Source organism: Clostridium beijerinckii (genome assembly GCF_008705175.1).
Taxonomy (GTDB): Bacteria; Bacillota; Clostridia; order Clostridiales; family Clostridiaceae; genus Clostridium; species Clostridium beijerinckii.
In genome coordinates this window covers 2,250,343-2,308,013 of sequence record NZ_CP043998.1, presented here as the reverse complement: position 1 = coordinate 2,308,013, position 57,671 = coordinate 2,250,343, and the positions used below count along the sequence as shown (strand labels likewise).

Below are 57,671 nucleotides of genomic sequence, written 5' to 3'. Positions count from 1 at the left end.
CTGTAAAGTGGATGCTCTAATGCCTTACTATTATTTGCTAAGGTTTTGCCAATAAATGCATAGCTCCACATACATGGAAGTAATGCTGCTACTAGTTCTGCTAAAGATCCTTCTGATGATACCTGAAGCATAAATTTTGTGTATGACAAATTACTTGCATTTGGCTTTGTAGCCTCTAATTCTTCCTTAGTTATTCCAAACTTCTTAGCATATTCAGTATGTGCATCCATTTCAATATTTACTATAGCATTTGCACATTTAGCAAAGGCTTGTATATCTTCTAATGAATCTGCCTTAACCATCCCTAATGCAAAAAGCTTTATATAATCTATTAGATAAACATAATCCTGCTTAACGTAAAAACAAAACTTATCTTCATTTAAAGTCCCCTTACTAAGTTCCTTAAGAAAAGGATGCTCCAGGCACGCTTCCCAAATAGGTTTACCTTTCAATAATAATCTTTGTGAAAATTGCATAAAAAAACTCCTTTCAAACAGTACTAAAATACCATTGAAAAGAGTTAATAATCTAATTAAATTGTAAATCTACTATCTTTAGATTTAGCTTTATATTATCTTATAACTTCCCTTCGCTGGCATTACCCAGTGCAGGTTCAAAGGGTCTGAAAACTCATCTCAGCCATTCTGGCTCCCCTAGTACTCGTCTAAATTTTATACTCAAAGCTTAAAAATGTCAATGAAAATTTACCATCTTGTTTAGCTATATATGTCCGAAAACTCAATATTAATATTTTCAACCTTAGATTGGTTTGCATAACCATTCTTGCTTTTCTTACCTTCATCTTCTGGAACTATCTTAACAGGAAGACATATAATAAACTCTGTACCTTCTCCATAAACACTTTTTACTTCTATTGTTCCTTCGTGCATCTCAACTAAAGCTTTAACTATAGATAGCCCAATTCCGCTGCCTTCATGGCTTCTATTTAATAATCGTTCTACCTGCTTAAATCGTTGGAAAAGCTGCGATACTTTTTCCTCTGGAATTCCCCTTCCTGTATCTTTTACAGATATAACTATATGATCATCCATATCATATAAATTAACACTTATTTTGTCTCCTGGTTCAGTGAATTTAGTAGCATTGGAAATTAGATTAAGCAAAATTCTTTCTAGCTTTTCTTCATCAAAAGCCATAATTTTTTCTTCATTATCTGTATCAAATATTATTGTCCTAGACATATATTCTACATATTCAGCAGTTGACTGTGTTATATCCTCTACAACTTGTACTATATTGCCGTTTTTCAATTCTAGTTTCATATAACCTGAATCAATCTTTGTTATATCTATAAGATTATTCACCAATCTTACCAACCTATAACAGTTTTGCTTTATACTATTTGTATAATTCTTCATTTTCTCAGTATTTAAATTTTCATCTCTATTTATAAGTACATTAAATAACTGAGCTGTTGAAAATATAATATTTAATGGTGTCCTTAACTCATGTGACATATTAGCTATAAATTCTGTTTTTAATTTTTCATACTGCACAGTTTCTTCTAATAGCCTTTTATTTTCTGCTATCATATCATTAAAACTATTTGCTAAAACTCCTATTTCATCCTTACTATCTATATTGCATCGTATTGTCAAATCGCCTTTACCTGCTATCTCCATACAGGATTTCAACTTGTTAATAGGCTTAACTAATGTATTAGCTAAAAATAATGCTATAATTCCGCCTAAAACAATAATTATCCCCCCAGTAGCTATTGTGGTCGTCAAAATTGATTTTGCTGAAGAGTTTAATTCCTCATAATCTGCTGTGGTAACTACATACCAATGCCAAGCTTCAAAATACTGATAATATCCAATCTTTTTAACTCCGTTATAAGTGTATTCAATCATTCCACTTTTTTCAGTATGCATTTTTTGAACAAAATCGTAATCACTTACATTCTTCCCACTATCAGATGGATGAAGAATTACATTTCCTTCAGAATCTAGTACGTACGCATATCCAGTCTTTCCTAATTTAATATTACTTAATGTCTTATCTAAATAATCATTACTAATTTTATTTCCTAACCCTATTGCCCCTATTACTTTTTTATCTTTATCTAATAATGGCTTCATTCTTGTTAAATATCCAATTCCTTCTATCCTAATATCGCCAATATATTCTTCATTATTTAGTGTCTTTTTATAAGCTTCAGTATCACTTGAAATATATGTACCTAATATCCTATTACCATTATTAAATACAGTAGTAGAAACCCTTATTAGTTTATCATCTTGTAATAAAAACATTGTTGCTATAGTACCTGTTGATTGTTTTAGTTTATCAACTATAGTATTATCTAAGGATATTCTTTGATTTCCTGAATATAAAACTGGTAAGTTAAAATCTCCAACTTTTACGATTTCATTGTAATCAACTCTCATATCAGCTAAATTGTTTAATACGTTATTTGCAAAATTTAAATCTCCATAAGATTTCTCAGTAAGCAAATCATTTCTCACACTCAAAGTTGTAATAATTGATTCCGTTAAACGCTGACTTTTTTCGTTTACCTCTTTAAAAACTGCTTTATTAGATTTATTCCCAATTAACAACCCCAATACACTTACAGCAAATACAATTAAGATCAAATAGCTAACGATAAGCTTATATTTTATTCTCATTTCAAAACACTTCTCCCTAGTTAATTATGTTTATTAACACTAAAATCAAATACAACCATAATATACATAGCTATTTGATTTATTGTATATCCGGATAATTATACCACAGGTACAATGTTTTTTGAAATATTATTATCTCTCTAAAATATATTTATAAAAAATAAGAAGTATCATTTTGATACTTCTTAACATAAACCTTAATTAACCTATGGCTCTAGCCTTTTCAATGCTTCTACATCAATGTCTTCACTATAATCGACTCCATCAATTTCAAAACCATTTAACTGCATAAATTCCTTTTTATATCCGTCATAATCCGATAATATTTTAAAGTTATCTGGAGTTATTTTTTCCCACAATTCATTAACTTCACTTTGTACATCTTCCCTAAGTTCCCAATCATCCATTCTTAATCTTCCACTATCATCAAATTCAATTGGGTTTTCTGTATATATTTTATCAGCAAACATTCTTTGCATCTGCATAATGCAATTTTCATGTAAACTCTTTTCTTTCATTACTTTATATAATACCGCTGCATATAATGAGAAAGAAGGTATATATGCACTCGCCTTAGTAACAATTGCTTTATTTACAGAAACAAAAGCCTTTCCATTAATCTTCTTTTTCCACTCTTTATCTATTTGAAGTGCAGAATTCTCAAGATGGCGTTTAGCCTCTCCTATTGTACCTTCCCTATAAATTTTATATGTTCTTGATGCTCCTATATATGAATACGAAATTGTTATAGCATTATCAGAGAGACAATCATTTTCAAGAAGTAGTTTACACCACTCACTCCAATCTTCACCTCCCATTACTTTTTTCGTTGCTTCTATCTCTTTATCAGTTGCTGAATTAACTTTAGTCGTAACAAGTTCATCTTTCTCCATATCAATTGTCGGCCCCTGAAATTCTCCAGATGTAGTTTTTAAAGTTGAATCATATATATTACCTGTCTTAGGATCCTTTCTTCTTGGTGATGCTAAACTATAAATGAGTAAATCAATCTTTCCAAACTCATCCTTTATATATTTCATAACATTTTCTTTAACTTCATCTGAAAATGCATCTCCAATAAAGTTTTTTGCAATTAGTCCTTCCTTTTCTGCGAACTCTTTAAAAAATATATTATTATACCAACCTGCTGTTCCAGTTCTCCTATCTGTAATTCCATTTTCAAATGAAACTCCAATTGTATCAGCTTTTGCTCCACCAAAGGCTAAAGAAATTCTTGTAGCAAGACCAAAACCTGATGATGCTCCAATAATCAGAACTTTTTTAGGACCATGAAATTGCTTTGAATTCTTACAATATTCGATTTGGTTTAGTACTTCTTTTCTACATCCATATGGATGGCTTGTTTTCGCTATTCCCTTAATTAATTCAGGTTTAAATATCATTCTATATCCTCCATTTATAAAATCTTCTTTGGCTAGTCTTTGTAAATCTTCGATAATATACTTTCCAGCGAATCGCTTAAATATTTTTGATATTTCTTATTAGTTATATGAATCTCTATTTCATTCTTCTTTAGTATATCCATTAAGATTTTGTTTTTAGCATTTAAATCTGCCACTGCGAGAACAAGGTTTGCGATAATATTTTGCATATCTGAATTTTTACCCCTGTATTTCTCAATTATTTCTTTAACACCCATATAATCACCCCCTAATACAATAAATTATAAAAATATCAGTGATTATATTCCAAATTTTATAAATATATATTTTCAATTCACATTTCACAATTTTCAATTTTCAATGTTCAATTCGCAATTCACGATTAGCAATTCATAATTTACAATGCGCAATTAATGCTAAAATTCTTGCAATACTTTTAGAATTATAATGAAAAGTTATTTTTCCAATATATATTATTTCCCCTAATGCACCTTGATAGCAATACGCTATTTGTAACCATTTTACATTTTATTTTCTATAATAAACATTAGTTAAGCATAAACTTCATTTATATAAAAATTTAGGCATTAAAAACTATCTTAATATATGAGATAATTTAACCATTAAAATCCATGTATATCCGTTTTCTTTATGTCAAGTTCCTGAAACATGCTCGATATGATTCCCTTATATTCCTGCAAACTATTAGTCTTTCTTATCTTCTTAGCATATTTATCACTATTAGAAAACATATGTATCATATAAAACCACAATTCCTTCATTTTAAATAAGACATTTCTATCACCTGAAAGAACTTCTTCATATCCTGTGCAGACTTTATCATGAAATGACTTCATTAACTCTTTATCCATAACACGATTGGTCTTAATTTCTTCAATCAAGCCCGGATTTGCAATAAGTCCTCTACCAAGCATTACTGTTTCAAGCTTCGGATAAGCTTCTGACAATTTCTTATAATCTTCTATATTAAAAATATCACCATTATAACAAACGGGATTTTTACTTAATGCTAATGCATCCTTAAACATTTCCATGTTCGGCTTATTTTTATAAAAGTCTGTCTGAATTCTCGGATGAATTATAAGCTCCTCTAAAGGATATTTATTAAAGATTTCAATTAACTCATAAAATTCATCTGGCGAATCCTTTCCTATTCTTGTCTTTATTGAAATTTTGGTTGATGCATTTGAAAAGATATCTTCTAAAAATTCATCAAGCTGCTTTCTTTGTGCAAGAAATCCTGATCCCTTATACTTTGCAACAACAGTGCCAGATGGACATCCTAAATTTAAATTAACTTCATCATATCCAAATTTACTCAACTGATTTACAGTATCAATGAAATACTCAGAATTATTAGTGAGTATCTGAGGAATAACATTGATTCCTTCATTATGCTCAGGCAACACATCGTTTAGCTCTCTAGAAGTAAAACCTTTATTCTTAGTTGGTGATATAAATGGCATAAAGTACTTATCAATTTGTCCAAAAAAAGTTTCATATGCATTCCTATATACATATCCAGTAACACCTTCTAATGGTGCAAAATAATATTTCATATCATGAATCTCCTCATTAAGTAAGTAATTTCACCTTTATTGTATCCAACAAATACATTTTTGTATATAGATAAACAATATATAACTTAGGCTTATGCAATAACCCACCGAAAGGAGAAACATTGTTGTTTCACAGGACTATGAAAATTTCGCTGAAAGCACTAAATTGCAGGTTGTACAACTAATGCTTGCTCCCAATTTCATTGTGACAAGCATTAGTTGAACAACCTACAATTAATAGCTTTTAACAGCTCATTTTCAATGCCTGCTGCACAAAAATGTTTCTGCTTTCTAGTATGGTATTTATTGCAAAGTATAAATCAAAATTTTAAGTTATTTATAGATATAGGGTTCCATATTGATAACAATACATATCTACTGTTTCAATTTCCTGAATACCAGCGATATTGAAATTTTATAAGTTTGAATATCATTGTGGAACCCTATCCCCCAACTATAAGCTAGATTTACACTATGAAATATATCAAAACTAGAAATGAGTGATATACTTTTGTGGAATGTTTCATTGGTAATTTTGATGGATGTGATTCTTGGCTATAAGTTGTTCCAAATGTGCTAGTTCAAAAAGTGAGAATCGAAATTTCATATTTCGTTCTTCGAACTTTCTCTGTGAGCGCTTGTTCTTTGAGGCTAGCACTTTGGGTGCAACTTTATAGCCTTAGAATCACTCATCGGAATTACCGAGAAACTGGAACAAAAGTATATTATTCATTTCGGTGAGGTATGCGCATAAGTATAGATTATAGTTGGTTTATCTATAGACACAAAAAAGCTATAAATATATTGCTTCAATAAATGAGTATCCTAATTTTAAGCCATAGAATATAAGTATTAGTCCACAAATTATGTTGATCCATTTAATTATTTTATTAAATTTACTGCTAAACTTCCCTACGAATCCTGCAAGTCCACTAAACCATATGACTGATGCCATGCAGACCCCCAATATAAAGTACTTTGACATTTCTGCTGGAAGTGAAGCATTGAATCCACCTAATAATAAGGATCCATCAATTATTGCCTGAGGATTAAGCCACGTAACGGCAAAACAAGAAATAATAATTTTAATTAATGAATTATTACCAAGCTTTTTATCTTCTAATATTTGTGAAGATGATCTTATTAATCCAACTCCTATGTAAATTATAACCATAAATCCAAATAGAAGTATTGCCAATTTTAATAGATAGTATTTTTGAATAAGCGCCCCTATTCCAAAAAAGCACGAAATCGCTAGTGAAATATCAAATAAGATAGTTATAAGTGCAACTTTATATGTTTCAGCCTTACTTTTTTGCATAGCAGTGTTTATTACATATAAGTTTTGTGTTCCTATTGGTGCTACATAAGCAAGTCCAAATAGAAATCCTTGTAATAAGTATTTAATCATAATTTACCCCCTTTATTAGTTCTTTTATTATTTTAACTAATAAAATATAAAAAGTCCCCAACCAAGATATTAGTTTATTACCCAACCAAAAGCAGCCATTGAAAAAATCAATAGCTGCTTTTACTTATATCATTGAAATAGCTCCTTTTTACTAATTCTGATAATATCCTTAACCCCTTTTCTAACTCTTCCAATGATGCATATGAATATGAAATTCTTAAGTTTTGGCTATTAGAAAAATCATAAATATTTCCCGGATTAATCAATATTCCTTTCTCATAAGATAATTCAAATAGTTTATTTAATGATAGTGATTTCTTTAATTTTAACCAAATATAAAATCCACCATGTGGTTTGCTCCATGTTGCTATGCCATCAAAATACCTCTTTAAAATATTTAGTGTAGCATCTCTTCGAATTTTCAGCTGATTTCTTAGTTGTAGTAAATATTCATCATATAAGCCACTATCAATCAATTCAGCTAAGACTTCCTGAGACAAAGAACTTGTTCCATAATCCATCTGCATCTTAAGATCACTTAAATGTTCAATTACATTTTCTGGTCCAACTAGCCAACCAACTCTAAGACCTGCTGCTATAGATTTAGAAGCAGTGCCTAAATACATGACATTTCCATTTTTATCTTTTGATTTTAACGGTGGCGGTGGCTCTTTATCTAACCATAGTTCTCTATACGCATCATCTTCAATAATAGGAATTCTTTCTTTTGAACATATTTCTAAAATTTCATTTCTTCTCTCTTCTGTCATTACAATTCCAGTAGGATTTTGGAAAGTGGGTATAGTATATAATAAAGTTGAATTATCGTTTTTCTTATTTTTTATAATTTCATTTGGCTTGATGCCAAAGTTATCTATTGAAACACTATTTAAATTCATTCCATATGATTGAAATAAATTAAGCGAACTCAAATATGAAGGCTTTTCAACAAGTATTGTAGATCCACTCTTTAAAATCCCCATAGAAATTAACTGCAGTGCTTGCAATGATCCAGATACAATTAATATTTTTGATGGGGAAACACTTATATTATGCTTTTTCAGATACTTGCTTATTGTTTCTCTTAAATGCAGTGACCCTTTTGGTTCTTCATAACCTAAATCTTTTACATTTTCTGAAATTTTGTTTAAAATCACTTTCATCATATCATGAGGATATAAATCACGAGAAAGTTCTCCTGTTCCTAACCGTATCATTCCATCTTTAAATTCTAATTGATTTATTTTTTGAATTGTAGGCAGGTTTGGCTTTTGTATACCACTTTGAATATAATTTTGCCATTTTAATGGTGAAATAGATGTAATTAGAGACCATGTATTATTAACTATGACAGTTCCTACACCGCTTTTACCTTCAATTAGACCTTCTGCTTTTAATTCATCTAAAGCCTCCACAACAGTACTTCTATTTACTTCAAATATTTTTGACAGCTCTCTTTGTGTTGGCAGTTTACTACCTACATCCCATTCCCCTGTTGATATCATCGTCTTAATATAATTAACTATTTGCTGATATAATGGAATAGATAACATTTTATTTGGTTTCCAATTAACATTTAACATATAACTCCTACAATATATAGATATCCAACTAAGACCTGAACTTATGCATACAACTCGCCGAAATGAATAACATACTTTTGTTCCAGTTTCTAGTTTGGATATATTTCATAGTATAAATCTAACTTATAATTGGCTTATCTATATAGATCTCCAATTTAAGAATTCGACTTATTAGATGAACATATTTAAAAAGTCACTAAAACTTTAAGCTCATATCTTCACCAGAAATCATAAATATATTTGTGAAGAAAACATTTGAAAATGAGCTGTTAAAGGTTCTTAGCTGTAGGTTGTTCCATTTTAGCTTGTCAAACTGAAAGTTGGAGCATGCTAAAGTGGATACTACCTGCTGCTTAGAACCTTCAGCGATATTTTCATAGCTTTTCGGAATCAAAATATTTATGATTTCGGTAAGTTACCACATAAATCTAGTTTTAAAGTTAGATATCTATAACAACTTCACTATTTATTTTAAATAAATTATGATATTCAAATCTTATTTTAATATTTTACAATATTATCTCTTGATACTCCATAACTTAAATAACAATTGTCAGGATTGATCTTTCTAAGTATATCCTCTATAAACTCATCAGTATGCTTTAACAAAAGATTATTATCTTTATAATATTCTGCCTTATTATTATCTATCTGGTCTAGGCATGTTATTGCAATAGATTTACTTACATTTATTTTTTTATTTTTGCTATTAAAGTGCATTTTATTATAATCATTTTCTATATTCTCTGATAATAAATCTATATCTAGTGGCGCAAATCTCAAAACACCTTGAAATTCATTTCGAATGTTAGTTAAGTCTGTAATATTTTTGTATGGCTTCTCTTTCATTTCATTTGGTATTGGTCCAGCACCATGTCTTGTTAAATAGCTCCTTGTTACATAGATTACTTCTATGTTCAGTTCACAAGGCTTTGCTTTCTCTAACAAATCTATCACATTACTTACACCTGTTTTAGAATGGGTCACATAAGGAAAATATTTATAGTCCTCTGATAGCATTAATCCTTGTGCTCCTTCAAATATAGGAGTTTTATAATTTTCTAAAATACTTTCCATATTAGACAGTTCTACTTTTGATTTAAAATTGTTATCAACATCATAAATAAAGTGTTCTATTATATTTGCATCAAACAGTATACTCATTAAATTATCATTGGATGACTTTAAATTTAACTGCTCAAGCCTTTTATCTATATATTCTTTTTTTATAAGCTCCAGCTTATCTTTATAAATTCCACTGAAAATATCTCCGCAGGTTATTTTATATCTATCCATACTATTTCTTACAATCGACTCATTATACCCTAGTCCGCAGCTTCCATGTTTATTATTTCCTCTATGTCTTTCTAATATCTGATTTAATATCATGTCTTGTGGTATAACTACAGGGCAATTTGTATCTATCATTGCATGGGGAATAATTCCTATTTTAACAAGTTCATCATATTCTTTTAGAAATAACAAAGGATTCACTGAAAAATAATAGCTTAAAAAAGTTGGAATACCTTGTAAGCTTCCTGCTCCAAAATGTCCAAATACATGTCTTTTACTATCTGGTGTAACTACAGTATGACCTGCTTGAGCAGATGAATTGAATCTAATCACAACTGGATTTTCATTTATAGAACACATGTAGTCTGTCATTAGTCCTTTTCCTTCATCACCAAAATTAGAACCTATTACCACTTTTACAGATTTCATGCCAAGTTCTCCTTTCGCGGTATTAAAGATGGAGCTGTTCCATTAAGAAAATTGACCACAATTATACTGTATTAGAATTTTTAAATTTAATACAGTATATTGTAGTTTTTATTCTTTCTGCGACAGCTCCAATAACATTAAAACTTTACAAGTCCATCATCATCTTTTGCATCTGGAACTAATTCTTTAATAGCATTTCTTATTATTAGGCTTGTACTTCCATCCCAACTATCAGAAACATTATTCTTGTCTTCTCCAGTTAATACTTGTAGTGTTGATACTATAAGTTCAGGCAATTTTGTATAATCTGACAATCTCAAAACTCTTTGGCCTAAAATATCATTCCATGACTTTATTACTTCATCTGGCTGATAACGCATATGACTTCCTTCTTCAATAATAATATGGAATACTTCGTATTGCTTAGATACAAGCCTTAATAAATCTTGTGCTGACATGCTATCAGTTTGTATTGTATCTCCAAAGACTTTTTTTATTTCATTTTTAAGAACAGTCTTAGGACACTCTTCATCTCCTATAGTAAATAGATATCCCTTTTTTCCTCTTTTTATAAAATTATCGCATTTTGTATGCATTCCAGCAAACCACCAAGGCAAAGTATAACTTTCAGAGTTATTTCCTCCACCTCCATGTTCCACATAAATTTTAGTTAACTCTTTTGCAATCCTTATATCGGCTTCAAATTGAGTTACCTGCAAAGGCGCTGAATCATATTTAACATCACCAATTCCCATAAACATGATATGTGGGTCAGAAACAGGCTTTCTGTTATATATTTCAGTAGCTAATTTTTCTAAGCCTTCTCTTGCAATACTATCTGCAATTATTCCCATTGAACCAGTTACATCTAATCCAATAATAATTGGTGTTGAGTTTGGATTGTCGCTGCTGTCACAGCTTTCCCTAAAACTTACTTTATACGGATTTAAACTTGGATCAAGTTTCCTCGCTGCAAAGACATCATCTACTGTTTTCTTTCCTTTTATAGTTGCACTTGCATAACTATCCCAAGCTTTTGAATCCCATCTTCCTGTTCCCATTTTAATACCTCCTAAATACTCATATATATTTCAGTTCACAATTCACAATGCACAGTTCACAATTTTCAATTCACAATGAAAATTGCACATTTCACGATTGATAATTACGACTAAAATTCTTGCAATATTTTTTTGAATTATGATGAATGATTATTTTTGTAACATATATATATTACTTATTAATTTTTCCAGCGTATAATTTATTTATATCAATATCCATTTCTACGAATTTTCTTTCCCAATAACTTTGTTTAATCACACTTTCCCAAAGCTTATACTCTTCCATTGGATTGTTTACTGAGACTCCTCTGACCCAATCAATAAGTGGCTTAGGTATATCAGAATCCTCAATAAAACTCATTCCATTCTTATCACCAAGCAAGATTCTTCCAATTAATCTTATGGATTCTAAATCTAATAGAAATGTACCTATTTTAGATGACTTCATTTCTGGAGACATGATGCTATAAATTTCGCTAGGTACTCCAAGCATCTTACCATCTATAGGAACTGTATACCACCAGCCACCTAACAAAAATCCACTATGATTCGAAGGTGAAATATAATAATTATCAATATTTATTCCATTATGTGATAGATTATTATAATATAGAAAACAAGTTATATTATATAAAGTGCTTAGAATCCACATTACATGTCTTGGTGGAACTTTGCTGCTATAATAATTTAATATATCTTTAAGAGAATAAGCATCTTCTGGCTTTTCTATAAGCAGTCCTATCTTCTTATCTATGGTTTCAAATTTCTTTAACACTTTGGGAAAATACTTTTCAAATTCAGATTTCATGTTGTTATTTTCGTATTTTAAGTTCTTGATTCTATCCAATGCATTTTCTACAAAATCCTCATGCTTTTTATCAATTAAATATAAAATTGATCTATTTCCAATAAAATATTTTCCTAATTCAAATGAATATTCTACATTATATCTCATTGAATATTTCTCGCCATCAAAGCTTGTTATTTTAATTAACCCCTCTTCCATCCAGTTTCCATTCTCTAATAATTTAACAGTTTCAGAATATAATTCATTTATTTTACTTGTGACTTCTTTGTATTTCTCTGAATCCCTATGCAAATCTGGATGAAATATTTTAAGAAGATCACTGTGTTCCTTTTTAGCTATTTCTTTATCACCTATAAATAATTCATAGGGGTATTTCATTTCAAGAATTTCTTCAATAGTGTACAAAATTCTCATTCCCTTCTTAAAAATACAGTAAATCTAAAACTCTCCATGTAACTTCTCTCTAATTTCTTTTAATGAATAATCTTTAATCAAGTTTCCATCCTTAAAAACAACTTCTAATAAATTGTCTTTATACTCCTCCTGCTCTTTTAAAGTAAGCTCGTCCTTATAAAGGATGTCCTCTCCCTCCCTGTATACATAGCACATTCCCTTTTGAGATTTTTTAAAGTTTCCTGTATCAGTTTTAGGATCTTTAAATATGAATTTTTCTTCACCATTTATTACTGCATGAGTTGCTTTCAGAGCAAATCCAAAAGTATCACGAGTATTATATTGATAGGTGTAAGAACCAATTCCAAAAGTACAATTGCTTACTGCAAATCCTTTTTGTGCAAGGCATCTGCAGATTTCTTCGCACCTTTCAACTGTGATGCTATCACCATAAATTGTTCCTATATGTGAATCTAAAACTTTATATCCTTTTGAATTAATTTCCCCACCAAATATATCCCACAAAAGTTCAACAGTTCCTTTATATGCTGGACTATTATGTGGTGCTTCACTATCACCACAGATTATTTTAACTGGATCTCCACTATCTCCTCTGATTACTACCTTTCCATCTCTATTTAATATATCCTCTTTTAATATTGGAATGATATTAGTAATGAGGTTCCAATAATCGTAGGTATCTGAAACTATACTTATAACACCGCTTGGAAATACTTCATTAATTAATCTCTTATAAGCTTTAAGTTCATCAGTTCCATAAGTGCACATTACACTATGCTCAGTTGATGGGGTTCCAAGTCCAACTATTTCATTTTCAATATTACAGTTATAATAATTTTCTAGATAAAGTATTGATGATATTGTTGCAGTTAAGTCAAATGAAAGTAAATGCCCTGCACTGCTAACCTGTGCACTTTCAATTGAGCTAAATCCTCTCATGCTAAAGTCACCGCAAGCTTTTTTTACATCACCATTTTCAACAGTTAGATCAAAATACTTTAAAGCAATTTCTCTATATCTATATGCTATTGTTGCACTTGTCATAGGCTGCCATATATTACAGCTCATGAAAGTCTCCAAATAATTCACAAGCCAAGCAAATTCATTGTGAGTATTAGTGATTTCAATCATAGGTGTTTTTATATTTACTCTTGTTCCTTCTTGGACTGCTTTTATTTGTATAGGCAAATAACCTAAATCATGCAATTTTTCTATGTGAGCTGTATCTGCTGCGATGCTTCCCATTGTTCTAGATATCACTCTCTTATATTCACTAATAATTTCATCCTTAGGAATGGCGAAGAAATTTTCATTAAAATATTCTATTAAATATTTTTTTATAAAAGATTGAAGCCCAAACATAACCACTTTGTTCATGTTTTCTTTTCTAGACATTCTTGGAGTCCAATAGCTTACAAGCTTTGTAAGTCCTTCTGCATAGCACATATGATGTATTGTTTTATAAAAATCAGTTAATAATAATGGATCTATCATTTATATCTCTCCTATCTTGTAACTTTAACTCCTAGTGATTCAATTACATCTAATGCTTTGTCATGAAGACTATCATCAAAACTTGCACACAATGTTCCATCTACACTTAAGTTTGCATTTGTATACTGAGATTGAAATGTGACTACATTGCTTATTACACAAATGTTCGTTACAACTCCAACTAACTCTATTTCATCTATATCCTCGCCAACATCCTTTGATATCTTTAACATATCCGCTGGCGCTATTCCAAAAGAGTTTTTATTATAATGAAAAGTATTCTCTACGCCCACAAATTCTTTTAACTTTCCATAAAGCTCATGACCTTCAGTATTTATATAACAATGAGGTACAGGTAAATTCTTTCCTTCTCTTGTTTCTAGATAATTTTCAAAATGAGTATCATAAGTGAATAAAACCTTATCGCCATTTTTCAAATATTTTTTTGCTTTATCATAAATACCTTGTTCTAATGTTTCCGCTTTCTTAAATCCTAAAGCTCCATCAACAAAATCTTTTTGATAATCTATAACCACTAATAATTTATTCATAATCTTCTCCCCAATCTCTATAATTTAATTTTAGATATCCAACTTTCAACTTAGACTTGTGTGGTGATATACCGAAATCACATACATTTTTATTCCACAGGACTTAAGAAATCTCCGCTAGAAAGTTCTAAGTAAAAGGTTGTGCCCATTTCTGCATGCTCCTCAAGCAAGTTGATGACAAGCAGTAAACGGAACAACCTCTCACTAATAACTTTCAATAGCTCAATTTCAAATGCCTGTTTCACAAAAATGTATGCATTTCTGGCATAGGTACACACGAACGTTTAACAATAAAAGATAATTATTCTACATATAAGTCTGGTCTATAGTTGTTTATCTATACTCGCTCAAAACATTGAAAACACTACAAATTGTTAACTTTTTATATTTTTTTCTTTAAAAATATTTTCACTTTTAACTTTTTAAGTTTTTTCATTGTTAAGAATTTAAATTCTTATATTCCTTTGTTCTTAAATTCTTAAATTCTTATATTCTTTCATTTTTAACTTTATAGATATTCAATTTGAGAATTATACTTATAGCTTGAAAAATCTGCTATATCAGAAAGGACAGGTACTCTTTTGTACAGTGTTACATTAGAGAATATGTTGCAGGCATTTCTTCATCATAAGTTGTTCAATTTCTGCTTGTCACGAGCTTGTCTCGGGAGCATGCTGAAATGGTGCAACTTATGATGTTAGAAAGCCTCAACTTATTCTCAGTAACCGAAACAACAGAGTACCTGTCCTTTCGGTGGATTATTGCATAAGTCTAAGTTATACAATAGAGGATATTTCAATCTTCTCATGTTCTTTAGATAAAATGCTGTTAGTAGTAAATACCTTAGTAATTAAATCAGTCTTCAAAATTTCTCCATCAAAAATTGTATCCTCACAATGTGTTACCACCAAATAAATCTCAGTTGCACCCATTTCTTTAAGCTTTTTAGCTGTTAAAATAAAGGTTCCACCCTTAGAGCATAAATCATCTACAATAATAGCTTTAAAATTTTTACTTTCTACAGTTCCGTTTATTTCAAGCTTATTTATAGATCCTGTTTTAAAATCTCTTTCTTTGTTTGCAGTTAATATTTTTTCATATTCAATTTGTTTACCATATCTTTTAGCTGCACCTGCATCTGGATAGACTAAGTAAACTGAATCTTTTTTATCATCTACTTTTTCTAATAAATCTTTTGCTAATATTGCAGACATGTTTATAACTTTAACTCTATCGAGCAATGCCACACATACATCTGAATGTGGTTCATAAATTGATACTTCTTCAAAATTTAAATTATTAATAAGTCTGCATAAATGCTTTAGGGTAAATACAGTAAACCCTTCTGTTCTATCCATTCTGCTATAAGGCATATAAGGAATTATAAGATTACATTTAATATTTAATTCATCCAAATGATCCTTTAAAAATATCAAATGAGTTATATCATTATCACTTTCAAATTTGAGTTTAATGGTATTTACCCATTCTTTAATATTTAACTCTTGGCTGTTTATTAAACTTTCTCCATTAGGAAATTTTTTGACCTCTATTTCTTTGTCATTTAAAAAAATCATTTAATTATCCCCTCTCATATTAAATCTCAATTCTCTATCATTAAATTTTATTAATAACTTACATTTGGTTTAAAAATTGTGCTCCCAGTTTTCATTAAACTTAAACACTTTAGCCGGTCTAAAAGGCTTACCTTCTATTTTTTCATCAGTTTCTACAATCATATCTTCCATTTTTCTTCTAAAATTCAAGATTTCTCTTCCCATTATTGCTTCATATACATTTTGAAGTTCTTTAACTGTAAATAATCTAGGCAAAAGATTTAGTGCAATTGGCGTATATTCTATTTTATTTCTAATTCTGTCTACTGCATAATCTATTATTTTATAATGATCAAAAGCTAATTCATCATTACTTTCATTTAAAGTCTTATAACTATTTTCCTTTTTCCTAAAAATAGTTCTTTCTATTTTTTCTATTATTTCATAATTAAATTTTATTTCCTCATCTTCACTTTCAAATTTTAGAATATATTTATTTATGGTATGCGTCTCATCTTTTTTAGAATCAACTAAATTCTTTTCTACCCAAAACCACCTTGATTCTTTCCTATCTTTATAATCACCGAACCTAATATCCTCTTTCGATATTAATGCTATATTTCCTATACTTATTACTCTTGTCCTTGGATCTCTATTAATTTCTCCAAAAGTGTATAATTGTTCAGTATATACATTATCAATTCCTGTTTCTTCCTTTAATTTCCTTAGAGCTCCTTCTTCTAAACTTTCATCATTTTTAACAAAGCCTCCTGGAATTGCCCATTTTCCTTTGTAAGGATAATCATCTCTTTTAATTAAGAGAATTTGCATTCCCTTCTTTGGCACTTTCCTTGAATTCTCTTCTATCCTATCACCAGTTGTAAATATAATAATATCATTTGTAACACTTGGCCTATCATAAATATTTACATCATATTCACTTAGAAATTCTCTTTCATTTTTATCTAATAGTTCTTGATTCAACTTCCCCACCTCTATATATTAGAAAACTTTTTACTATTTATCATTTAGATAATATCAATTTGATTCTATGTATTAATATTAACTCCATTAACTTTATTTGTAAATACCTTTTTGAAAAATAATTATAGAAATAATCCAACTAAAACCTGAACTTATGCATATAAATCCCCGAAATAAGGATTATGCTGTTGTTCCAGTTTCTAAGGAAGTTATGAATGAAAGAATTTTTTTTAAAATCAATAAGAATTGGATTTTCAAGATGGAGTGAAGATGATATATGTGATGCTTTAGAATTATGGGAAAATCCAGAAGTAGCAAATTTTATCACAGCAGAAGGCACGATGTCAAAAAAACAAGTACAAGAAAGGCTAAGAAAGGAAATAGAAAATTATAACAATTACAATATTCAATATTGGCCAATTTATTTAATAGAAACTAATGAAAATTTAGGATGCTGCGGTTTACGGCCATATGATTATGAGAACAATATATTAGAAATGGGAATTCATTTAAAAGAGAAGTATTGGGGAAAAGGGATTGCTAAAGAAGCATGTTTGGCAGTAATGGAATATGCTTTTAGAAATCTTAATGCTAATGCACTTTTTACTGGACACAATCCTAAAAATTCAGCCTCTGCTCAATTGCTAAAAAAACTTGGATTTGTTTACACCCATGATGAATATTATCCACCAACAAATTTATACCATCCTTCGTACTTAATGAAGAAACAAAACTATATGGATGTGCACTAAAAGGCAATATTCATAAATCATGAATCAAAAAATCAAATAATAAATGTAAAGTCGTATTATTAAAGAAAATGAATTTGCGATTTTTTTGTGTGCAATTTTCATATATTTAGTATTAATAGGTAGACAATCCTATATATAATTTTTAAGGCTATATTTCAACATTATATTAAAACCAAACATAGCCTTATATTATTTAAGAAATGAAAATGAAAAAAAAACTTTTTTACAAGTTTTATTATACTTACAATACCTTAACATTAGCTTAATGAAATTCCAAAAATATTATTATCATATAGGTTGCAAAAATAATTCTTAATCATAGTTCTAAAAATCTTGCAATAATTTTAACCATAATTGTGAATCGTGAAATGTGCATTGCTACAGATACTTTCTAATTATGTAGTTAATTTACTTATCACAGAATAATAAATAAATGTATAAATTAAACCCGTAAGGGCAATAAATCCTAAAAAGTACTTTATTAGTTTCAATACTTTTGACATAAATCTAATCCTTTCACTTTGTTATTATTTTAGTGATACACAAAATATCGTTTTACTATTATTTTAATGATACATCAAAATACCGTTAGTTTCAGAAAATGTTAAACTTTATTTATAAATTTATTCAAATATTTTTTATAGCATTCTAATTTTATCTAAGTCAATATAGCACTATATGAAAACTTAATTTAATTAAATCAACTCGAACTGCTTAACTGATATATTTTCAATATTTCTTGTTATTGGTAGCTTCATAAAAAATGTTGTTCCCTTACCTAGCTCTGTGTCAAACCATATTTTACCCTTATGAATATTAGTAATTGTATGATAGACCATAAACAAGCCAAGTCCTGTTCCTCCACTTCTTCTAAAAGAAAAAGGTTCAAATAAAGTCTCATTTATTTCCTCTGGAATTCCCCCAGCTGTATCTTTAATTATAATGAGTATGGAATTTTTATATTTTTCAGTTGTAACTTCAATTGACCCACCAATATCCATTGCTTGAATTGCATTGTTTATAAGATTCTCTATTGCCCTCTTTAAAAGCTTCTTTGATATGTTCGCATATTCATCTACATCGTCTACCAATGATAACTTTATATTTTTATGATTGCAAATAGGCTGAAAAGAGTTTAAAACATCTTTTATTAGAGGAGTTACCTTCTGTGGTGTGAGCTCTTCTGGTTTAAATATACTTAAAAGTTCCATTACCATATCATTCATTTCGTCAACTTGATTAATTATTCTATTAAAATAATTGTCCATCCTAGCTTTATCTGAAGTTGCTATGCCAAGCTGACCTAATCCTCTAACTACAGATAGTGGATTTTTAAGATCGTGAACAGCTGTTGCAATTAATTCACTTGTTGCAGCTAAATTGATTCCAGTTGATGTGTTACTAAATTTATCATTAATATATTTCATGGCTGTCTCAATTGAATTTATACAAGCTATAAAAGAGTGTAATTTTACCGGATTCATATGTTCAACTGGAACACTTATTCCAATTGCCCCTATGACATTTTCATTATTTATAATTGGCACGCCTATACATCCACACTTACAATCAGGCATACCATAGTGTTCTGCCCCATAAACCAAAATTGGCTGCCCCATTGCCAATGCAGTGCCTATCCCATTATTCCCAATATTTTCTTCTGACCAATTTACCCCAAGAGAAAAACCTTCTATTATTCCACCCAGTTCTTCAGTCTTTTCTCTAAACTCAATGATCCATCCATCATTATCTGATAAAGCAATTATGTGTGGAATATTTGCTAAACTCATAGATAGTGAATCCATATACAAGTTTGATATTTCTGTTAGTTTAGAGTTTTCCTTTTTCTTTTTTTCAAGATCCCTGCTTGATAAAAACTCAAATTTCACTTCCTTAGGATTCATTCCTAACTTCTCGCATCTTTTCCATGACTCTAATGTAATTTGTCTCGCTGTTGGATTTTCATTTATAGTCGATATAAAATCATCCCAAGATGAGAAATCATTGCTTATTTCTACTAGACATTTCATTCGGACTTTCACCCCATATATTTATTGTTTGACTATAAGTCAAATCTATTATTATTTATTATTCGCTAATCAGATTTAAATTCCTCTTTTTCAACAAAATAATACATTATAAGATAAATAATTTCCTAGAGTTATGATTTATTTATCTATATCATAACTATTTATTGAGATTTTTACCACCCTTTATTATACCTTCTTTTTCTTAACATAACCTTAATTACAACAAATCTTTTGATTTAATATATATTCCAAAAATATTTAAAGACTCTTAGTCTTAATCATGAATTATACATTTTAAATTGCAGCATATATATTATAAGTCTCTTTAATGAATAAATTTATATTAAGTTAAGATAATAATAAAAAGGAGAAATTTAGTATATGAAAATTCATAAAAAATTGCTTGTTCTTGTTATGTTATTAATGATTATTATTCAATTAATATTTTGTGGCGCTAATATACCGAATAATAAAGTATCAAAAGATAGATTAGAATCAATAAAAGAAAAAGGGGTACTGGTTGTTGCATCTTCAAATGATATTCCCTTTGCTTATATAGATCCCAAAACTAAAGAATTCACTGGAATTGATGCAGAAATTATAAGAGAAGCTGCTAAAAGGCTTGGAATAAACAAGGTAGAAATGAAGCAAATTCCATTTAACGATTTATTAAAGCAATTAAATACTGATGATAGCATAGATATAGTAGCTGATGGAATGTATGTTACAGATGAACGAAAAAAAGAAGCATTGTTTACAAATATATTATATAAAGAATCTGAAGCAATAATTACCCCTAAAGTATCTAAAATTGTCTTTAAGGAAGATTTTAAAAATTCTGTAATAGGTGCACAAGTAGGAACAGCTTTTCTAGTTCTAGCCAATAAATGGAAAGTAGAGGGTGTTGTTAAAGATGTAGTTTCATTTAAAAATCAAAATGATCTATTATCAGCAGTAAGTACTAAAAAAATAGATGCCGCAATAACTGATTCTATTTTTGCTTCATATATAATCTTTCGAAGTAATTTATATTTGAGGGTATTGCCTCCAACAGATTATACGCCTGAATCCCCTGGCAAAATAGCTGCCGCTGTTAGGAAAAATGATATTACTTTAGCAAAAGCAATAAATGAAAAAATAGATGAAATGAAATATGATAAAACAATTCTTGAAATACTCGAAAAATACGGTTTAAATAGCGATTACTTTGTTTCAATTAAAGATGGTCATATTTAACTAAAAGAAGAACAAGGCAGTGATTAGTTTTTTCTAACTATTGCCTTTATTTTTATACCATGATTCTTCATAAACATTTTAAGACAATAAGTATCAAAAATTCAAAATATATTTTATAAATTATCACATTATTTCATAATACGCATAAGATACTTATATAAATGAACAACAAATGAAGGAGTGTTAACCCTTATGTACAGACGTGACGATGATGACTGTATGTGTAAATCAAAAGAATACTCAAAAGAGCATTCAAAAAAATATGAATATGCACGCGCATATATATTACCTCAAAAATATGAAAATTTGTATTCTTGCAAAGAAGGTTTTGTAAAAGGAACAATATTTAAAGACCTTTACAGACCATATAAAAAACAACATGATCATAAAGCCTATGATTGTGACAATGATCATCATGAACATGAAAATGAATATGAATTTGAATACAAGAAAATCAAATACGAGAGGTGATATAATATTATGAACCAACGAGATATGCTAAATAGTATAAGAGTTTATCAGTTTTGTGCTGTAGAACTAAACCTATTCCTCGACAATTTTCCTGAAGATAAAAACGCTAAAGAAGATTACAACAAGGTATCTTGTAAGTTAACTGAACTAATTAGCGCATATGAAAAGAACTTTGGTCCATTAACAAACTTTGGATCTGCATATGTAGAAAATCCAAAAGCTTGGGTAAGTACACCATGGCCTTGGGAAAATTGTAGCAGGGAGGAGGAATAAGAGTTTATGTGGTATTATGTAAAAACATTAGAATATCCAGTAAATCTAAAATGCAAAGATCTTAATATGGCAAAATTATTGGTAACTCAATATGGTGGTCCTGATGGAGAATTAAGTGCTGCCTTGAGATATTTAGATCAACGCTATACTATGCCAACTGGAAAATCAAAAGGATTATTGACAGATATCGGTACAGAAGAAATGGCCCATGTAGAAATAATTGCTACAATGGTATATCAACTTATGGAAAATGCAACTATAGAAGAGATAAAAAAAGCAGGACTTGCTGGGCATTATGCTGATCATAGAAAAGCAGTATTTTACACAGATGCAACAGGAAATCCATGGACTGCAACTTATATACAAGCCAAAGGCGATGTAATTGCTGATTTACATGAAGATTTAGCTGCTGAACAAAAAGCACGAGCAACTTATGAAAATTTAATACACTTAACTGATGAACCACAAATTAAAGAAATATTAACATTCTTAAGGGAAAGAGAAGTTGTTCACTATCAAAGATTTGGTGAATGCTTAGAACACGTTCAAGATGCAATGTGCTTAAAAAAATAATATAGCATAATTTATATATATAGGCTTATATATATAAATAAAACTGCCTCAAAATACAGTTTTGAGACAGTTTTATTATACGTTAATAACTTTTTATATTTTAATAGGTTGTTGAATAACTAATTTTTACAAATGGTTATTTAAGAAAATATTCTTAGAAATTATATATTCCAAGGATATTTTCTAGTTTTTATTCCTTGCTGCTTTTTGTTAAATTCATCTATTAAGTACGCTAATAAGACCCATTTTATATGACGTTCGTATCGGGCTTGCCCATAAAGCCTTGGGTTTTCTAAGTTATATAATCCCTTTAATACAGAGAATAATTGCTCTATTTTCAATCTGTTTTTATATAATTTTGATCCAATAGGAGATTGAATAAACAAAGCATTTTCATATCGTTTATCAGTAAATGACTCAATACTTTTAGCCTTACGCATATTTATATCAGTTAACAAATTAAATTCTAAGCTAGAAGCAATTTCAAACCATTCTAATGAATCATATGCTGCATCTGCAAGTATTAAAAATGGATTATAAATTTTAGCTTCATATAGTAAATCTGAGACTTGATTATCATAAACATTAGCTGTTGTTAAATAAAAAACTAGAGGAATTATAATATCACTAACTGCTGCAATACAGTGTAATTTATAACCTTTATAATATCCAAGGCGGGTACCCTTACCGGATTTAGCTTCGCTATCGTATTTTGAACTTCTTAAAGCAGTTCCATCTATTGCACACAGTCTAGTTTCAGGATTGATAAGTTCAACAAGCATAGCATAAATACCATAATATATATGTTTCTCTAAAATTTTAGTTCTTAATGAGAATGTAGAATAATCTGGTACTTGATTGAGTTGAATTATAGACTGAAACACATAGTCTTGCTTTATACGATATTCAAGCTCTCTTAAACTGAAAATACTACTTTTAACGCCATATAATATACATGCAACTATTTGTTCATCTGAATACTTACGTGGTCGCCCTTTAGTACTTTTAATATTCGAATTTAATTTAGCAAATGCAATTTTAACAGCTTCAAAAATTTTATAATGGTCATTTTCACTTTTAATATTTGATGATATAATCATATTTGAGTCATTCCTTATGTGATATATTTGGGTTTTTCGCGAAATTATTATATCACAAAGGGATGACTTATTTATTTTTTACAAATTCTGTTTATTCAACAACCTATTTAAGTTAAAAACCATAGAAATCAATTTCCCTACGGTTTTCTTATTATAACTTATAATTTTTTCCGTATACCATTTGTATTATTTAGGCCTCATAGTCCTACCCACCGCATTTTCCCATGAATTATAAGGTATATATATCTGAAAATTCAACATTTATTTTTTCCACATGATTGCTTAAATTGCTGTTAAATAACTTAATATTTTCTTTACTGTTACTTTCACCTGCCAGCCTAACAGGAAGTTTTATATAAAACTTAGTTCCAGTTCCATACTTACTTTCAACAGTTATTTTACCGCCTTGCATTTCTACTAATGATTTTACAAGAGATAATCCTATTCCACTGCCTTCATAATTTCTTGTAAATGATTTATCTATTTGTCTGAATCTATCAAATATTACATTAAGTTTTTCCTCTGGTATTCCTATTCCTGTGTCCTCAATTACTATAGTAATAAATTCTTCCCCATCAAATATATTCACAAATATATTTCCACCTGGTTTTGTAAATTTTATGGCATTTGAAAGTATATTAAGAATTATCCTTTCAATTTTATCTAAGTCACAGGCTATTATTTTCTCTTCTATTTCAGTATCAAATATTAGGTTTAAATTATTACTCTTTATATATTCAGCAACTGATAAAGTGATTTCTTCTATTACATTAATGACATTGCAATTAACAAAATTAACTTCAAAATATCCTGCATCCAGCTTAGTAGAATCAATAAGATTATTTACCAATCTTAGAAGCCTTAAACAATTTTGTTTTCCCATATTCATATTACTTATAATTTTTTCTTTTCCAACATTTTGTTGCTCAAGATTCATACAACTAATTTTTATCACATTTAATATTATATTCAGTGGAGTCCTAAGTTCATGAGAAATATTAGCAAAGAACTCTGTTCTTAATCTTTCTAGTTCAAGAGATTCATTTTTTAATGCTAATTCTGCTTGTTTTCTCTCTGAAATATTACGCACTGTAGTTATAACTCTTTTAGCTCCTCCTATATTTGCAATTATAACATTTCTTTCCCCCCAAAACTCACTATTATTGCTCCCAATAAATATAGCCTCACCAATAAACATATTTGTTTTTGTTGTACTATTTAATCTCCCTTCCTTAGCTATTCTATCTAATAGCTCTTCTTTAGTTAAATAAGGATCGGGAGAATCTTTTGAAATAACATCCTTTATCCTCATATGTATAAATTCATTTCTGGAATATCCAAACATAGCTATAGCTGTTTGATTTACATCTGATATATTTCCATCATAATCATGAATTAATATAGCATCATTTACTGAATTAAAAATTGCATTGAGGTATTTCTGACTTTTTTCAAGTTCGTTTTGAGACTTTTTAAATTCTAACTTACTTAATCCATTTTCAGTTAGTATTATAATAAGACCTTTTAAACATTCTATTATATGGTTAACTTGTTTTCTTGGAAAAATAGGCACTTTACTAAGTGCTTCCAAATATTCTTTTTCATCAAATCCAAATTTTTGTGCCTGCCTACGAAAATATTCTATATCTATAATTTCATCATCATAAAAAAATCGCAGGCGACTGTGGAGCCGTAGATTTTTTTTACGCATCTGCCTTTCCGAACGCATGTGAGGAAAATCTGGCAGGCGAATAAGATTTCTTTTTTATTCTTTTTCTATACAAAAACTAATTAAATAGCCTTCTTCATAAGTTATCCACAGATTCTATTACATTATAAATTCCTATAGAATAAAAAAGACAACTTTAATTTAGTTGCCTTTTAAAATCATTAAAAATACTATTACTATTAGTAATAGTGATACTCAGTTATTATACAGTTTAAAAATATTACCCCTAGGTGGTATTTACATATCTTAGATGTGCTTGCTAGGCTGTAAATATATCTATTATATGCCTAGTCATTTCAGTACTTCTACTTATTGCTTCATTAATACCAATGTTTGGATTATCTACTCATACATAAAAAGTCATAGAATATTTAATAGCTGCTATAACGCCTAGAATTATCAAAAGCAGTGACCATAATATAGTATAAATCCCAACTACTACGTTAATTGCTAATCCTTTTAAAAACCTTCCAGAAAGCATGTCTTTTAAGCGAAATAAAACCAGGGCTTATTCTTAAACCCTGGCTTCATTTTGAAATAAGTGTACTTATGGGGATTCAAAAATTATTTTCGGAGTAATCCTAAAATATCATCTTCAAAATCGTTTCCCATTACAATCACCTCTTTCAGTTATTATTGTGTGCAGTATTAAATTTAATATACAGTATTACTACTGTTAAGTTATGCCATAAAAAAAAACATTTCAATGTCTATAATACACATAAATATTAAATTTACTGTCCATAATATTAATACTGAAAATTTTTTCTGTGGAAAAAGGAGACTGAGTTATATTATGGATAGAATCGAATTAAATGAAATTGAAGAAAAACTTCTACATGATGCTTATGCATCATATTTAAAAAATAAAAAATGGTGTATTTGTCATCACTCATATCGTTACTCATGTAGTAAGGAGGATAGACAACTTACTAAGGCAAAAATAGATGGTTTAGAACATTTAAAAAAAATAATATTTATAGAAGTTGATAGATGTGTGGGTCTTACAAGCTATAACATATTACCAGACGGTATAGGATATATTCAATCTAAAAATAAAGGTATCATCAATCTGTTTAAATCTAATGATGTAATTTGACGAGTGATTTATGGCTATTTTACGTTCAATTCAATGAAATAGACGTTGTTTATTCTTTAAATTTTAAAATACAAGACTCCACATCATTAATGCTACAATGATTATTGAAAGTGATAAAATTCCTGTTATAAATGAAAGAAATAAAGATAATATATATTTGTTAGGTATATTAATTATATCTAAATTTTAGTAATTAAAGCTTGTGAAAAATGAAATGAAAGAAGAACATAATTATGGTTAGAAACGCTAAAGAAGTACCAGGTCTAAAGATATTAAATTCACCCCCTTCAGAACGAGACTCCTCTAATAATAGTTCTGAAAGCAATACTCATAAAGCTAAGAAAGATGCATCTTCAGGAAAATGAAAAAAGTAGTACATTGATTTTAATGAAATTCTAGATTGAAATAAAACAAGTTAAAGTCACTCTAATCTCCACTTTAACTTGTTTTTTTAATTTATTAAGATAATACAAAATATGTATCAATATATGCTACCATTTGGTCTCCTAAAGTAAGATAATAATATACTGGTATTAAATAATTTGAATAAAATAGTTTTTTCGATTCAGCATTATTACCTTCCAATGCTCTTATCAAATTTTGTTGCAGTCTCAGACTGATAATATAACTATCAGCTACAAATGAAATCTGTTCTGAAAAAAATATATCTGGGAAAGAATCTTTATATGTATTTCTATGATTCTCTAAATTTTTTCTAATAATATTTAATTGTTGAATAAAATTTTCTAAATCTTTATCAGTATTTTTTAATTGTTCCTCCGACGAATTTTCTGATATACCTATAATAGTTAAATTCGATCTTAGTTTTTTCATTTGATCTAAATTTTGAATAATATTTTCTTTGCCTTTTAAATCCTCTACTTTCGGACCATATGGTGCATTTTGTGCATAGGCTATATTAGATAGAGCTAGTGTTATAAGTATCACAAACATTATTACTCGTCTTACTTTTCTTTGCATTGTTATTCAACTCCTTTTTTGATGATTATCATAAAACAAAACTGCACAGTATTTAAACAAATCACATATATATCTTTTGTTATTTTCGCAACTTATTCTCCATAAAAATTAGTGCAAAACTACCTAAATTTTAATTTAGGTAAAAAAATTGAGACTAATATAAGAAAATATATAAATTTTCCTATATTAGTCTCAATCGAATTATTATTTTCCTAGTAATTCATCCACCAATACTCTAACACTATCTTCACATGCACCGCAACCAGCGCTAACATTAATAGCGGCCTGCACTTCTTCAAATGATTTAGCACCATTTTCGATAGCATCTTTTAAATCTTTTACTGTAACATTAATACAGTCACATACTACTTTATCATTGTCCATTACATTACCTCCTAGATATAATATATGAATTATTTTAATCGCAGTAGGTAATACTCGATAATTTTTATATTTTCATTTTAGAAAGAAGTATCACTCTACTTAAACTTTATTATTTTCACCAATTCTTGCGTCATTATTTATACTTTATTAGCTATTACCTTGCCAATAATTTTGCAACTAATACTTTGTTGAATATTGTTTAGGCTTTCGAGTAAATTCTCTATATTAGCAAGTCGTTCTAAAACTCACTACATTACCCAAGAGGTGGTAGATAGTGTAGTAATAGAAATATGAAAAAACTCATCTAAAAATAAAGATTAAACTTTGTATTTTTAGATGAGTTAAAATAAAATTAGCTCATGTGTCTTAAATTAAAATTCTATCATCGTTACTTTTTTATAATTAATAGTATTATTGTCTAATTCTAGCGGCTGTAAAGGTAATTGGTCCATCAACAAATACATTGTTATTACCTGTTGTTTCTTGAACAGTTATTACATACTTCACATTAGTAGCATTTTTATCTATAACATCAACATAAGACAATGGAGTATTAACTAAATCTCCATCGCCTTCCTTATCAACCTCTGTAGCAATTGAATAAATTTGTTTACTTGGGATCAATACATTCCCTTTAAATATTTTTATATCAAAGGAAGCATAAGTTGTTTCATTGTCATTGTCAAGACCACCAACCACACCAGTTAACCAAATAAGATCACCTACAATTACTTCATCTATAACAAGTTCACCTATTACAGTAGGAGTGCTTGTTACTGGAATTAAATTATCAGTAGCTAAGCTAGCTCCAATGAAAAAGTCAAATTGTTGTATAGTTATAGCCATTTTAATTCCTCCTCAGATTATAGCTTTTAAATTAGGAAAAGATATATTTCTTAATCTATTTAAGGTCTTATGCGTAATGCTGTAAAGGTAAGTGGCCCTCTTATAAATACATTATTTATATTACTAGTTAATTGTACTGTTAACACATACCTGACATTTGTAGCAGCCTTATTTATAGCGTCAACATAAGAAAGAGGGACATTTATAATATCTCCATCTCCATCTTTATCAGCTTCTATATAAGACGAATATATTTCTTTTCCTGGTATAAATACATTTCCCTTATACAAATTAATGTTAAGTGATGCAACTTTAGTTTCATTGTCATTATCCACACCACCAATTACTGCATTTAGCCAAATAAGATCCCCAGGAATAACCTCATTAATAAACACTTCACTAATTACATAAGGCATAATGGATACTGGTATTTCAGTTTTATTGAATTCATTAGGATTCAGTTGAAAATACTCGAATTGTTCTATCGAAGCCATTTTTACTCCTTCCAAACATTTATACATACTAGTTAAGAATATAGTTCCTAACTAATATATTGTATGACAACTGTATCTTATTAGTTACTACATTTTACAATTTAAATATTATTTTTTATATAATATAAGTAAGTCAAAATAAGAAGAGGCAGCATACATTTGCTACCTCTTCTTTTTATTGTAACCTTAAATTTTTATTCTAGTTTTTTGTTGCTAATATAGCCAATTGTGATTTCATGAGTCAAATCTACCTACTTTAAAAAGATGTAGATCTTCATGGACTTCTCCTAAATATAATTTACTTAGCATTATTCCACCTAGTACAGCAAATAAAATCCCATTTGCCCCATATCCTAAACAGTACCATAACTTTGAATTATTCGGATCTTTCCCTAAGAAACCTAAGTTATCTTGAGTAGATGCAAAAGCCCCACAATATCTATACTCTATCTCTATATTTATATTTGGAAATAAATTTTTTAGTCTTTGCTCTAACTTATCATAACTTTTGTTACATAATTCCTCGTTAAGTATATCTGGTAGAAAATTTATATCCTCTCCACCAATTATTATTCTATTATCACTAGTTGTTCTTAAGTAATTGTAAGGATCTTCATTATCTCTAACAACTACTCCCTTGTAGATATCTTCTATATTATTTATTGGCTTAGTTGCAACATTAAAGGTTGTAGTTTTAATTCCAAAGGCTCTTTTAGTAAAAAATTCTGTGTTATACCCAGTAGCCACAATAATAATTCTTCCTTTAACTTTATGGCCATATATAGTTTCTACTGTAACCCCTTTGTCATCATACTTTACATCTACTACTTCTGTGTTTTCATATACTCTTAGACCTTTTTCACAGCTTACCTTAAGCAAAGCATGAGTAAACCTATAAGGATCAAATTGAGCTCCACCACCTTTACTTAAGACTCCAGCCTTTACATCAAAAGAAAAGGGATTGTTGCTATTATCGATAAATTCTACTGGAAATCCAGCTTCACTTCTAATCTTATACTCTTCTTCAATTTCCTTTTTTTCTAGATTCTTAGCTGTATATAAAAAACTATCTACTCTTTTGAAGTCACAAGTATTTCCATATTCATCTATAAACTCTTCAATTTCATCTAATGCCTTTATTCCTAACTCATATGACCTTAGAATATTATCTATAGATGTATGTGATTTTAACTCCATAGCATTACTATCAAGCTCATATTGAAGAAGTGAAGTTGTTATACTAGTACTGCCATGAGCTATTCTTGATTTTTCTAAAATAACACTATTGATATTATTTTTAGTAAAATAGTACCCTAAAATTGCTCCAGTTACTCCCCCTCCTACTATTATCACATCTGTATCTATATCCTCTGTTAAATACTCATACTGTTTAGTTAATTTATTAATTCTTGTAAAAATGCAATCGCCTTGTACATACTGTATATTCATAATAATTACCTACTTTCTTACACCTAATACCCCTTATTGCATTTATTAGTGTTAACTTTGTTTTAAAAAAAATTCTCTAAATCTTTTATTTGAAAAGATTTAGTTTTATATTTTGTACTTATAGGTAAGGCACAATCAAATTAAGAAAAGTCCCTTGTAGTATTTAAAATTTCTTCAGTTACTAATTTACTTGAATTTAAGACTAATGATATTCCAGGACCCGGATGCACTGAACTTCCTACGAAAAATAAATTATCAGCTTTACTTGATTTAAAATGTGGTCTAAAATAGTTTGTTTGAGTTAGGGTCGGACTAAGGCCAAAAGCTGTACCGCCATAAGCATTAAATTTGCTTTCCATGTCTAGTGGGGTAAGGTAATTTATATATTCAATATTTTCTTCTATATCCTGTAGTCCCTTGATGTTTTTCAATTCTTTCATAATTGTATTTGTTAATAAATTAATAGTATCTTTATTCCAAATTATTTCTTTAAAAAAGAGATTAGGTACTCGAAGCATAATATTTAAACAATCGCCCTCATTTTTTACCATACTCCTATCTATTCTACTAGGGCAATAAATATAGAAAGATGGATTAGTTACCCGTAAACGCTGATTCTATGTTCTCCTCAAAGTTTTCACCTTAGTATTTCAATTTATTTTGGCCTAGACAATAATTTAATCAGCTAAGTTGTACCTGGTAATATTTAGACCTCAGAGGCCGTTGCACGACTTAGGAGTGCTCGCTACATAATCATAAATCGTGTTGTACCTGGAGGTGCTTATGATATATTTCTGTGTTTTATTAATTTTTCTACGTTCTTTAAAAATTCGTTAATTTCATCCTCATTCATATTTGAATAATAAACATATGGATTTTTTACATTAAACGGAATTATTTTATCTTTTTCAATTATTCCTTTTTCAAATATAGAGCCTAATTTCTGATCTTTTACCCATTCCTTAAGCTGTTCTTTATCATCACCAAAATACTTTGATAAAGTTCCTCCATTAAAGCATTCTAATAATGATTTATCAATTCTATCTTCTGAACATCTATACCGATTGTTATTCATTCTACCATCTGGAAAAGGAGGAGGAAGTAAAATAAAGTTTCCAGGCATGTAATATAATTCAGCAAACTTTGAAAATTTATCATTTGTTTCTTTATATCCAGATTCATTCCTTTTTACTATTAGCTCGTGAAATGTGTTACTAGATTTATTATAGGTTTTTCCAGTAGCTATTTTGAGTGCATATTTATATATTGTCCAGAATGAAATCATTGTATCTCCTCTAAGAGCAACCTTCGAATCATTATAAAGTTTATAAAAATAATAAGCATCACCATCATACTTTATTCTACTCAGTCTTCTTCCATCAATCTCACATATCTTGAAAAATATCAAAATTTTACAGCTTAATTCCTTCAGTTTGAATTTTATGTTTACCATACAAATAATTCCTTTGCCAAATCTTGATTTCTTTCTCTCCATGCATTTTGTACCATATAAAAAGCATCCTTAATGTCTATCATTAATTTTCGATTCATCACAAAGAAGATAATCTCTGTAACTAATACAAAAATTATCTTCTAATTATTTATTATTCGATAAGGACTCACCTAATATTAAATTCTTATTTTATTGATTGTGGATAATTAAATATATTATATGGATCATACTTTTCATTTATATATTTCAACCTACATACATTTCCACCATAATATTCTTTTTCATAATCTAATAATGGACTGTACGGAAAATTAACATATGATCCTTCTGTTATCATTTTTATATAATTTAATCTGCTAGCTACCCATTCTTTATTTTCTTCCGCATAAATTGAATTTTCCCATACTGATTGTATACCTATAATATAATTGGAGTCTCTATAATAAAAGGCTGTTTCATGTTTTCCTTTATCCTTTACCGCTCCACCTAATCCATAAAAAGTAACTGCAGCATAAACTGAGCCTATAGGCTTTTCTTGAAGAGAAGATGCTAATTTTAATAACTCGCGCTTTGAATATATTCTATCTGCAAATCTACCAGCAGATTTAAATTTTTCACTAGATTTATATATAGCTCCAATCTTTTTTGTAGCATTTAAAAAGGTTGTATATTCAAAGTCAGCCTCAGCTCTTGGTAACACCAATAAAGGTTTTAATATTTCCTTTAATTCTTCTATATCTCCATAAAATAATCCTATAATGAATGCTGCTACACCCTCATCTGCAGAATTATAAAAACTTGCTCTCATATTCACTCTTCTATCTAGGGTTTGATATAAATTTTGAAATATATCCATAATACTTGCTTGTTCTAATGGTGTGGTATTTGGATAATATATTGTAAACTCTGTTACCTTATTTAATTTTGGTGGTAATCTAAAAGTTAATGAGATTACTATTCCAAAGTTTCCTCCGCCGCCACCCCTTAATGCCCAAAATAAATCACTATTGCAATCTCTATTTGCAATGATTATCTTACCTCTATAATCTACAATTTCAAACTCTAATACATTATCAATTCCTAAGCCAAATAACCTGCAAGATAGTCCCCATCCTCCGCCTAAAGTGTATCCTGCTACTCCAACAGTTGGGCAAGTTCCACCTGGAAAAGGATATCCTCTTGTGCCTACATATTCGTAAAGTTCATTATTTTCTACCCCGGATTCTATTTTTACTGTATTAGTTAATTCATTTATACTTATTTTCTTCATTCTACTAACATCAATTACTATAACATTATTTCCAATTGAATATCCCTCATAATTGTGCCCACCAGATCTTATTCTAAATTCAATATTTTTTCTAATGCAAAACCTTAAAGCACTTATAACGTCTTCTCTACTAGTACAATATAATATAGCTATTGGATATTTTTGTATTGCTCTGTTCCACACCTGTCTATCTTCTTCATATTCTATATCATTAGGTGTTACAATCTCACCATTAAAACATAAATCCTTAGCTAATTCCATCATTATCATCCTTTGTAATAGAATATTTTGATTTACAATAAATCTATCTATTGCTATTAATATATGATAAACATAACAATTACTTTCACATATTATATCAAAACATGCACTCTGATTAATCCTCTTCCACCTATAAGCATTCCAACAGTAATCCCTAACATAAAAAAGATCCAATGCTAGCCTATTCTTCTATTACCATAACATACCCGTTATTTCCGTCCACTCTGATTTTTTGACCTGTTTTAATCTTTTGGGTAGCTTCTGATATTCCAACAACTGCTGGTATTCCATACTCTCTAGCTACTACAGTTCCATGAGTTAAAAGTCCTCCAACTTCCATAACTAATCCAGCCGCATTTATGAAAAGTGGTGTCCATCCTGGATCGGTGAATGGTGCTACAAGAATTTCTCCTTTATTCAACGATGCCTTTGAAGGATCAGTTATTACCTTCGCAATTCCTTCTATGACTCCTGATGAAACAGGCGTACCTAGAAGTGCTCCCGCTGGCATATTCTCTCTCTTAAACACTACTTTTATTTCTTCTCCTTCACTTGTAATAACACGAGGAGCATTTAACTTTTTATAATGTTCATATTCTTCTTTTCTTTGTTCTACTATTGTTTTAAGACTCTCATTATTTTCAATTGCTCTATATAATTCACTGAATGTTACATAAAAAAAATCCTTTTCTTCATTTAAATAACCTTTAACAACCAAATCTTCTGCTTCTTTTAGCAATTCCTTCTTAAAAATCATACAAAGTCTCATCATCATAAATTTGTGATGTTCTCTTATTGGAAAAGAGTTTCTTAAAACAAATATAAGCCTTTTTACAATTTTAGCTTTAATTTTGCCATGCTTTCTTTGTATTTCTTCTACCATATTTTCTGTTGCTATTTTTGCTTTTTTTATAGTATTTTTGTATTCTTCCCTATGAGCGCCTTCCTCTGAAGTTTTAATAGTTGCAAGTATTGATTTTACAAGTGGCTCAGGATTTTCAATCCATCTATCTCTTGCTATATCTATTTCTCCTGAAGCACGCACTCCGTACATATTTATAAAATTATTAAAAAAGCTCTTAAATTCCTCATTAACTTTAATTTCATTTATTCTTGAAACCAAAGTTTCATAATATTCATTTTCAAATTCATCAATTAAAATTTGAGATTTTCTCACCATATCCGCCAAGTCTCCAGTAAGTAATCCCATTTCTGTTGTAATATTTCCTTCTAAACCTTTCGCAATTATATTACTATAATTATTTGTTCCTAAAAGCTTCATTTCCAGCTTTTCAAGAAGCTTAAAGGCAATAATTCCTGGAGCTAAATATGGTACTATTATTTTAGCATCCTCATAAAGACTTGCTTTTTCATGTATTATATTTAACTTTTCAGTACCTTTCTTTGAATTTAAAATAGCCTTCAAGGTATCTTCTTCACGCTGTTTAATATAATTATTCATAAACTCCACCGTTCCAGTTAGGTTAGTGAAAAGAAGGTTTTTTATAACTTTAACTGCTATTGGAGCTATATATTTTAAGAAGGGTCTTAAGTTAGCTTTCTTTCCTTTAAACTTTTCCTTAAATTCTTCTCTCTTTAAGAGCTCTCCTAAAGCCTCTGCCATCAAAGCATCTGCATTTGTTAATAAAGCTAAAAGCTTTTCCTTTATTCTCTCAGAATTCATAAAACCACTTACATCTGCATAAATCCTACCACCCGCTGAAGCTAAAACTTTATATTTTTCTTCTCTTTTAATATTTCTACCAAAAGGCAGCATATCTCTAAATAAATCAAGCCCTAAAGGGGATATTGGATCGGTCATCACTTGAAGATGATTTATAGAAATATATACATGAGTGTTATCATCATTGTTATTAGGGGTTGGAAGTGGAAATAATGATGTAATTGCACGACTCTGCACAATATACAATTCACCATTTTCCAAACACCACTCAATATCCTGTGGGCAGCCATAATGCTTTTCTATTTTCATTCCAAGTTCAGCAAGCCTTTTAATATCAGAATCCGCCATGACTTGGTTAGTAGATTTTTCACCTGTAATATCAACTTTTTTAGTTCCCCCACCTTGAATTGGCATTATAGCGAGTTTCTTTTCTGCTATAGTCTTATCTATTATTTCCTCTTTTTTCTTATTAAATTTATATATATCAGGAGATAAAAGGCCAGAAACTAACGCTTCTCCAAGTCCAAAACTTGCATCAATAGAAATAATTCCTCTATGCCCTGATACAGGATCTGCAGTAAACATAATACCAGCTATATCTGGAAGAACCATTTTTTGAACTACTACAGACATATGCACTTTTTCATGTTGAATTTTATTTTGCAATCTGTAAAGTATTGCTCTATCAGTAAATAATGAAGCCCAACAGTTTTTTACTGCATTAATTAGCGAATCTTTTCCTTTAATATTAAGATATGTATCTTGCTGACCTGCAAAAGAGGCAAAAGCTAGATCTTCTGCTGTAGCACTTGATCTAACAGCATAATAGTTATCAATTCCAATCTTATCAGCAGCTTTAATGATTTCTTCTTCTACTTTTCTAGGCATTTCTGCTTGTTCTATTTTTTCTCTTAATTTAATCCCTATGGTAGCAATATTTTCAAGATTTGCATCTTTAATTTCTTCTACAATAAAACCATAAAGTTTATTATAATTTATAAATTCCTTATAACTTTCTGTAGTTACACAAAATCCAAAAGGAACTGGAAAACCAGCCTTAGTCATCTCTCCCAGATTTGCACCCTTCCCTCCTACAAGTGATAAATCTTTTCTATCTATTTCATCAAAGTACAATGTATACTTATTTACCATAGTGATCATCTCCCCTAATTTTTTTGAAGCTTTGCTCCATTTAAAAATAATTCTATAATTTGGCTCTTTGATAATTCTAAATCGATATTATCATTTCCATAAATACTTGAAATAAAATAATTCATGTACATGAATTGAAAATTTCTTGCTATTATTATTGAAGAAATGTCATTTCTAATCTGGTTATTTTCTTGTGCATTTTTTATAACTTCTGAAATCAAATTTTCCAATCCACTTCTATTAGGATTATCTATGGGATTAACGTTAAAAAGTGTTTGGAGTCTGTATCTAAAATAAATTGCTGTATATTGAATATTTTCTCTAAATATATGATTTATGAAATCTAATATCTTATTCAATGTTTCTTTTATATCTCTTGTTTCTTTGAATTTTTCACTAACTTCATTAAAATTATTATCATGATTATTTATAAGGGCCTGAAAATAAGCTGATAATATTGACTCTTTATCTTGGAAATAATTATATAACGTACCCTTAGAAATATCAGATTTCGTTGCTATTTCCTCCATATAAGTTTCTTGAAAACCCTTTTCTTCAAAAAGAGCTAATGCACTATCAATTATTATTTCCTTAGTCAATTCTTTTTTACGTTCTCTTCTATTTACCATCAAAATCTCTCCCATTTTTATACTCCGTATATTTTTGAACTTAGTATAATTTTATACTACTTCAAATATTTTTAGAAGTCAATATTCTTTATACTAAGACTTTAAAATAAAAACCACGACCAAAAGATGGTTATTAATAATCCTAAACTCTAATCTAAAACTTTAAACTGTATTGATGGACGTAATTCTTCACCTTTTCTTATCCCTCATGCTCAATAATCCAATTTTTCTGTATGACAACTTTGTCACATGACACACTTGTCATACGAAAAAATTTATGCTATGATGTCCTCAAGAGGAGATGATTTTATGCCTAAAGATACTTTTAAAAATTTGAATGAAGACAAAAAGCAAAGAATTTTTGATGCAGCTGTACAAGAATTTTCTACTTGTTCTTTCAGTGATGCATCTATTAATCAGATTATTAAAACAGCAGGAATACCCCGTGGAAGTTTTTATCAATACTTTAATGATAAAGAAGACCTCTACTTATATATGATAGAAGAAATTTCAAATCAAAAGAAAAAGCTTATCCCTGAAAGAGTTTCAAATCCAGATGATGAGTTTTTTGAAACTTTTATACAAAAAACTAAAGAGTCACTTGAATTAGGTAAAGCTAAACCTGAATACACCAAGATAGGTATGCTTATGCAAATGGATAACTCTGAATTTATTGCTAAATTTCGTACTGCTTCCATTGAAAAGTATAGAAAACAACTAAAACATAATAAGGAATGCGATCTTATAAGGCAGGAAGTTAATACTGATATAGTTTTGGATATGCTTTTCTCATATACCTTGGAGGAATATTTTAAAAGTGGTTTTGATGAAAATGAGTATTTAAAAAAGGTTATCGATGCCATTAATATAATCAAAGAAGGAATCAAAAATAAATAAGAACTAATAATAAAATTATCCAATTGCTTTATTCATTGAATTAAGGAGGAAAATAACTATGAATCCATATGTACTTGGTTTTCAAGATATTGATAAAACAAAGCTAGCAATTGTTGGAGGTAAAGGCTCTAACCTTGGTGAGTTATCTAGAATTGATGGAATACTTGTACCAGAAGGTTTTTGTGTTACTACTGAAGCCTATAAAAAAATAATTGGCAATAGTAGTGAATTTAATTCATTACTAAATGAATTATCCCTTTTAAATGCTAGTGATATAGAAAAAATCAGTGAAATAAGCGAAAAGATTCGTAAGGTCATTGAAGGTATGACAATTCCAAAGGACATTGATGATGAAATAACCTTTCACCTTTCAAAACTTGGCGAAAGAAATGCTTATGCTGTACGTTCTAGTGCTACAGCTGAGGATTTACCAACAGCCTCATTTGCAGGGCAACAAGATACGTATTTAAATATTATGAGAAAACCTTCTATTCTTAAACATATTAGTAAGTGCTGGGCATCACTGTTTACAGATAGAGCCGTAATCTACCGTATGCAAAATAACTTTGATCATAGCAATGTTCAGTTATCTGTAGTTATTCAAAAAATGGTGTTTCCTCAAGCTGCAGGAATTATGTTTACAGCTGATCCTATTACATCTAATAGAAAGATAGTATCTATTGATGCCAGCTTTGGACTTGGTGAAGCTTTAGTTTCAGGACTTGTGAATTCTGATATTTATAAAGTGCAGGAAAATAAAATTATTGATAAAAAGATATCTTCTAAAAAACTTGCAATTTATGCATTAAAAGAAGGCGGTACTGAAGAAAGAGAAATTACAGGTGAGAGTCAAAATATGCAGACACTGACAGATGATCAAATCTTACAGCTTAGTAATATGGGTAGAAAGATTGAGTCTTATTTTGGTCATCCACAGGATATTGAGTGGTGCCTTTATGATGATAAATTCTATGTTGTTCAAAGTCGTCCAATTACTACTTTATATCCTTCACCACAAGTTAATGATAATAAGAACCATGTTTATTTATCATTTGCTCATAGACAAATGATGACAGAAGCCATGAGACCATTAGGTTTAAGTTTCTTCCAAATATTCTTTAAGCAATTTGGAATACAAACAAATATGCCCGTGATAGGCGGAAGATTGTATATGGATATATCCCATGATCTTGCTTCGCCAATAGCTGGAAAGCTTTTTATCAGTGGTTTAGACAAGGTAGATGTTTTGATGAAGAGTGCACTTATAAATCTTCAAAAACGAAAAGAATACCTTAAATCGCTTCCTAAAGGAAAGACATCTTTAAATGTAGAAGGAGGTGTCCTATCTTTTGGAATCCAGATGATAAAGGAATATCTCAGAAATGATCCAGCTTTTGTTGAAAAATCCGTAGCTGAAAATCAAGCACTGCTTAGGAATAAAGAACAAATATTTTCTTCTATTTCTGGAGAGGAGCTCTTTGATTTCATTGTAAAGGACATGAAGGATATAAGGGCTGCTATGTTTAAAGTCTATGGAGCTTATTTTGCAGGATCTTATGCCTCTAACTGGATAAACAAAAATATGAAGAAATGGCTTGATGAAAAAAGTGTAGCAGATACCCTCGCTCAATCAGTATCAAACAACGTTACTTCTGAAATGGGATTAGAGCTCCTTGATGTAGCTGATGTAATAAGACAGTATCCCGCTGTAATTAAATATTTTGAGAATGCAAAAAGAGAAACTTTCTTTGAAGATTTATGTAAATTAGATGGAGGTAATATTGTCAGCGATTCTATTCATAGTTATCTTGAAAAATATGGTATGCGCTGCTCTGGAGAAATTGATATTACCAGAACAAGATGGAACGAAGACCCAATGCTTCTTGTTCCACTAATACTAAGCAACATAAAGAATTTTGAACCTAATGCCCACAGTGCTAAATTTGACCAAGGACTTCTTGAAGCTAAACAAAAAGAAGCTGAAATATTAAGCCGCTTGAAGCAGCTGCCTGGTGGTAATAGGAAATTAAAAAAGACAAAGAAAGTCATAAGTGTTTTACGTAATTTTGCTGGCTATAGAGAGTACAATAAATATCTTTTAATCTGTTATTTCTGGATTGTAAAACAGGCATTACTCAAAGAAGCCGAAACCTTAAAACAAGATGATGTAATCAAAGACATATATGATATATATTATCTAACTTTTAATGAACTTAAAGAAGCAGTTAAAACAAAACATGTTAACTACAGCATAATAAATAAGCGGAAAGAAGAATACGAAATTTATAAGAAATTGACACCACCTCGTATAATGACTTCTGATGGAGAAATAATTTCAGGCGAATACAATACAGGTAATATGCCAAAAGGAGCAATAGCTGGAACCCCTGTTTCTTCTGGTATTGTTGAAGGGCGAGCTAGAGTTATTTTAAATATGAATGAAGCAAAAATAGAAGAAGGCGATATTTTAATTACAAAATTCACCGATCCAAGCTGGACACCAATCTTTGTTCTTGTTAAAGGTTTGGTAACAGAAGTAGGTGGAATGATGACTCATGGTGCTGTTGTTGCTAGAGAATATGGTCTTCCAGCAGTGGCAGGCGTAGATGACGCTACTAAACTTATTAAGGATGGTCAAAGAATTAGAATAAATGGAACAGAAGGTTATATAGAAATCTTATAGCCTGAAGGTAAAATTTTCTGTTTCAGTAGGAGTAAAAAAGTACAACTATATAAGCGACCCAATCTGGGCCGCTTTCTTAAACTCTAAGACTGGAGGTACATACTCATGAAAAGAGAAAAGAAAATTTATAAGCCCCAGTGCTCGAAGGTAGAACGTAGCATACTAAGTTGCTACTTTATTATTCAAGATTTTTCACATATTATCTCGTAATTTCCTTTAAATTTATTTCCTTCTATAAAAAGCTCATATATGTCGGTTTTCTCTATTTTTATATCCTTTTCTCCCTTTTTCCCTGTATCAAACTCATATATTAAGTTTCCTTGTGAATCAACAAATCTTAGCAATAATTTTCCATCTTTAATAGTTGATTTATAATTAAATCGTATATTATCCCCTTGATTAAAAGTAATTGTATAAGGAATTTTTGAAGAATCTGTCCATTCTCCATTTGTACTCATACTCCTAGTTATTGATTTTGTTTTATTATTTTCTTTTATAACTGTGTAACATGATAATAATGCAATTAATCCAAAAAGTATAATACATACAAAAGATTTTTGATAAGAGTTTAATTTCATGATATCCTCCTTTATTAAAATATTGTGATAAAAATATAATCAGTTTTAAAGAATTATGTATATATGTTGCAATTCACAATGCACATTTCACAATTCACAATTACAGCTAAAATTCTTGTAATGTTTTTAGAATTACGATGAAGAATTATTTTTGCAATATATATATATTAGTTTCTTAATAAATCATAGATATTCTACGATCATATAAATACTATGCCATCTTTCCTTCTAAAGATCTTACCTTTACCTGCTATATTCTAATAATAAGAATAATTTTTAAAGAATACCTTGCTATATTTCTAAGGATTTTCTAAAGATTATTTAACTTAACTTTCATGGAAAAAAAAGACTAACTTCTTCTTTGATAACTCTTCGACCATGGAACTTCATTAGCAAATGGCTATGATATGAGGGAACTTTAACATGCTTAAGCTACGCTATTCTTGCACTATTAATCTAAATATCTCGAATGTTTAAATTTTCACCAGTGGATATGTTTCAAAGCAAAACAAAGGGGCTGTTGCAAAACTAACATATTTAGTGCGACAGCCCCTTTGTGAATTGCCGCCATGCAGCGGTTATCCTCTTAATGTATTGTCGTGGGTTTCATGGTAGCGGCGAAGCACAACCTTTGAAATCCACCATAGAATTTTTTTAATTCTATTTTTTAATATTATACTTTCTCCATTTTATGCATTCATGCATTATATTCCTAGTCTAATCCATTAAATGATGGATAAGCAGATTCCCCATGTTCAGCTACATCAAGTCCATCAGCTTCTTCTGAGCTATCAACTCTAATATCCATAAACATTTTCATAACTTTTATAATTAAGAAAGTCATCCCACCTGCAAATATTATTGTTATTACAATACTCATTATTTGTGCAATGAAAAGTTTAACATCTCCATAGAAAAGACCATTCCATTGTGCTACAGGATTAATTGCAGTTTGTCCAAAAATTCCAGTTGCAATACCACCCCAAATTCCACCGATTCCATGACATCCAAAAGCATCAAGTGCATCATCATATCCAAACTTAGCTTTTACTTTTTCCACAAAGAAGAAGCAAATTGGAGATACTGCTATACCAATTATAATTGATGACCAAAGTGGAACAAACCCTGCTCCTGGTGTAATTGCAACTAACCCTAATACTGCTCCTGTTGCTGCTCCAAGTAATGTTGGCTTACCATGTTTTACTTTTTCAATTAACATCCATGAAAGCATAGCTGCAGCTGCTGCAGTATTTGTTGTCATGAATGCATGTACAGCAAGTGGACCAGCTCCGAGCGCACTACCTGCATTAAATCCAAACCATCCAAACCAAAGTAATGCTACTCCAAGAACTACAAATGGAATATTATGTGGTCTATATGCCATAATTCCATGTCCACGTCTCTTACCTAACATAATACAAGCTACAAGGCCCGAAATACCTGAGCTTATATGAACTACATTTCCTCCTGCAAAATCAACGGCACCTAAAGAACTTATTAATCCACCAGCTCCCCATACCATATGTGCCATTGGATAATATACTAAAAGTGACCATATAGCTACAAATATGAACAATGCTGAAAACTTCATTCTTTCTACTAAAGCTCCAGTTATAAGCGCTGGAGTAATTATTGCAAACATCATTTGAAATGCAGCAAAAAGCTCTTGAGGTATTGTGGGTGCATATGCTGAAGGCTCTGCTCCTACCCCATTAAAACCTAAGAAATTAAGTCCACCTATTATCCCATGAAAATCATTACCAAAAGACAATGAATAACCTACTAAAACCCACATTATTGATGCTAATCCACAAACAAAGAATGAAGACATCAATGTATTTAAAACATTTTTCCTACGAACCATTCCACCATAAAAAAATGCAAGTCCTGGTGTCATTAAAAGTACAAGTGCTGAACAGATCAATATAAAACTGCAATCGCCTAAATTAATTTCCATATAAAATCCTCCTTAGTATGTTAGGCATATGAAAGAAAATAACGAGTCCAAAATGCCATGTATATTTTTCATCAGGCAAGGAGGTGGATTGTGCTCATAGCAACCCTATTAGTGCAATCTGCCGACACAGGATGATGGAAAATAGGCTAGCAGATGGACTGGTTATTTTTTTGAATATGCCTCAAATCTCAAAACAAAATTTCAGCTATTTATGTATAAGTTTTTTTAATTTTTGAATGTAACTTAGCTTAAAAATAACTGTGCATTACCTAAAAATTAATTTTTGAATTCTTTTTCTCAACTAATTATAATGTCCTATTTTTTTGTATAAAAAAACGGCATTCGAAAAATATACTTTTAAAAGTATGTTTGTCGAACGTCGTCGTTCTTATTTCATAGTATATTATCCTCACAGAATTTTGTCAATATTATTTACATTTAAAAATACAAATGCTTATTTTATTATCATAATAATGCCTAAATCCTCCAGTAATCTATAAAACATGGAATAATTCTAATATAGAGGTCAATGGCCATAACGAAGGAAACAATTTATGCAGCTGAAAATGAAATTTCCAGTGATTTGAATATCTGCATGGTAATTCATGTAGATCCAGTAAAAGAACAACCCCAAAAAATAGGCTCAACAATAGCCCATTTTCACTAATCTTATACCTTGTCTATAAAAAGTGAGCTGTCATATAAAAAATATCACTACAGCTTTAAAAATCTTTATCAATAAAAAAGAATTTTAACAATGCTCTTGCGCATTACTAAAATTCTTTTTACATAATTATAATTTTTTAACCTTGAATTTATCCTTGTCATTTACTATTTTAATATTTAAATTATTTAATACTTTATCTAAACTTTTTATTTGATTAATATATTTTATATTACCTTTTTTAATTACCTTTTCTATCATTTTAATTATAGCTTCTTTTTCTTCAGCTTCTAATTTAACTCTTTGACATATATATTCTCTGTTAATGTGAATTAATGTAGTCCAAATTTGTTCTTCTACTATGTTATTAATATTCATCATAACCCAAGTAAAGTCTTTTCTTCTATCTTTTACAGGGTATGCTTCCTTAAAGAATTTTATAAAGGCATCTTCTTCTTTAGGCTCCTTTTCAACTACATATTTACCAAACTGATTTTTTAATTCATTTTGAAGATACATAATAGTATTCGGTTTAACTTTATCTGACATCTTCTCAATATTATCATAGATAAAATTATAAGTATCTTGAATCTTTTCTGGGTCAGCTTCACCCTTTTTTAGTATCTTTGCAATATCAATATATTCTAAAATGTTCTTCTTGCAATTTAATTCTTTGTTATATAACTTTTCCCATATTTCTTCTGCATTTAAATTTTCTAAGCTTAAGTCTTCTTGCATGCTTACACTCCTTGGTATCTTTTAAGATACTATGTATTAAAATAATTGTACTCGTAAAAATATTTGTATTAAATTATTATCAAGGTACGCGATAATTTTATCACAATAAAATAAAAGGAGCAATTATAATGAATAATATTTTGAAAATTAACAAGTAACCGTCAAAAAAATAACTAATAATTATACTTGTATATTTTGCATACTTAATTTGTTATTTTATTTCTGGTTCCTTAATTAAAGTTATCTAATAATTATTCAAATAAATTAATAACCTTCTCATCTTTACCGCAACACTTTTTATATTTTTTTTCACTACCACATGGACAAGGATCATTTCTTTTTATATCCTTATTTGCCTTTAAGCTAACTACATTTGATTTAATATCATTAGTAGTTGAACCCTTATATCTCCATAACCTAATTTTCTTAACAAATTTATTCATCATACTCGATGCAACATATCTGGCTTCTTCATTTTCAATATTAATTAATTCTATCATTTTATCTACTGCATCTTTAGGTTCATTTTCTTGAACATCAAAAATCAAGTCTTCCATCATAGCTATTAACATGTCTCTATCTACTCTAAACATATTAGTAAACTCTTTATAAAAAGTTTTTCCTGCTTTACTATTATAAACCCAATTTTCTTCTAACATATTTAATAATTCTTCTTTCGAAATCATGGCATAACTCAAATCTTTTTCTGTATCTATATCCTTTAATAGTTCATCAAAATTATCTATTTCATTATTAACAATAAACATTCCTTCTTCTCTATATTCATTGTAGTAATATGTTGCCTCTCTAATTAACTCTTCTAATTCACAATTTTCTATATTCAAATATCTTTCTATTATCTCTTTAGCATCTGTTAGTTTTAAAATACCATATACTTTATTCATTGCCCTAAAGATATTTACAATTTCACTATTAAATTTTATTACACGTCTATATTCAATACTATTTCTTTCTTTTATTAATGCTTGTACTATTTCAGGCATTAAAAATATTGATACACCATCTTTTACAGTTGGAAAGAGCATTCCTTGCTGTATAAAATATACACTCTTATCTGCTTCCTCTTCATCAATATCATCAAAAAGTTTTACACCTTTGCTATCCACATAACTTTTTAAAATCCTATATCTTTCCTCGTCAAAGAATAAAGCTCTTTTTTCAACCAAATTCTTATATTCTTTAAGTAATGTTTCAATTAATTTTTCTTTATTTAAACCTGATATCTTATTTACTCCAAGATTTCTTGCTATATTATATATTTCATCTTTAGACAAACAATTTATTAATTCATTTAAATCAAAAGAATAAACTCTTTTACTTAGCTTTTTCTCTATTTTATTAGCAAGTTTATCTAATCTATCTTCTATGCTCCTGCAATCCTCACATAGCCAACCATTATTTTCATCACTAAAATAACTTGCTGGTTCTCCACAGTTTTTGCATTTATTATTTTCTTTTTCCTCTTCATTGCACTTTTTCATCTCAATGCATTTCCCTGTATTTTCTTCTCCATTTTTTATTTGTTTATTATAATCATTCTTTTTCTTCAAACAATTCTATCTCCTCTGTATATAAAATCAATCTACTCCTTAAGTACAAATTTGATTTTATATATAAATTAAATTTAAGTCAATAACTCACTAATACTTTCTATTATATCTGATAAAATACCAAAGGCTATTTCAAAATTGAAATTAAATTCCTATTTTGAAATAGCCAAATCTTAGTTCTTTATTAATTTTTCAAAAAATTAATCATTCCAATACAGTCTCAAATTTTACACTTGCCATCTGAACAAATTCCTAGACTACTATCATCTTGACTTTGTTCTTCCACTGTAAATTTCTCTATTGGTAATGAGAGTTCTTCTTTTCTTACTTTCTCCAACATCTCTAAAAACAACTCAGGTTGTTGCGCACCAGATATTGCATATTTATTATTAAATACAAAGTAAGGAACACCGCTTATTTTAAGCTTTGAGGCGCTTTCTTCGTCATTTCTCACTTCAGCTCCATACTTATCTGATTCCAATACTTGTAAAGCTTTATCAATATTAAGACCAACTTCACCAGCTAGGCCAGCCAATACTTTATAATCAGATATATTTAGTGAATCTATAAAGTATGCTTTTAAAATTCTTTCTGCTAATTCATTCATCTTTCCTTCTGTTTTTGCATAGTGTGTTATCCTATGTGCATCAAAAGTATTAGTTGGAATTAAATTATCGAAATCATATTCAAGACCAATAGCCTTAGCTTGTTCAACAATTTGATTATTTGATGCTTTAGCTTGCTCTACTGATATGCCATACTTTTTTGCTATTATTTCATGAATACTTCCATCAAATTTCTTTTTAGCTGCTAAATCAAGCTCAAAACTTCTAAAAACTAATTCAACTTCATTATTAACTATTTCATTTCATCAATTGCAGTTTTACCAGCAATTCTTCCGAAGGTAAATATATCAGTTAATGCATTACCGCCAAGACGGTTACCTGCATGGATACCTCCAGCAACTTCTCCAGCAGCATAAAGATTTTTAATTGGTTTATCATTTTCATCTAATACATGAGCTTTAGTGTCTATCTTAAGCCCACCCATTGTATGATGAACTGCTGGCTTTCTAGGAGTAGCATAAAACGGTGCTTTCTCTACTTTTAAGCTAAATGTATCCTTATGGAATTCAGGATCAAAACCAGCATCCACATATGAATTATATTTATTAATTGTGTCTACAAGAACTGCAGGATCCATTCCAACTTTTACTGCTAACTCTTCTAGGGTATCTGCTCTAAATAAAGTACCAGCTTCTACCTGACGGTCTAACTTTTCTTGACTTGTATTAGCTGCAGTTTTCTTTATTTCATCATCAGCTATAAGGTAGAATAAACCACCCTGTTCAATTGCAGCTTTTGTTAAAACATCTCTTCCAGAGAATTCATTAATAAATCTTTTTCCTTCTTTATTTACCATTACAAAGTTTTCAGGAGGTACTTGAACTCCACTGAATAATTCACCAGTTTCAGGATCAGCTACAGGCATCATTTGAGTAAAGCCCATTCCTGTAAGTGCTGCGCCTACAGTTTTACCAAGTAATATTCCATCACCAGTCATAGCATATGAATTAGTAGTTTTTACATCATCAGCTATTTCACTCCAGTAAGTGTTGTATTCTTTTAGCATCTTTGTGTTCGCACCAAAACCACCACTTGCAAGGACTACTGCTTTTGCATGAACAGTTATCTTTTGGCCATTGACACCAGTTGCTATAACTCCTTTTATTTCACCATCTTCTATGATGAATTCTTTTACAGGGCTATCAGTAATGATTTTTCCTGAGTTATCTTGCACATATTTTGTTAGTGCAAGTATAAATGATGAACCATGGCTTTTTGTAGGTTTATGACCACGACGCCAAAGTGCACCAACTGGAGCAAATACTATGCTCTTATCATACTCAACCCCTATATCTTCTAGCCATTTAACACTTTCCAAAGCTCTCTCTGTAAGTATCTTTACTAGATCATATTGGCCGTATATTGTGTTGCCATTAAGGTCAGTTCTTTTACCACCAAAATATGTTTGCATTCTGTGAAGTAATGGCGAATCAAATAGATGTCCCTTTTGTGTGCCAAACTTTTCCTTATAAGCAGAAAACTCTTCTCTAAGTGCACGGAAATCATCTATGTATTCTGGATGAATTAAGCTCTCATCTGTATCTAAGAGCTCTTCAATTGTATGTCTTTCTCCTTTATTTTCTTCAAACTGCATCTGCCACTCTGGATCTGCAGCATTGATAGGACCACCTGAACGTATTGTATTTCCACCTACTGCTGGATATTTCTCAAGGACAATAGCACTTTTACCATTTTGAAGTGCTGTTGCAGCTGCACTTAATCCAGCGCCGCCTCCGCCTACAACTACTACATCACAAGTATATTCTTCATCTTCTTTTATAAGACTGCTAGCAGGCTTTGGACGTCTCTTAAGTATGTCAGGGTTAACTCCTGCAAGCTTAACTGCTTTGGCTACACCGTCTAATACAGCATTACTAGTTTCTGAAGCACCAGAAAGAGCATCAACATTTAATGTCTGTCCTTCAATTATTTTATCTGGTATTCTTACAAAAACTACATCTGCAAGTCCTTCTGTCTCACCCTCTGTATTTATATCTATACTTTCTATTCTTTTCTCACTAAAGGATACTTTCATTGGAAGACTTCCACTATGACCTATTGCATCTACCTCATATACTCCTGGGTTAAATGTAAACTCTTCTTCTTCATTAAGCTGATTTGAAATCTTTGCAAAACGCATAAAACGTAAGAAGCATATCTCTAGGAAGTCTATAGTTCTTTCATTGTTTAGATTACCTTCTTCATCAAATGCTTTGTGTGCGCTTCCAAGTAAAAACTCATATCCTGGCATTACATTTGCATCAACACCTGGTGCATCTAGAATTTGACGAAGATGCAATTGCGCACGTGAAGAACCTTGAACATCAAGAGATGCGCCAAGGATCATTACTGGTTTACCAGCAAGTGGATGAAGATCAAAGCTTAGCCATTCAATTAAACTTTTAAGGCTAGATGGAATTGAGTGATTATACTCAGGAGTAGCTATAATAACACCATCACTTGCTGTAATCTTATTATTAAACATCTGTATAACTTCACTTGAGGACTGATTATCAGATTGATTAAACATAGGAACATCAGTAATCTCAAGTATTTCTATTTCTGCCTTTGACTCAAAATATTTTTTCATAAACTGAAGGAGTTTACGATTATATGATCTTTTTGCACTAGTTCCAACAATTGCTATAAATTTCATTGTTATTAATCCCCCTACTCTTCCCAAGTGAATTTTTTAACTTTTTTATGTAAAACTTTTTCTGCTAAAAGTTTTGATGTAATATCTGTAAATAAAAGAAACTCTCTGAAAATTTCATCAAGCTCTGATAACTTATCTGAATAGATAAGATTTCCTGCGCTATCAAATGCCCCCTGTGATTTTCCTAAAAGGAATTCACTACTTGGCATGATTCTTGCAGCAAGCTCAGGTGAATCAAGTATTTGTCTAAGATGCGCCTGTGCACGAGAAGAACCAAGTGTACCAAGAGAAGCCCCCACTATTAAAACAGGTTTGTCAGTAAGTGCCTGACTAGTGTAACTAATCCATTCAAGAGCACTCTTTAAAACTGCAGGTATGGCATGATCATACTCTGGAGTTGCTATTATTACTCCATCTGCTTTTAAAATTTTATCAGATAATTCTGCTACCTTTTGAGGAATATCAGAATCCTCTGGTTCATTAAAGGCAGGTAAATCCTTAATTTCATATAGTTCTATCTCTGCCTCACTCGAAAAATGCTTTTGCATAAATTGAAGCAGCATACGATTAGTTGACACGTCTGAGTTAGTGCCTACAATTGCTAAATACTTCATAGTAATCCCCTTCCTGTATTTCAAAATTTCATAACTTCATAATTTTAATGATTGTTTGATATAATTTTAACATGTTAAGTATATTATATCTAATAGTTATTTATTGAAGTTTGATAACATATTTGTTATAATCGAACACAGAATCAATGAGTTAAGGCACTATTACATAAATAACAAGTCCATTTGCAATGCTATTTTGGACTCGTTATTTATTTTCATGTGCCTAATTATTTCGCAAAAGGGTGAATTAAATGTCAAAATACTATTCTCAGGATATTCTGTATTATATTGATGCCATTTTAAAGTACAGTAATTATGGCAAGGCTGCCAAATCACTTTATATTTCCCAACCTCACTTGACACAGAGTATTAAAAGGATAGAAAGTCAGTTAAACTGTGAGCTTATAAGTCGTAACAAGCTGCCATATCGATTAACCGAGCAGGGGAAGATATATTATCAGTATTTAACTTCAATAGAAAATAATTATGCGAGGCTCATTAGGGAAATATCAGCTATGTCAGATATAGATAGCAAGGTTATAAAGATAGGAGTGCTTCCTAGCCTTGGAACCTACCTTTTACCTCTTTTTTTACCAAAGTTTTTGGATATACATCCAAACTGTAGAATAGAGCTTTCAGAGGTTTTACCAGAAAAAAATGAGAAACTCATTCTGAATGGTGAATTGGATTTTTGGCTTGGACAAAATTCAAGAAATATTTCTCCGAACTTAAACTCGATTACTTGGGGCAGACACGGATACCGTGCTATTATTCCTCGCTGCTGTGATCTATATCAGAAAGATGTCGCCATTATTCCAGAAGGAACTATCGACATAACCAAGATATTGTCTCAAAAGCTGATACTGACTTCCAAGGGTTCTGCTATAAGAAAGCAGATAGATCAATTATTAAGCATTTATAAGGTGGAACCAAAAATCATAATGGAAAGCACCGAAATCAACACTGTACGTAATCTTGCAACGAGTAATTTGGGACTGACCTTTATACCAGAAAGCATCTATGTAAAGGAGTGTCCATCTGAATACAACATATATCAAATTCCAATTGATGAACTGAATTTAGATTATTTTATGGCTTATCACAGCGAAAAAAAACTAACTGATATTGATAAAGACCTTATAGATGCATTTCTAATTCATGGGCAAAATAATTCAGGAAAATGACAATAAATAACAAGTCCAAGATATAATGGCAAGAGGACTTGTTATTAATTTTATAGTGCCGCAAATATAGGAGGGCAAAATGAATGAGTATACGAAGATAATATATCTTATGGGAACGAAAATCTCTCTATATGTAAAGGGAGATGATGCTGAAAAGCTTGCAGAAAAGGCTTGCAGCATGCTTATTAATTATGAAGAAGTCTTTAGTGCTAACAGTGATAAATCACAGCTTGCGATGCTTAAAAGAACAGCTCCACTAGCTCCACAAGAAGTGGATGATGAGCTATATGAGCTGATAAAAATAGGAAAAAAACATAGTCTATGTGAGAATACATATTTAAATATTGCAATAGGGCCATTAATAAAATTATGGAGAATAGGTTTTAAGGAGGCACATGTACCAGAGAAAGAAGCTATAGCAAAGGTACTTGAACTTTTAAAGCCTGAAAATATACAACTAGATGATGAAAAAAAGACCGTGTATTTCTTAAAAAAAGGCATTGAAATAGACCTTGGAGCCATAGCTAAGGGCTATTTTGCTGATAAAGTTATGGAATTCTTTAAGGAAAATGGCGCTGTTTCAGCTATGGTAGATATGGGAGGTAATGTTCTCGTTTTTGGAGACTCACCATCAAACAGCGTTGACTGGAAGGTAGGAATACAAAATCCATTTCTACCAAGAGGAAATGCAGTGGCACTTGTCAAAATAAAAGATCAATCCGTTGTAACCTCAGGAATATATGAGAGAATGTTTGAAAAGGATGGACGTAAATACCACCATATATTTGACAGCAAAACAGGCTACCCAATAAAAAGTAATATAGCTTCTTTAACTATTATTGCTGATAAATCCGTGGACTGCGATATATATACTACAAAATTGTTTGGATTAGATGCTGCTTCAATTATTCATAGAGTTAATAGAATTAAGGGTATGGGGGCTGTTGTAATAACTGTGGATGGAAAACTAGCCTATACAGATAATCTTAAAGGAAAAATATCTCCATTAACAATGTAATATTCCCTACCCTTACCGTTCAAAAAACACAACCGCTTGTAAGTAGCTATTTAAGCCACCTACAGGCGGTAGTGGATATGTATGGTGGAAGCGAAGTGTGACCTTTGAAATCCACTACATTTCTAAAAAAGTTTTAAAGAAGTGTTCCATAAGTACCATGCCATTATTACCATGACTGCAATTGTAATTAAGCTACCTAATATTCTTCCTACACTGTAATCTATAATAACATTAGGCTATATGGTAAAAAATATGGAGTCCTTTCCTTGTTTAAAATAATTTTAATCACTATACTTATCATAATAAATAAATTCCTCAACAATTGGCAGAACTTGATTTCCGTAATGCATAAGGCTTTTATAACTAATATTTTCATAACGGGGCTGTTGAAATAGCCCCTTTTAAATTATGATAAATTAGTATCTATTGCGTTATATAAATAAGCGGTTAAACGCTTTGTTGAAACAATCATGAAAGTAGAAACATTCTCCGCAGTAACCTTGCCATTTTGATACAAAACTGTAAAGAGCGCAGTTTCCTCTGTAGTAACAAGACCAATTCCCTTATGCCCTAAAAACATGATATCGTCCACATTTCTTGTATTATAAACAATAGCATTGTTAGCAACCCATATTTCATTTACATGCATTGGTGCATTTTGTGGGTTTTGAGACGGTAAGGATAAGAAATTAAATCTAGCAGCAATAAAGTCCTTTAATGACATTACTACTTTTGATACTATTTTAGTATCTATTGGATTTAAATTCATATCATAGGTCCTTGCAAGTAAATGTTCTGACTTTAGGACTACAGTTCTTGATATATAATTAAAATATAGAAAGAATTCATCAGTTGTTCTATAAGTTTGAAGTAAATCTCCACTTACAGAAGCTAATGAAATTGTTGCAGGAACTCCGTTAGAGTTTCCAAGATCAGCTTCTCTTTGTTGCTCCTCAATCTTTTTAATCTCTGTATAATCTACAGGTACATCTTCCGGTAGAACAATCACTACTTTCCCTTTGGGTAGATTTATTTCCACCGTTTTTATTTTTTCTTTTAAATCGTGCATCAAACTACGCCTCCTGAATCTTTGGTATAGTTCAATATATGATTAATTTTATTGAAATGTTACATAATTTAACATATCAATAGATACCTTGTCAGGAAATCATACTATATTTTTTGTTTTTAAATCCGCTATAACCTTGCATATGTCATTATCGAAAGATAAACTTTTTTCTAACATTTTTCCGGCAATTCAGGATGATCCAAATTCATGCGACGTAGTAAAACATTATGATGCTTTTCTTCTATTTCTTTGAATGGGCAGCGGATAATAACAGTGATATAGAAGCCAACACCTAGCTCTAAAATAATTAAAAGTATTCAATTTTCCTGATCAATTCCATCATATGAATAAATTTAAAACATTTCACAAATATTAAAATAAACAGCTAACAAAAAATACCACCTCCAATGTTTTATAAAAAATAATAGACCCACGTGTGGTGGGTTTCATGGTTGAGGCGAGGGGTGACCTTTGAAATCCACAAAAAAATCTTATCTTATTTTAATCCAAAATATATTACATACTAATAACCTTACTTATGAAATCCGCCTCATTATTTATTAATGTATATATGTTGCAATTCACAATGCACATTTCACAATTCACAATTACGGCTAAAATTCTTGCAATAGTTTTAGAATCATAATGAAGAATTATTTTTGCAATATATATATGGATAATATTCATTATAACTTTCTAAATCGTTTAATTTTAATATTTAGTAACATATTTTTTTATCTTAATATCAGGTATAAATATTGATATTAAAACATAAAAGTTAGCACGAAATAAAGCTCTATACTAACTTTTAATAAAATAAAAAAAGCTAAGGATATTCTCCAAAGCTTTTTCTTATTTTATAGCTAACTAACTTTTTATCATAAATATTAAATAATTCTATTGATACTACTCACTCTTGAGTGCATCTATAATATTCTCCTTTTTTACTCTTGAGCTAGAATAAAGCATTGCTACCCCCACAATTATAAATACAGAAACTACAGCCGATAAAATGCTTACCCATGGAAGAATAAAATTAAAATTAAATTTTCCCATGATTATTCTATGAATTAAATACATTATTCCAATGCTTACTGGAAGTCCATATGCAAGTGATTTAATGCCATAGAATATACTTTCATAGTTTATCATTTTATTGAAGCTTTTTGGTGTCATTCCAACAGATTTCAACATGGCAAACTCTCTCTTCCTAAGAGCAACACTAGTGGATATTGTGTTAAGTATATTTGCAACGCAGATAGCTATAATTAGTGCAACAAATCCATATCCAAAAACTGACATAAGTACAATGATCTGATTTTCTCTTTGTCTATTCATAAATACATTTTGAATAGACATTCTATTGTCCCCTCCAGCATTTATAATAGTTTCAATATCTGTCTGAAGCGTTACAGGATCATTACTCTTTATAAATAAGTTTGTATCTATGCTTTCAACTATATTCTCACGAACACCTATTATTTTATCAAATACTTCTCTAGATACTATAATGTTAAATCCCGGATTTGCCTCTTGAGAAAAAACTCCTGTAGGTAATTTATCTGTAGCAGCTGCTATTTCTACTGATGTTAGCGACTCATCTTTTTCTGTTTCAAAGTTATGATAAAGTAAATCTAGCTTTTCTCCCTTATTTACTTTTACGGCCTTTGTTTGAATATATTTTTTAGTCTGCATATCTTTATATTTAACTGTATCAATAACTATTGCAGAAATCTTATTTGTATCTTTTAATAAGTTAAAATCTACTCCAACTTCTTTTGCATATATTTTAAGATCTTCATTATCTAATGCGTTTACATTAACACTATAAGGATATGCTCCATTTTTCATTATACTTTTGTCGTCACCTTTCAAGTAGTCTGCCATGGAGTTTTCATTAATCCATACCTTTGCATCGAAAGTATTTACTTGGCTGAGCTCTTTTATGGTATCAAGAGCGCTTATTTTTTTAACTGTATTGTTTTTTTCTTCTGCATTTTTACCTGTTATCAATACATTTATATCAAAGTTTATTCCATCTTGACTTAAAATAACAGATTTCTTTAAATCCGAAGCAAAAGAGTTTACACTTAAAAACAATATCATACTGATAGTCAAAGAAAATACTGTTGCCTTATATCTACCTTTATTTCTTTTTAAATTCTTAAGTCCTATATTTCCCTCAATACCAAACACTTTTTCTGTAAACCTTGAAGTTTTTATCTCTTTACCTGTTAATTTTATATCCGAGGTTTGACGAATAGCATCGATAGCAGATATACTTGAAGCTCTTTTTGCAGGAATATATGTTGATATTAGTATAGTAAGAGCAGAAACTACAATGGCAGCAATAACAATTAATGGGGATACTACTACCCTAAAGTTTTCAGTAACTCCCAAAACACCCCCCTTAATCATAGAGTTTACACATAGGAACGTAAGGCTCATACCTAAAAATCCGCAAATAATTCCAATTGGAATACCTATTACACCTATAACTGCTCCTTCAAAAAACACTGAATCTCTCTTTTGTCTTTTAGTAGCTCCTACACTTGATAGCATTCCTAAATACCTTGAACGTTCTGATACAGAAATAGCAAAAGCATTATATATGAGCGAAATAGATCCAACCATTATTATTATAATCATTATAGCTGATAGACCAAGAATCATATTGTGCATTGAATCATCTTTAACAACTCCATGATATCTAAGTAAGCTATTATTAAACTCTACTGTTTTTATTTTATTTTGTAATGCTATATCTTTTGCATGATCAAATAGTCCTCTGTTAATACTTTTTAATATTACAAACGCATTTTCTTTTTCCTTCGAAGTAACATTATTTTCATCTACATAACCAAGTACTGTAAAACCTGGAGCCCATGTGGGCTCAAACTTAGGACGCTTTATTATACCTACAATTTTATAAGTTTTTGTATTTTCCTTTGTTAAAGTTTCTCCAAGAGTGTCTTTATTCTTTTGAAAATAATCGTTCTGTGTCAAAACTCTATTGTCGGAATATCTCTTTCCAATATCAGCAGTTAGAGTATCTCCTATTTTGTAGTTAACTTTAGCATTGTTTATAATGTCCTCTGAAATTACAACTTCATTTGCAGCTTCTGGGAACCTTCCCTTACTTAATTCAACTGGAAACTTCCTAAAACCTTCTTTGTTGTACTCCTGTATAAATAAGTAAGGTTTACTAACATTTTTACTTCCATTTAACACTGCATATCCTAAATCCCTACTCAAAATAACATTCTTCGTATTTTTATCACTTTTTATTGATTGGAGCTGAACGTTATCAATATCTTTATAGACAACATGCCACTCCCCTTCATTGGCTATACTTTGTCTTTGCATTACATCCATAAAAGAAACTACGAGAGTAGCCACACCAGTTACCATTGCCGCTGAGATAATTACACCTATTATAGTTACAATTGTTCTCTTTTTATTTAATTTTAAATGCCTTAAAGTCAATTTATTTATTATATTCATGAGCGAATCACCTCATCCTTTTTAATTTCACCATCTTCTATTGCTATGATTCTGTCAGCTTGTAATGCAATACGCTCATCATGAGTAATTATTATAAGGGTTTGGTTAAAAGTTTTATTAAACATTTTTAATAAATCAACTATTTCACTACTATTCTTACTATCTAGATTTCCAGTTGGCTCATCAGCAAGCATTATAGCTGGATTACTTATAAGAGCTCTTCCTATAGACACTCTTTGTTGTTGTCCACCAGAAAGTTGGTTAGGCAAATGATTGAGCCTTTTCTCTAAGTTAAGTATTTTTATTATCTCATCAAACTGCTTCTTATCTACTTTGTGTCCATCAAGCAGTAGTGGAAGAGTAATATTTTCTTCTACATTAAGTACTGGAATAAGATTATAAAATTGATATATAAGTCCGATTTGTCTGCGCCTAAAGATAGCCAGCTGTGTTTCATCTAAATTATAAATATTAGTATTATCTACTAAAACCTTACCACTAGTTGGTCTATCTACCCCTCCAAGCATATGAAGCAAAGTTGATTTTCCTGAACCTGATGGTCCAATAATTGCGACAAATTCTCCTTTTTCTACCGAAAAGGATACATCATTAAGTGCCTTTACCGCAGTATCCCCAATGCCATATACCTTAGATAAGTGTTCTATTCTTAGTATTTCCATCTTAAAACCTCCAAGTTTTTTATCATGGTTTTAGTATATATAGTTCAGATGACTTTACAGTGACTTTATTATTACAATTTAGTCACTTATGAATTTTTAAGCTTTAAATTTTGTTTGATATAAATATCTATCCTTTATACCGTTACCT

General features: G+C 30.0%; 49 protein-coding genes and 1 riboswitch (2 of these 50 only partly in view). Of the genes, 11 read left to right on the top strand and 38 right to left on the bottom strand.

What is annotated here, in order from left to right; all coding sequences use genetic code 11:
- The 14 genes from tenA to F3K33_RS10355 all read right to left on the bottom strand — a co-directional run.
- Window positions 1-476: the 5' portion of a thiaminase II gene (tenA, locus tag F3K33_RS10420; RefSeq protein ID WP_023976217.1), read on the bottom strand. 193 nt of this gene lie to the left of the window's left edge; 476 of the gene's 669 nt are visible here — the first part of the coding sequence; it begins with the start codon at window positions 474-476; its stop codon lies off the left edge, out of view.
- 91 nt (window positions 477-567) lie between these two features.
- Window positions 568-665: riboswitch (TPP riboswitch) on the bottom strand.
- A gap of 51 nt (window positions 666-716) precedes the next feature.
- The gene (locus tag F3K33_RS10415) at window positions 717-2,651 is read right to left on the bottom strand and encodes a Cache 3/Cache 2 fusion domain-containing protein (protein WP_039771929.1); all 1,935 of its coding nucleotides are present in this window, start codon (window positions 2,649-2,651) and stop codon (window positions 717-719) included.
- Window positions 2,652-2,857: 206 nt separating this feature from the next.
- Complete coding sequence (fabV, locus tag F3K33_RS10410) at window positions 2,858-4,054, bottom strand: enoyl-ACP reductase FabV (RefSeq protein WP_039771927.1); 1,197 nt, start codon at window positions 4,052-4,054, stop codon at window positions 2,858-2,860.
- A gap of 32 nt (window positions 4,055-4,086) precedes the next feature.
- Window positions 4,087-4,311, bottom strand: coding sequence for a hypothetical protein (locus F3K33_RS10405; protein WP_023976220.1), 225 nt, complete (start codon window positions 4,309-4,311; stop codon window positions 4,087-4,089).
- A 366-nt stretch (window positions 4,312-4,677) separates the two neighbouring features.
- Entirely contained in the window at window positions 4,678-5,634 is a 957-nt protein-coding gene (locus F3K33_RS10400; protein WP_023976221.1) for a tRNA dihydrouridine synthase, read from the bottom strand.
- A gap of 793 nt (window positions 5,635-6,427) precedes the next feature.
- Complete coding sequence (locus F3K33_RS10395) at window positions 6,428-7,045, bottom strand: LysE/ArgO family amino acid transporter (RefSeq protein WP_039771925.1); 618 nt, start codon at window positions 7,043-7,045, stop codon at window positions 6,428-6,430.
- A 107-nt stretch (window positions 7,046-7,152) separates the two neighbouring features.
- A complete protein-coding gene (gene pdxR, locus F3K33_RS10390) occupies window positions 7,153-8,628 on the bottom strand; it encodes a MocR-like pyridoxine biosynthesis transcription factor PdxR (protein WP_039771923.1) in 1,476 nt (491 codons plus the stop codon).
- Window positions 8,629-9,129: 501 nt separating this feature from the next.
- Window positions 9,130-10,350, bottom strand: coding sequence for an adenylosuccinate synthetase (locus tag F3K33_RS10385; protein WP_039771921.1), 1,221 nt, complete (start codon window positions 10,348-10,350; stop codon window positions 9,130-9,132).
- A 137-nt stretch (window positions 10,351-10,487) separates the two neighbouring features.
- Window positions 10,488-11,411 (bottom strand): hypothetical protein, encoded by a 924-nt coding sequence (locus F3K33_RS10380; RefSeq protein ID WP_039771920.1) that lies wholly within the window; start codon window positions 11,409-11,411, stop codon window positions 10,488-10,490.
- A gap of 172 nt (window positions 11,412-11,583) precedes the next feature.
- Window positions 11,584-12,633: a hypothetical protein gene (locus F3K33_RS10375; RefSeq protein ID WP_243141325.1), complete on the bottom strand. Its 1,050-nt coding sequence runs from the start codon at window positions 12,631-12,633 to the stop codon at window positions 11,584-11,586.
- A gap of 24 nt (window positions 12,634-12,657) precedes the next feature.
- Window positions 12,658-14,127, bottom strand: a complete 1,470-nt coding sequence (locus tag F3K33_RS10370) for a nicotinate phosphoribosyltransferase (protein ID WP_039771916.1) — start codon at window positions 14,125-14,127, stop codon at window positions 12,658-12,660.
- An 11-nt stretch (window positions 14,128-14,138) separates the two neighbouring features.
- Entirely contained in the window at window positions 14,139-14,678 is a 540-nt protein-coding gene (locus F3K33_RS10365) for a cysteine hydrolase family protein (RefSeq protein ID WP_023975682.1), read from the bottom strand.
- A 776-nt stretch (window positions 14,679-15,454) separates the two neighbouring features.
- Entirely contained in the window at window positions 15,455-16,255 is an 801-nt protein-coding gene (locus F3K33_RS10360; RefSeq protein WP_039771914.1) for a ribose-phosphate diphosphokinase, read from the bottom strand.
- Window positions 16,256-16,324: 69 nt separating this feature from the next.
- Window positions 16,325-17,218, bottom strand: a complete 894-nt coding sequence (locus F3K33_RS10355) for an NUDIX hydrolase (protein ID WP_039771912.1) — start codon at window positions 17,216-17,218, stop codon at window positions 16,325-16,327.
- A gap of 215 nt (window positions 17,219-17,433) precedes the next feature.
- Between F3K33_RS10355 and F3K33_RS10350 the strand changes: the two genes are divergently transcribed.
- Entirely contained in the window at window positions 17,434-17,970 is a 537-nt protein-coding gene (locus F3K33_RS10350) for a GNAT family N-acetyltransferase (protein WP_039771909.1), read from the top strand.
- Between the two features lie 695 nt (window positions 17,971-18,665).
- Here F3K33_RS10350 and F3K33_RS10345 read toward each other — a convergent pair.
- The gene (locus F3K33_RS10345; protein ID WP_039771908.1) at window positions 18,666-20,000 is read right to left on the bottom strand and encodes an ATP-binding protein; all 1,335 of its coding nucleotides are present in this window, start codon (window positions 19,998-20,000) and stop codon (window positions 18,666-18,668) included.
- Between the two features lie 381 nt (window positions 20,001-20,381).
- On the opposite strand from F3K33_RS10345, the gene F3K33_RS10340 reads away from it, so the two are divergent.
- The 4 genes from F3K33_RS10340 to F3K33_RS10325 all read left to right on the top strand — a co-directional run bounded on the left by F3K33_RS10340 (window position 20,382) and on the right by F3K33_RS10325 (window position 22,553).
- Window positions 20,382-21,236 carry an ABC transporter substrate-binding protein gene (locus F3K33_RS10340; protein WP_039771907.1) on the top strand — a complete coding sequence of 285 codons (855 nt, stop codon included), beginning with the start codon at window positions 20,382-20,384 and terminating at the stop codon, window positions 21,234-21,236.
- A 192-nt stretch (window positions 21,237-21,428) separates the two neighbouring features.
- Window positions 21,429-21,707, top strand: a complete 279-nt coding sequence (locus F3K33_RS10335) for a spore coat associated protein CotJA (protein WP_039771906.1) — start codon at window positions 21,429-21,431, stop codon at window positions 21,705-21,707.
- A gap of 9 nt (window positions 21,708-21,716) precedes the next feature.
- Window positions 21,717-21,980 (top strand): spore coat protein CotJB, encoded by a 264-nt coding sequence (locus F3K33_RS10330; protein WP_039771905.1) that lies wholly within the window; start codon window positions 21,717-21,719, stop codon window positions 21,978-21,980.
- Window positions 21,981-21,986: 6 nt separating this feature from the next.
- Window positions 21,987-22,553 carry a manganese catalase family protein gene (locus F3K33_RS10325; protein ID WP_012058296.1) on the top strand — a complete coding sequence of 189 codons (567 nt, stop codon included), beginning with the start codon at window positions 21,987-21,989 and terminating at the stop codon, window positions 22,551-22,553.
- 161 nt (window positions 22,554-22,714) lie between these two features.
- On the opposite strand, the gene F3K33_RS10320 is transcribed toward F3K33_RS10325, so the two are convergent.
- Complete coding sequence (locus tag F3K33_RS10320) at window positions 22,715-23,653, bottom strand: transposase (RefSeq protein WP_054249135.1); 939 nt, start codon at window positions 23,651-23,653, stop codon at window positions 22,715-22,717.
- 229 nt (window positions 23,654-23,882) lie between these two features.
- Window positions 23,883-25,364: an ATP-binding protein gene (locus F3K33_RS10315; protein ID WP_069187766.1), complete on the bottom strand. Its 1,482-nt coding sequence runs from the start codon at window positions 25,362-25,364 to the stop codon at window positions 23,883-23,885.
- 814 nt (window positions 25,365-26,178) lie between these two features.
- Between F3K33_RS10315 and F3K33_RS10310 the strand changes: the two genes are divergently transcribed.
- Window positions 26,179-26,481 (top strand): hypothetical protein, encoded by a 303-nt coding sequence (locus F3K33_RS10310; RefSeq protein ID WP_039772473.1) that lies wholly within the window; start codon window positions 26,179-26,181, stop codon window positions 26,479-26,481.
- A 233-nt stretch (window positions 26,482-26,714) separates the two neighbouring features.
- Window positions 26,715-26,846 (top strand): hypothetical protein, encoded by a 132-nt coding sequence (locus F3K33_RS26955; protein WP_274596498.1) that lies wholly within the window; start codon window positions 26,715-26,717, stop codon window positions 26,844-26,846.
- A gap of 94 nt (window positions 26,847-26,940) precedes the next feature.
- Here F3K33_RS26955 and F3K33_RS10305 read toward each other — a convergent pair whose 3' ends face one another.
- From F3K33_RS10305 to F3K33_RS10260, 10 genes are all read right to left on the bottom strand, one after another.
- Window positions 26,941-27,462 carry a hypothetical protein gene (locus tag F3K33_RS10305; RefSeq protein ID WP_039772475.1) on the bottom strand — a complete coding sequence of 174 codons (522 nt, stop codon included), beginning with the start codon at window positions 27,460-27,462 and terminating at the stop codon, window positions 26,941-26,943.
- Between the two features lie 204 nt (window positions 27,463-27,666).
- Window positions 27,667-27,846, bottom strand: a complete 180-nt coding sequence (locus tag F3K33_RS10300; RefSeq protein ID WP_039772477.1) for a (2Fe-2S)-binding protein — start codon at window positions 27,844-27,846, stop codon at window positions 27,667-27,669.
- 411 nt (window positions 27,847-28,257) lie between these two features.
- Window positions 28,258-28,692, bottom strand: coding sequence for a hypothetical protein (locus F3K33_RS10295; protein WP_039772479.1), 435 nt, complete (start codon window positions 28,690-28,692; stop codon window positions 28,258-28,260).
- 59 nt (window positions 28,693-28,751) lie between these two features.
- On the bottom strand, window positions 28,752-29,186 hold the full coding sequence (locus F3K33_RS10290; protein ID WP_039772481.1) for a hypothetical protein: 435 nt from the start codon (window positions 29,184-29,186) through the stop codon (window positions 28,752-28,754).
- Between the two features lie 234 nt (window positions 29,187-29,420).
- Window positions 29,421-30,635 (bottom strand): NAD(P)/FAD-dependent oxidoreductase, encoded by a 1,215-nt coding sequence (locus F3K33_RS10285; RefSeq protein ID WP_039772483.1) that lies wholly within the window; start codon window positions 30,633-30,635, stop codon window positions 29,421-29,423.
- Window positions 30,636-30,775: 140 nt separating this feature from the next.
- Window positions 30,776-31,186, bottom strand: a complete 411-nt coding sequence (locus F3K33_RS10280; protein WP_039772484.1) for a phytoene desaturase family protein — start codon at window positions 31,184-31,186, stop codon at window positions 30,776-30,778.
- Between the two features lie 230 nt (window positions 31,187-31,416).
- Window positions 31,417-32,088 (bottom strand): hypothetical protein, encoded by a 672-nt coding sequence (locus F3K33_RS10275; RefSeq protein ID WP_154861737.1) that lies wholly within the window; start codon window positions 32,086-32,088, stop codon window positions 31,417-31,419.
- 184 nt (window positions 32,089-32,272) lie between these two features.
- Complete coding sequence (locus tag F3K33_RS10270; protein WP_207708583.1) at window positions 32,273-33,619, bottom strand: FAD-binding oxidoreductase; 1,347 nt, start codon at window positions 33,617-33,619, stop codon at window positions 32,273-32,275.
- A gap of 181 nt (window positions 33,620-33,800) precedes the next feature.
- Complete coding sequence (locus tag F3K33_RS10265; protein WP_039772488.1) at window positions 33,801-36,455, bottom strand: phosphoenolpyruvate synthase; 2,655 nt, start codon at window positions 36,453-36,455, stop codon at window positions 33,801-33,803.
- 14 nt (window positions 36,456-36,469) lie between these two features.
- The gene (locus tag F3K33_RS10260; RefSeq protein WP_039772490.1) at window positions 36,470-37,084 is read right to left on the bottom strand and encodes a TetR/AcrR family transcriptional regulator; all 615 of its coding nucleotides are present in this window, start codon (window positions 37,082-37,084) and stop codon (window positions 36,470-36,472) included.
- A gap of 309 nt (window positions 37,085-37,393) precedes the next feature.
- Between F3K33_RS10260 and F3K33_RS10255 the strand changes: the two genes are divergently transcribed.
- Both F3K33_RS10255 and ppsA read left to right on the top strand, forming a co-directional pair.
- Entirely contained in the window at window positions 37,394-37,981 is a 588-nt protein-coding gene (locus tag F3K33_RS10255) for a TetR/AcrR family transcriptional regulator (protein WP_174775791.1), read from the top strand.
- A gap of 58 nt (window positions 37,982-38,039) precedes the next feature.
- Window positions 38,040-40,664 carry a phosphoenolpyruvate synthase gene (gene ppsA / locus F3K33_RS10250; RefSeq protein ID WP_039772494.1) on the top strand — a complete coding sequence of 875 codons (2,625 nt, stop codon included), beginning with the start codon at window positions 38,040-38,042 and terminating at the stop codon, window positions 40,662-40,664.
- Window positions 40,665-40,846: 182 nt separating this feature from the next.
- Here the strand turns inward: ppsA and F3K33_RS10245 are convergent, their stop codons facing one another.
- The 7 genes from F3K33_RS10245 to F3K33_RS10215 form a co-directional block, all read right to left on the bottom strand.
- Complete coding sequence (locus F3K33_RS10245) at window positions 40,847-41,242, bottom strand: hypothetical protein (protein WP_039772495.1); 396 nt, start codon at window positions 41,240-41,242, stop codon at window positions 40,847-40,849.
- Window positions 41,243-41,954: 712 nt separating this feature from the next.
- Complete coding sequence (locus F3K33_RS10240) at window positions 41,955-43,199, bottom strand: ammonium transporter (protein ID WP_017212791.1); 1,245 nt, start codon at window positions 43,197-43,199, stop codon at window positions 41,955-41,957.
- A gap of 793 nt (window positions 43,200-43,992) precedes the next feature.
- On the bottom strand, window positions 43,993-44,601 hold the full coding sequence (locus F3K33_RS10235) for a hypothetical protein (RefSeq protein WP_039772497.1): 609 nt from the start codon (window positions 44,599-44,601) through the stop codon (window positions 43,993-43,995).
- Window positions 44,602-44,852: 251 nt separating this feature from the next.
- Entirely contained in the window at window positions 44,853-46,172 is a 1,320-nt protein-coding gene (locus tag F3K33_RS10230; RefSeq protein ID WP_084670560.1) for an SEC-C metal-binding domain-containing protein, read from the bottom strand.
- A 220-nt stretch (window positions 46,173-46,392) separates the two neighbouring features.
- Window positions 46,393-47,034: a DsbA family oxidoreductase gene (locus F3K33_RS10225; RefSeq protein ID WP_243141348.1), complete on the bottom strand. Its 642-nt coding sequence runs from the start codon at window positions 47,032-47,034 to the stop codon at window positions 46,393-46,395.
- Window positions 47,031-49,454: an NADH:(hydroxy)cinnamate reductase subunit CrdB gene (locus tag F3K33_RS10220; protein WP_039772499.1), complete on the bottom strand. Its 2,424-nt coding sequence runs from the start codon at window positions 49,452-49,454 to the stop codon at window positions 47,031-47,033. Before F3K33_RS10220 ends, F3K33_RS10225 begins: the two co-directional genes overlap by 4 nt.
- Window positions 49,455-49,468: 14 nt before the next feature.
- On the bottom strand, window positions 49,469-50,068 hold the full coding sequence (locus F3K33_RS10215) for an NADH:(hydroxy)cinnamate reductase subunit CrdA (protein ID WP_039772501.1): 600 nt from the start codon (window positions 50,066-50,068) through the stop codon (window positions 49,469-49,471).
- A gap of 251 nt (window positions 50,069-50,319) precedes the next feature.
- Here F3K33_RS10215 and F3K33_RS10210 point away from each other — a divergent pair, with 251 nt between their 5' ends.
- Both F3K33_RS10210 and F3K33_RS10205 read left to right on the top strand, forming a co-directional pair.
- Window positions 50,320-51,252, top strand: a complete 933-nt coding sequence (locus F3K33_RS10210) for a LysR substrate-binding domain-containing protein (protein ID WP_039772503.1) — start codon at window positions 50,320-50,322, stop codon at window positions 51,250-51,252.
- A gap of 79 nt (window positions 51,253-51,331) precedes the next feature.
- Entirely contained in the window at window positions 51,332-52,270 is a 939-nt protein-coding gene (locus tag F3K33_RS10205; RefSeq protein WP_039772505.1) for an FAD:protein FMN transferase, read from the top strand.
- A gap of 406 nt (window positions 52,271-52,676) precedes the next feature.
- Here the strand turns inward: F3K33_RS10205 and F3K33_RS10200 are convergent, their stop codons facing one another.
- From F3K33_RS10200 to F3K33_RS10185, 4 genes are all read right to left on the bottom strand, one after another.
- Window positions 52,677-53,339 (bottom strand): hypothetical protein, encoded by a 663-nt coding sequence (locus F3K33_RS10200; protein ID WP_039772512.1) that lies wholly within the window; start codon window positions 53,337-53,339, stop codon window positions 52,677-52,679.
- Between the two features lie 906 nt (window positions 53,340-54,245).
- Complete coding sequence (locus F3K33_RS10195) at window positions 54,246-56,843, bottom strand: ABC transporter permease (RefSeq protein WP_039772514.1); 2,598 nt, start codon at window positions 56,841-56,843, stop codon at window positions 54,246-54,248.
- Entirely contained in the window at window positions 56,840-57,523 is a 684-nt protein-coding gene (locus tag F3K33_RS10190; protein WP_039772515.1) for an ABC transporter ATP-binding protein, read from the bottom strand. Before F3K33_RS10190 ends, F3K33_RS10195 begins: the two co-directional genes overlap by 4 nt.
- Before the next feature lie 134 nt (window positions 57,524-57,657).
- Window positions 57,658-57,671: the end of a sensor histidine kinase gene (locus F3K33_RS10185; RefSeq protein WP_039772516.1), read on the bottom strand. It continues 988 nt past the right edge of the window; only the last 14 of its 1,002 coding nucleotides appear in the window; its start codon lies beyond the right edge, outside the window — the gene reads right to left on this strand; the stop codon is at window positions 57,658-57,660.

What these genes read in the sequence shown, in the direction of transcription:
- F3K33_RS10415 (WP_039771929.1), bottom strand. Translation starts at nt 2,651, where the DNA reads ATGAGAATAAAATATAAGCTTATCGTTAGCTATTTGATCTTAATTGTA.
- fabV (WP_039771927.1), bottom strand. Translation starts at nt 4,054, where the DNA reads ATGATATTTAAACCTGAATTAATTAAGGGAATAGCGAAAACAAGCCAT.
- F3K33_RS10405 (WP_023976220.1), bottom strand. Translation starts at nt 4,311, where the DNA reads ATGGGTGTTAAAGAAATAATTGAGAAATACAGGGGTAAAAATTCAGAT.
- F3K33_RS10400 (WP_023976221.1), bottom strand. Translation starts at nt 5,634, where the DNA reads ATGAAATATTATTTTGCACCATTAGAAGGTGTTACTGGATATGTATAT.
- F3K33_RS10395 (WP_039771925.1), bottom strand. Translation starts at nt 7,045, where the DNA reads ATGATTAAATACTTATTACAAGGATTTCTATTTGGACTTGCTTATGTA.
- pdxR (WP_039771923.1), bottom strand. Translation starts at nt 8,628, where the DNA reads ATGTTAAATGTTAATTGGAAACCAAATAAAATGTTATCTATTCCATTA.
- F3K33_RS10385 (WP_039771921.1), bottom strand. Translation starts at nt 10,350, where the DNA reads ATGAAATCTGTAAAAGTGGTAATAGGTTCTAATTTTGGTGATGAAGGA.
- F3K33_RS10380 (WP_039771920.1), bottom strand. Translation starts at nt 11,411, where the DNA reads ATGGGAACAGGAAGATGGGATTCAAAAGCTTGGGATAGTTATGCAAGT.
- F3K33_RS10375 (WP_243141325.1), bottom strand. Translation starts at nt 12,633, where the DNA reads ATGAGAATTTTGTACACTATTGAAGAAATTCTTGAAATGAAATACCCC.
- F3K33_RS10370 (WP_039771916.1), bottom strand. Translation starts at nt 14,127, where the DNA reads ATGATAGATCCATTATTATTAACTGATTTTTATAAAACAATACATCAT.
- F3K33_RS10365 (WP_023975682.1), bottom strand. Translation starts at nt 14,678, where the DNA reads ATGAATAAATTATTAGTGGTTATAGATTATCAAAAAGATTTTGTTGAT.
- F3K33_RS10360 (WP_039771914.1), bottom strand. Translation starts at nt 16,255, where the DNA reads ATGATTTTTTTAAATGACAAAGAAATAGAGGTCAAAAAATTTCCTAAT.
- F3K33_RS10350 (WP_039771909.1), top strand. Translation starts at nt 17,434, where the DNA reads ATGAAAGAATTTTTTTTAAAATCAATAAGAATTGGATTTTCAAGATGG.
- F3K33_RS10345 (WP_039771908.1), bottom strand. Translation starts at nt 20,000, where the DNA reads ATGAAATGTCTAGTAGAAATAAGCAATGATTTCTCATCTTGGGATGAT.
- F3K33_RS10340 (WP_039771907.1), top strand. Translation starts at nt 20,382, where the DNA reads ATGAAAATTCATAAAAAATTGCTTGTTCTTGTTATGTTATTAATGATT.
- F3K33_RS10335 (WP_039771906.1), top strand. Translation starts at nt 21,429, where the DNA reads ATGTACAGACGTGACGATGATGACTGTATGTGTAAATCAAAAGAATAC.
- F3K33_RS10330 (WP_039771905.1), top strand. Translation starts at nt 21,717, where the DNA reads ATGAACCAACGAGATATGCTAAATAGTATAAGAGTTTATCAGTTTTGT.
- F3K33_RS10325 (WP_012058296.1), top strand. Translation starts at nt 21,987, where the DNA reads ATGTGGTATTATGTAAAAACATTAGAATATCCAGTAAATCTAAAATGC.
- F3K33_RS10320 (WP_054249135.1), bottom strand. Translation starts at nt 23,653, where the DNA reads ATGATTATATCATCAAATATTAAAAGTGAAAATGACCATTATAAAATT.
- F3K33_RS10315 (WP_069187766.1), bottom strand. Translation starts at nt 25,364, where the DNA reads ATGCGTAAAAAAAATCTACGGCTCCACAGTCGCCTGCGATTTTTTTAT.
- F3K33_RS10310 (WP_039772473.1), top strand. Translation starts at nt 26,179, where the DNA reads ATGGATAGAATCGAATTAAATGAAATTGAAGAAAAACTTCTACATGAT.
- F3K33_RS26955 (WP_274596498.1), top strand. Translation starts at nt 26,715, where the DNA reads ATGGTTAGAAACGCTAAAGAAGTACCAGGTCTAAAGATATTAAATTCA.
- F3K33_RS10305 (WP_039772475.1), bottom strand. Translation starts at nt 27,462, where the DNA reads ATGCAAAGAAAAGTAAGACGAGTAATAATGTTTGTGATACTTATAACA.
- F3K33_RS10300 (WP_039772477.1), bottom strand. Translation starts at nt 27,846, where the DNA reads ATGGACAATGATAAAGTAGTATGTGACTGTATTAATGTTACAGTAAAA.
- F3K33_RS10295 (WP_039772479.1), bottom strand. Translation starts at nt 28,692, where the DNA reads ATGGCTATAACTATACAACAATTTGACTTTTTCATTGGAGCTAGCTTA.
- F3K33_RS10290 (WP_039772481.1), bottom strand. Translation starts at nt 29,186, where the DNA reads ATGGCTTCGATAGAACAATTCGAGTATTTTCAACTGAATCCTAATGAA.
- F3K33_RS10285 (WP_039772483.1), bottom strand. Translation starts at nt 30,635, where the DNA reads ATGAATATACAGTATGTACAAGGCGATTGCATTTTTACAAGAATTAAT.
- F3K33_RS10280 (WP_039772484.1), bottom strand. Translation starts at nt 31,186, where the DNA reads ATGGTAAAAAATGAGGGCGATTGTTTAAATATTATGCTTCGAGTACCT.
- F3K33_RS10275 (WP_154861737.1), bottom strand. Translation starts at nt 32,088, where the DNA reads ATGGTAAACATAAAATTCAAACTGAAGGAATTAAGCTGTAAAATTTTG.
- F3K33_RS10270 (WP_207708583.1), bottom strand. Translation starts at nt 33,619, where the DNA reads ATGGAATTAGCTAAGGATTTATGTTTTAATGGTGAGATTGTAACACCT.
- F3K33_RS10265 (WP_039772488.1), bottom strand. Translation starts at nt 36,455, where the DNA reads ATGGTAAATAAGTATACATTGTACTTTGATGAAATAGATAGAAAAGAT.
- F3K33_RS10260 (WP_039772490.1), bottom strand. Translation starts at nt 37,084, where the DNA reads ATGGTAAATAGAAGAGAACGTAAAAAAGAATTGACTAAGGAAATAATA.
- F3K33_RS10255 (WP_174775791.1), top strand. Translation starts at nt 37,394, where the DNA reads ATGCCTAAAGATACTTTTAAAAATTTGAATGAAGACAAAAAGCAAAGA.
- ppsA (WP_039772494.1), top strand. Translation starts at nt 38,040, where the DNA reads ATGAATCCATATGTACTTGGTTTTCAAGATATTGATAAAACAAAGCTA.
- F3K33_RS10245 (WP_039772495.1), bottom strand. Translation starts at nt 41,242, where the DNA reads ATGAAATTAAACTCTTATCAAAAATCTTTTGTATGTATTATACTTTTT.
- F3K33_RS10240 (WP_017212791.1), bottom strand. Translation starts at nt 43,199, where the DNA reads ATGGAAATTAATTTAGGCGATTGCAGTTTTATATTGATCTGTTCAGCA.
- F3K33_RS10235 (WP_039772497.1), bottom strand. Translation starts at nt 44,601, where the DNA reads ATGCAAGAAGACTTAAGCTTAGAAAATTTAAATGCAGAAGAAATATGG.
- F3K33_RS10220 (WP_039772499.1), bottom strand. Translation starts at nt 49,454, where the DNA reads ATGAAATTTATAGCAATTGTTGGAACTAGTGCAAAAAGATCATATAAT.
- F3K33_RS10215 (WP_039772501.1), bottom strand. Translation starts at nt 50,068, where the DNA reads ATGAAGTATTTAGCAATTGTAGGCACTAACTCAGACGTGTCAACTAAT.
- F3K33_RS10210 (WP_039772503.1), top strand. Translation starts at nt 50,320, where the DNA reads ATGTCAAAATACTATTCTCAGGATATTCTGTATTATATTGATGCCATT.
- F3K33_RS10205 (WP_039772505.1), top strand. Translation starts at nt 51,332, where the DNA reads ATGAATGAGTATACGAAGATAATATATCTTATGGGAACGAAAATCTCT.
- F3K33_RS10200 (WP_039772512.1), bottom strand. Translation starts at nt 53,339, where the DNA reads ATGCACGATTTAAAAGAAAAAATAAAAACGGTGGAAATAAATCTACCC.
- F3K33_RS10195 (WP_039772514.1), bottom strand. Translation starts at nt 56,843, where the DNA reads ATGAATATAATAAATAAATTGACTTTAAGGCATTTAAAATTAAATAAA.
- F3K33_RS10190 (WP_039772515.1), bottom strand. Translation starts at nt 57,523, where the DNA reads ATGGAAATACTAAGAATAGAACACTTATCTAAGGTATATGGCATTGGG.